This is a genomic window from Pararhizobium sp. IMCC3301 (genome assembly GCF_030758315.1).
GTDB lineage: Bacteria > Pseudomonadota > Alphaproteobacteria > Rhizobiales.
In genome coordinates this window covers 3,108,821-3,165,847 of record NZ_CP132336.1, presented here as the reverse complement: position 1 = coordinate 3,165,847, position 57,027 = coordinate 3,108,821, and the positions used below count along the sequence as shown (strand labels likewise).

The 57,027-nt window shown below is 56.7% G+C and carries 55 protein-coding genes, 1 tRNA gene and 2 pseudogenes (2 of these 58 only partly in view); 18 read left to right on the top strand and 40 right to left on the bottom strand.

The window, feature by feature from the left end; genetic code table 11:
• The 3 genes and pseudogenes from RAL88_RS15290 to RAL88_RS15280 form a co-directional block, all read left to right on the top strand.
• Positions 1-184, top strand: a pseudogene (locus RAL88_RS15290) (iron-containing alcohol dehydrogenase); its annotated part reaches 248 nt to the left of the window's first position; the annotation flags it as partial.
• A gap of 427 nt (positions 185-611) precedes the next feature.
• Positions 612-1,814, top strand: a complete 1,203-nt coding sequence (locus tag RAL88_RS15285; RefSeq protein WP_306264728.1) for an XRE family transcriptional regulator — start codon at positions 612-614, stop codon at positions 1,812-1,814.
• Positions 1,798-2,937: a hypothetical protein gene (locus RAL88_RS15280; protein WP_306264727.1), complete on the top strand. Its 1,140-nt coding sequence runs from the start codon at positions 1,798-1,800 to the stop codon at positions 2,935-2,937. The genes RAL88_RS15285 and RAL88_RS15280 overlap by 17 nt, the downstream gene beginning before the upstream one ends.
• A 75-nt stretch (positions 2,938-3,012) precedes the next feature.
• Here the strand turns inward: RAL88_RS15280 and RAL88_RS15275 are convergent, their stop codons facing one another.
• The 5 genes from RAL88_RS15275 to RAL88_RS15255 are packed head-to-tail and all read right to left on the bottom strand — an operon-like array spanning position 3,013 to position 8,890.
• The gene (locus tag RAL88_RS15275; protein ID WP_306264726.1) at positions 3,013-4,293 is read right to left on the bottom strand and encodes an amidohydrolase family protein; all 1,281 of its coding nucleotides are present in this window, start codon (positions 4,291-4,293) and stop codon (positions 3,013-3,015) included.
• Positions 4,290-5,237: an ABC transporter permease gene (locus tag RAL88_RS15270; protein ID WP_306264725.1), complete on the bottom strand. Its 948-nt coding sequence runs from the start codon at positions 5,235-5,237 to the stop codon at positions 4,290-4,292. Before RAL88_RS15270 ends, RAL88_RS15275 begins: the two co-directional genes overlap by 4 nt.
• 2 nt (positions 5,238-5,239) lie before the next feature.
• Positions 5,240-6,289 (bottom strand): ABC transporter permease, encoded by a 1,050-nt coding sequence (locus RAL88_RS15265; RefSeq protein ID WP_306264724.1) that lies wholly within the window; start codon positions 6,287-6,289, stop codon positions 5,240-5,242.
• Positions 6,279-7,847, bottom strand: a complete 1,569-nt coding sequence (locus RAL88_RS15260) for an ABC transporter ATP-binding protein (RefSeq protein WP_306264723.1) — start codon at positions 7,845-7,847, stop codon at positions 6,279-6,281. Before RAL88_RS15260 ends, RAL88_RS15265 begins: the two co-directional genes overlap by 11 nt.
• Positions 7,847-8,890, bottom strand: coding sequence for a BMP family protein (locus RAL88_RS15255; protein WP_306264722.1), 1,044 nt, complete (start codon positions 8,888-8,890; stop codon positions 7,847-7,849). Before RAL88_RS15255 ends, RAL88_RS15260 begins: the two co-directional genes overlap by 1 nt.
• Before the next feature lie 309 nt (positions 8,891-9,199).
• Here RAL88_RS15255 and RAL88_RS15250 point away from each other — a divergent pair, with 309 nt between their 5' ends.
• A complete protein-coding gene (locus RAL88_RS15250) occupies positions 9,200-10,126 on the top strand; it encodes an aldo/keto reductase family oxidoreductase (protein ID WP_306264721.1) in 927 nt (308 codons plus the stop codon).
• A gap of 4 nt (positions 10,127-10,130) precedes the next feature.
• Here the strand turns inward: RAL88_RS15250 and urtE are convergent, their stop codons facing one another.
• From urtE to RAL88_RS15185, 13 genes are all read right to left on the bottom strand, one after another.
• Positions 10,131-10,802, bottom strand: a complete 672-nt coding sequence (gene urtE, locus RAL88_RS15245) for an urea ABC transporter ATP-binding subunit UrtE (protein ID WP_306269714.1) — start codon at positions 10,800-10,802, stop codon at positions 10,131-10,133.
• Entirely contained in the window at positions 10,774-11,388 is a 615-nt protein-coding gene (ureG, locus tag RAL88_RS15240) for an urease accessory protein UreG (RefSeq protein WP_306264720.1), read from the bottom strand. Before ureG ends, urtE begins: the two co-directional genes overlap by 29 nt.
• 23 nt (positions 11,389-11,411) lie before the next feature.
• A complete protein-coding gene (locus RAL88_RS15235; protein WP_306264719.1) occupies positions 11,412-12,077 on the bottom strand; it encodes an urease accessory protein UreF in 666 nt (221 codons plus the stop codon).
• Entirely contained in the window at positions 12,070-12,522 is a 453-nt protein-coding gene (locus tag RAL88_RS15230; RefSeq protein WP_306264718.1) for an urease accessory protein UreE, read from the bottom strand. The genes RAL88_RS15235 and RAL88_RS15230 overlap by 8 nt, the downstream gene beginning before the upstream one ends.
• Complete coding sequence (locus RAL88_RS15225; protein ID WP_306264717.1) at positions 12,519-12,815, bottom strand: putative quinol monooxygenase; 297 nt, start codon at positions 12,813-12,815, stop codon at positions 12,519-12,521. The genes RAL88_RS15230 and RAL88_RS15225 overlap by 4 nt, the downstream gene beginning before the upstream one ends.
• Before the next feature lie 42 nt (positions 12,816-12,857).
• A complete protein-coding gene (locus RAL88_RS15220) occupies positions 12,858-13,151 on the bottom strand; it encodes a type II toxin-antitoxin system RelE/ParE family toxin (protein ID WP_306264716.1) in 294 nt (97 codons plus the stop codon).
• Positions 13,152-13,155: 4 nt separating this feature from the next.
• Complete coding sequence (locus RAL88_RS15215) at positions 13,156-13,410, bottom strand: type II toxin-antitoxin system ParD family antitoxin (protein WP_306264715.1); 255 nt, start codon at positions 13,408-13,410, stop codon at positions 13,156-13,158.
• 74 nt (positions 13,411-13,484) lie between these two features.
• Positions 13,485-15,197, bottom strand: coding sequence for an urease subunit alpha (gene ureC, locus RAL88_RS15210; protein ID WP_306264714.1), 1,713 nt, complete (start codon positions 15,195-15,197; stop codon positions 13,485-13,487).
• The gene (locus RAL88_RS15205) at positions 15,197-15,502 is read right to left on the bottom strand and encodes an urease subunit beta (RefSeq protein ID WP_306264713.1); all 306 of its coding nucleotides are present in this window, start codon (positions 15,500-15,502) and stop codon (positions 15,197-15,199) included. Before RAL88_RS15205 ends, ureC begins: the two co-directional genes overlap by 1 nt.
• 161 nt (positions 15,503-15,663) lie before the next feature.
• Positions 15,664-16,803, bottom strand: a complete 1,140-nt coding sequence (locus tag RAL88_RS15200) for an IS4 family transposase (RefSeq protein ID WP_306264318.1) — start codon at positions 16,801-16,803, stop codon at positions 15,664-15,666.
• A 134-nt stretch (positions 16,804-16,937) separates the two neighbouring features.
• Complete coding sequence (locus RAL88_RS15195) at positions 16,938-17,225, bottom strand: GIY-YIG nuclease family protein (RefSeq protein WP_306264712.1); 288 nt, start codon at positions 17,223-17,225, stop codon at positions 16,938-16,940.
• Between the two features lie 145 nt (positions 17,226-17,370).
• Entirely contained in the window at positions 17,371-17,673 is a 303-nt protein-coding gene (locus RAL88_RS15190; RefSeq protein ID WP_306264711.1) for an urease subunit gamma, read from the bottom strand.
• 31 nt (positions 17,674-17,704) lie between these two features.
• Positions 17,705-18,550, bottom strand: a complete 846-nt coding sequence (locus RAL88_RS15185; RefSeq protein ID WP_306264710.1) for an urease accessory protein UreD — start codon at positions 18,548-18,550, stop codon at positions 17,705-17,707.
• 318 nt (positions 18,551-18,868) lie between these two features.
• On the opposite strand from RAL88_RS15185, the gene RAL88_RS15180 reads away from it, so the two are divergent.
• Positions 18,869-19,786, top strand: coding sequence for an NAD(P)-dependent oxidoreductase (locus RAL88_RS15180; RefSeq protein ID WP_306264709.1), 918 nt, complete (start codon positions 18,869-18,871; stop codon positions 19,784-19,786).
• A gap of 83 nt (positions 19,787-19,869) precedes the next feature.
• On the opposite strand, the gene RAL88_RS15175 is transcribed toward RAL88_RS15180, so the two are convergent.
• The 3 genes from RAL88_RS15175 to RAL88_RS15165 form a co-directional block, all read right to left on the bottom strand.
• Positions 19,870-20,745: a DMT family transporter gene (locus tag RAL88_RS15175; protein ID WP_306264708.1), complete on the bottom strand. Its 876-nt coding sequence runs from the start codon at positions 20,743-20,745 to the stop codon at positions 19,870-19,872.
• A gap of 135 nt (positions 20,746-20,880) precedes the next feature.
• On the bottom strand, positions 20,881-21,309 hold the full coding sequence (locus RAL88_RS15170) for a type II toxin-antitoxin system VapC family toxin (RefSeq protein ID WP_306264707.1): 429 nt from the start codon (positions 21,307-21,309) through the stop codon (positions 20,881-20,883).
• A complete protein-coding gene (locus RAL88_RS15165) occupies positions 21,284-21,535 on the bottom strand; it encodes an AbrB/MazE/SpoVT family DNA-binding domain-containing protein (protein WP_306264706.1) in 252 nt (83 codons plus the stop codon). The genes RAL88_RS15170 and RAL88_RS15165 overlap by 26 nt, the downstream gene beginning before the upstream one ends.
• A 193-nt stretch (positions 21,536-21,728) precedes the next feature.
• Here RAL88_RS15165 and RAL88_RS15160 point away from each other — a divergent pair, with 193 nt between their 5' ends.
• From RAL88_RS15160 to RAL88_RS15150, 4 genes are all read left to right on the top strand, one after another.
• Entirely contained in the window at positions 21,729-22,694 is a 966-nt protein-coding gene (locus tag RAL88_RS15160) for a cation diffusion facilitator family transporter (protein WP_306264705.1), read from the top strand.
• A 310-nt stretch (positions 22,695-23,004) separates the two neighbouring features.
• Positions 23,005-23,820, top strand: a complete 816-nt coding sequence (locus RAL88_RS21730; RefSeq protein ID WP_371932104.1) for an ImuA family protein — start codon at positions 23,005-23,007, stop codon at positions 23,818-23,820.
• Entirely contained in the window at positions 23,729-25,345 is a 1,617-nt protein-coding gene (locus tag RAL88_RS15155) for a DNA polymerase Y family protein (protein ID WP_371932186.1), read from the top strand. The genes RAL88_RS21730 and RAL88_RS15155 overlap by 92 nt, the downstream gene beginning before the upstream one ends.
• A complete protein-coding gene (locus tag RAL88_RS15150) occupies positions 25,342-28,731 on the top strand; it encodes an error-prone DNA polymerase (RefSeq protein WP_306264703.1) in 3,390 nt (1,129 codons plus the stop codon). Before RAL88_RS15155 ends, RAL88_RS15150 begins: the two co-directional genes overlap by 4 nt.
• A 21-nt stretch (positions 28,732-28,752) precedes the next feature.
• Here RAL88_RS15150 and RAL88_RS15145 read toward each other — a convergent pair whose 3' ends face one another.
• The 13 genes from RAL88_RS15145 to rpmH form a co-directional block, all read right to left on the bottom strand.
• Positions 28,753-29,418 carry a nucleoside/nucleotide kinase family protein gene (locus RAL88_RS15145; protein WP_306264702.1) on the bottom strand — a complete coding sequence of 222 codons (666 nt, stop codon included), beginning with the start codon at positions 29,416-29,418 and terminating at the stop codon, positions 28,753-28,755.
• Between the two features lie 61 nt (positions 29,419-29,479).
• Positions 29,480-30,421, bottom strand: a complete 942-nt coding sequence (locus RAL88_RS15140) for a glyoxylate/hydroxypyruvate reductase A (RefSeq protein ID WP_306264701.1) — start codon at positions 30,419-30,421, stop codon at positions 29,480-29,482.
• 10 nt (positions 30,422-30,431) lie between these two features.
• The gene (locus tag RAL88_RS15135; RefSeq protein WP_306264700.1) at positions 30,432-32,075 is read right to left on the bottom strand and encodes an ABC transporter ATP-binding protein; all 1,644 of its coding nucleotides are present in this window, start codon (positions 32,073-32,075) and stop codon (positions 30,432-30,434) included.
• Between the two features lie 11 nt (positions 32,076-32,086).
• Complete coding sequence (locus tag RAL88_RS15130; RefSeq protein WP_306264699.1) at positions 32,087-33,241, bottom strand: ABC transporter permease; 1,155 nt, start codon at positions 33,239-33,241, stop codon at positions 32,087-32,089.
• A 4-nt stretch (positions 33,242-33,245) separates the two neighbouring features.
• Positions 33,246-34,364 carry a microcin C ABC transporter permease YejB gene (locus tag RAL88_RS15125; protein WP_306264697.1) on the bottom strand — a complete coding sequence of 373 codons (1,119 nt, stop codon included), beginning with the start codon at positions 34,362-34,364 and terminating at the stop codon, positions 33,246-33,248.
• 31 nt (positions 34,365-34,395) lie between these two features.
• Entirely contained in the window at positions 34,396-36,348 is a 1,953-nt protein-coding gene (locus tag RAL88_RS15120) for an extracellular solute-binding protein (protein WP_306264695.1), read from the bottom strand.
• The gene (locus RAL88_RS15115; RefSeq protein WP_306264694.1) at positions 36,345-38,252 is read right to left on the bottom strand and encodes an extracellular solute-binding protein; all 1,908 of its coding nucleotides are present in this window, start codon (positions 38,250-38,252) and stop codon (positions 36,345-36,347) included. The genes RAL88_RS15120 and RAL88_RS15115 overlap by 4 nt, the downstream gene beginning before the upstream one ends.
• Positions 38,253-38,534: 282 nt before the next feature.
• Complete coding sequence (gene yihA / locus RAL88_RS15110) at positions 38,535-39,227, bottom strand: ribosome biogenesis GTP-binding protein YihA/YsxC (RefSeq protein ID WP_306264693.1); 693 nt, start codon at positions 39,225-39,227, stop codon at positions 38,535-38,537.
• Entirely contained in the window at positions 39,224-39,910 is a 687-nt protein-coding gene (locus tag RAL88_RS15105; protein WP_306264691.1) for a CatB-related O-acetyltransferase, read from the bottom strand. The genes yihA and RAL88_RS15105 overlap by 4 nt, the downstream gene beginning before the upstream one ends.
• A gap of 79 nt (positions 39,911-39,989) precedes the next feature.
• On the bottom strand, positions 39,990-40,139 hold the full coding sequence (locus tag RAL88_RS15100; protein ID WP_306264689.1) for a hypothetical protein: 150 nt from the start codon (positions 40,137-40,139) through the stop codon (positions 39,990-39,992).
• Positions 40,140-41,984: a membrane protein insertase YidC gene (yidC, locus tag RAL88_RS15095; protein ID WP_306264687.1), complete on the bottom strand. Its 1,845-nt coding sequence runs from the start codon at positions 41,982-41,984 to the stop codon at positions 40,140-40,142. It abuts the gene before it with no gap.
• Between the two features lie 14 nt (positions 41,985-41,998).
• Complete coding sequence (gene rnpA / locus RAL88_RS15090) at positions 41,999-42,511, bottom strand: ribonuclease P protein component (protein ID WP_306264685.1); 513 nt, start codon at positions 42,509-42,511, stop codon at positions 41,999-42,001.
• A gap of 88 nt (positions 42,512-42,599) precedes the next feature.
• Positions 42,600-42,734, bottom strand: coding sequence for a 50S ribosomal protein L34 (gene rpmH / locus RAL88_RS15085; RefSeq protein WP_306264683.1), 135 nt, complete (start codon positions 42,732-42,734; stop codon positions 42,600-42,602).
• A gap of 405 nt (positions 42,735-43,139) precedes the next feature.
• Between rpmH and RAL88_RS15080 the strand changes: the two genes are divergently transcribed.
• The gene (locus tag RAL88_RS15080) at positions 43,140-43,949 is read left to right on the top strand and encodes a TVP38/TMEM64 family protein (RefSeq protein WP_306264681.1); all 810 of its coding nucleotides are present in this window, start codon (positions 43,140-43,142) and stop codon (positions 43,947-43,949) included.
• Positions 43,950-43,975: 26 nt separating this feature from the next.
• Positions 43,976-45,397, top strand: coding sequence for an NAD(P)/FAD-dependent oxidoreductase (locus RAL88_RS15075; RefSeq protein WP_306264680.1), 1,422 nt, complete (start codon positions 43,976-43,978; stop codon positions 45,395-45,397).
• Between the two features lie 44 nt (positions 45,398-45,441).
• On the opposite strand, the gene RAL88_RS15070 is transcribed toward RAL88_RS15075, so the two are convergent.
• Both RAL88_RS15070 and RAL88_RS15065 read right to left on the bottom strand, forming a co-directional pair.
• Entirely contained in the window at positions 45,442-45,825 is a 384-nt protein-coding gene (locus RAL88_RS15070; protein ID WP_306264679.1) for a rhodanese-like domain-containing protein, read from the bottom strand.
• 101 nt (positions 45,826-45,926) lie between these two features.
• A complete protein-coding gene (locus tag RAL88_RS15065; protein ID WP_306264677.1) occupies positions 45,927-46,838 on the bottom strand; it encodes an MBL fold metallo-hydrolase in 912 nt (303 codons plus the stop codon).
• Between the two features lie 189 nt (positions 46,839-47,027).
• On the opposite strand from RAL88_RS15065, the gene RAL88_RS15060 reads away from it, so the two are divergent.
• A complete protein-coding gene (locus RAL88_RS15060) occupies positions 47,028-48,374 on the top strand; it encodes an anaerobic sulfatase maturase (RefSeq protein WP_306264675.1) in 1,347 nt (448 codons plus the stop codon).
• An 83-nt stretch (positions 48,375-48,457) separates the two neighbouring features.
• Here the strand turns inward: RAL88_RS15060 and RAL88_RS15055 are convergent, their stop codons facing one another.
• Positions 48,458-48,595 carry a hypothetical protein gene (locus RAL88_RS15055; protein ID WP_306264673.1) on the bottom strand — a complete coding sequence of 46 codons (138 nt, stop codon included), beginning with the start codon at positions 48,593-48,595 and terminating at the stop codon, positions 48,458-48,460.
• Between the two features lie 116 nt (positions 48,596-48,711).
• Complete coding sequence (locus tag RAL88_RS15050) at positions 48,712-48,984, bottom strand: DUF1153 domain-containing protein (RefSeq protein ID WP_306264671.1); 273 nt, start codon at positions 48,982-48,984, stop codon at positions 48,712-48,714.
• 399 nt (positions 48,985-49,383) lie between these two features.
• Here RAL88_RS15050 and mnmA point away from each other — a divergent pair, with 399 nt between their 5' ends.
• From mnmA to RAL88_RS15035, 3 genes and pseudogenes are all read left to right on the top strand, one after another.
• Entirely contained in the window at positions 49,384-50,589 is a 1,206-nt protein-coding gene (mnmA, locus tag RAL88_RS15045) for a tRNA 2-thiouridine(34) synthase MnmA (protein WP_306264669.1), read from the top strand.
• Positions 50,590-50,739: 150 nt separating this feature from the next.
• A tRNA-Met gene (locus RAL88_RS15040) sits at positions 50,740-50,816 on the top strand.
• 237 nt (positions 50,817-51,053) lie between these two features.
• Positions 51,054-52,146: pseudogene (locus RAL88_RS15035) on the top strand (IS3 family transposase).
• 30 nt (positions 52,147-52,176) lie between these two features.
• Here the strand turns inward: RAL88_RS15035 and RAL88_RS15030 are convergent.
• On the bottom strand, positions 52,177-53,001 hold the full coding sequence (locus RAL88_RS15030) for an IS5 family transposase (protein ID WP_306264667.1): 825 nt from the start codon (positions 52,999-53,001) through the stop codon (positions 52,177-52,179).
• Between the two features lie 298 nt (positions 53,002-53,299).
• On the opposite strand from RAL88_RS15030, the gene RAL88_RS15025 reads away from it, so the two are divergent.
• From RAL88_RS15025 to RAL88_RS15015, 3 genes are all read left to right on the top strand, one after another.
• Entirely contained in the window at positions 53,300-54,931 is a 1,632-nt protein-coding gene (locus RAL88_RS15025) for a DUF262 domain-containing HNH endonuclease family protein (RefSeq protein ID WP_306264665.1), read from the top strand.
• Positions 54,928-55,206: a type I restriction-modification system subunit M N-terminal domain-containing protein gene (locus tag RAL88_RS21725; RefSeq protein ID WP_371932103.1), complete on the top strand. Its 279-nt coding sequence runs from the start codon at positions 54,928-54,930 to the stop codon at positions 55,204-55,206. The genes RAL88_RS15025 and RAL88_RS21725 overlap by 4 nt, the downstream gene beginning before the upstream one ends.
• Before the next feature lie 78 nt (positions 55,207-55,284).
• Complete coding sequence (locus RAL88_RS15015) at positions 55,285-56,046, top strand: hypothetical protein (RefSeq protein WP_306264663.1); 762 nt, start codon at positions 55,285-55,287, stop codon at positions 56,044-56,046.
• A gap of 480 nt (positions 56,047-56,526) precedes the next feature.
• Here the strand turns inward: RAL88_RS15015 and RAL88_RS15010 are convergent, their stop codons facing one another.
• On the bottom strand, positions 56,527-57,027 hold the 3' end of the coding sequence (locus tag RAL88_RS15010) for an efflux RND transporter permease subunit (RefSeq protein ID WP_306264661.1). 2,625 nt of this gene lie beyond the right edge of the window; only the last 501 of its 3,126 coding nucleotides appear in the window; the start codon falls outside the window, past its right edge; the stop codon is at positions 56,527-56,529.

Genomic DNA, 57,027 nt, shown 5'->3' with positions numbered 1-57,027 from the left:
CTACGAATTTGCCGGCGAGTTGAACGCGGCGCTTGGCATTCCGGCCAATCTGGCAGCGCTTGGGGTGAAAAATCCCGATCTGGAGCGGCTGACGGCGATGGCGCTGGAGGACCCGAGTGTGGGCGGCAACCCGATTGAGATGAATGTTGAGAATACGCGAGCGTTGTTTGAGGCGTGTCTTTAAGGCGCTGGACTGAGTGCCAAACTATAACTCTTGCCGCTGGCACGATGGCAGACAGGACTGGAACGGGACACCTGTCGCAGCGGGCCGCCGCCCTGCGCCAGCCATTCAACCAAAAAAAGGAGTCAGCTGCCGCATTGGAGTCCTTCAACAGCTTTCGCGTTAGCCTAAGCATCCGACAATGTGGGCGGGGAGCTGGCGTTCCATATCATTCCTTGGAGAAATTGTTGGCCCCGCTGTGGTGCTCACTTGCGAGTCCCCACAACAATGCGTGCCAGCCTTCTATGTACACAACATATTTGTTGTGTTATTTTGGGGAATGATTGAGTCGTCAGTAATTCTAAACGAGAAAGAAGCTCGCGCCGCTCGCGCGGCAGTCACACGTGCTGACGAAGTGCTTTCTTCCAATTCCGTCTTGAGTTCCACTACGGTGAAACTTTCCGCTAGCGTTGTTGATATGCACCGCCAAGCTATCAAAACGGCAAGAGGCCAGCTTGTGGAGTTGCTTCAGGCTTACGAGAGGCTCAGAAACGGTGGGGAGGCTTCCGCCCGCGCGCGATGGAAATCGGAACCGGGTATCGCGCTGATTATTGCACGAATTGCGAAAGGATGGTCCCAGGCCGATCTAGCTGAAAAACTGGGGATGCGGGAACAACAGGTTCAGAGATATGAGGCGGAGCGGTACCGATCAATTAATTTGCAAAGGTTTCGGGAAATTGCCTCGACGCTGCAAATGAAGCTGGAGGTTTTGCCAGATGGCCGAGCCCAGTTCCTTGGCCAAGCACACTCCCCCACTATGTCGAATGCTGAACTTGCGAAGATTACCAGCCATGGAAACCGCGCTGGTTGGTTTGACGTCGACGACCAGTCATCGAACCAAGCCGAAATTGTAGAAAATTTCATTCGCTCGAATGAAAAGTCGGACAGTAACTCAAGCCTTTTGCGAACGGGCCTTTCCACACTCGATCTATCATGCGACGCATATCTCGCGGTTTGGCGGGCTCGAATAGTGCAGGTTGCTAGTGGGTTCTTGAAGGCGAAAGCACCGAATTTCGAACAATCCGATCTTACGTGGCTGCCCGACTTAGTGAGACTAAGCCGCCGCAATGATGGTCCAGCGATGGCTTTACAGTTCTTGCGACAAAAGGGAATAATCGTAGTGGTCGAGCCGCAAATCCCGGGACTCAGTCTCGATGGAGCTGCATTTACGGTTCGCGGGCGACCGGTAATTGGGATAACCGTCCGCCATGACCGTATCGACAACTTCTGGTATACCCTGCTGCACGAGCTTGGTCATGTCTTCCTCCACTACCAGATAGGTCTAGCCGCTGGTTTTTTTGACGAGGAACTAGAAACCGAACAAGTTGACGAACTTGAAAGTCAAGCCAACGAATTCGCATCCGAACTACTGATACCAACACATCGATGGAAATTGTCCAACGCTAGGATTTCTAAATCGGCAGATGTGATCGAGAGTTTTGCGGAGAACATCGGGATACATTCAGCAATCGTGTTCGGACGGATTCGGAAAGAGCGCAATGACTATAAGTTATTCGCCAATCGCGTTGGGAGTGGGAGAGTACGAAATGAGCTGATGAAAGTGGAGAAATCGATTTATGATAGAGTTATCTGAGCAAACCTATGCCGCTGTGCTTCGACTGAAAAAGGGTGAAGGTGAAGCTGTTGGAGAGATAGCTACTGAAGTGGCTGATCACCTCCTTCCGATTTGGATTGTTCCGCCTCCAGACGACTTAGAGAAAGGTCTGTTAGTAGACGGCTCCGCGACAGATGCGGTGTACCCGCTAGGATGTTCAGTGGGGAAATACTGGCCCCAACGTTCATGCTTATTGGACCCCCGCTTTCTAGTTCGAAAGCTTGGAGCCACCGAAGCCACAAGTTGGCTTCCCGCATTGTTTAGGGCAGCCCTAAGCAAAGGTGCGAAGCCGGTACCAACTGCTGACCTGCGTACCTTGGAAGGTGATGCTTTAAAGGGTTTTGCTCAGGTTGCCGTGGATTATACCGGATCAATGGCAATTCGACTTAGAGCAGCTGACTTGGAACGATCTGATGTCACCAGCCGTATACACAGAGTGTTGCGCGAACTCGTTCTAAAGCCTTCAGATTGCTTTCTAATTATGGACTTTGAGAACCTCGTTGCGCTGCAGCCAGATGACATCGCTCTGATATTAGCAGCGAACTTTCAACGTGTTATGGAAATTGGATTGTGGGGGCAAGTGATCTGGGTCTCTACAACATATCCTGAGGCCAACCCAGCCCAACCCGGCAAAATGTTGAAACTTCCGAGGGTTGAATGGGATGCTTGGGTTGAAGCGGGCAACCAAGATCGTGATTTGAGACGAATGCTGATGTTCGGTGACTATGCTGCCGACAGCGCAAAATTCAGCTTTGGCGGCGGCGGTGTTCAGCCTCATCGGCAATACAGATATAGCACGTCAAGCAAGTGGTTGCTGGCTCGCGGCCCAGAAACTGGAACCGTGAAACAAGCTATGAAGAGCGTCGCAACAAGAATCGTCGACAGCGGAGGTTTCGCTGGTGAAACGTTCTCACGTGGTGATCGAGATATCTACAATCTTTCGAAGGGAATAGGTGGCCCAGGTAGGCCGTGCGATTGGCGAAAGACTAACACAGTGCATCATCTGACCCGAGTTACATCGGACCAAGCCTCCTTGTTCGGATTTGAGGTGTCACGACTCGTCCCACAGCCGGATCAAGTGCAAGTCGACTTGCCGCTATAATTAAATTTTGGCTTAACTCTCCACGAACGTCCACTAGGGGCGGCACCCGCACCCTCTGCACCCAAGGTCCTAAGCCTAAGGCGTTCTATGACGCCGGTTCACATGCGAAGGCCTGCCTGGCAGTGACAGCTCCGTATCCTGCCGGTCGCGCCTGGCAACGACCTTCCCCTTCGCCATCACCAACAACCGTTCCGGGCGCAGGCGGATGGCCTCTATGGGGTTGCCGGCATCCAGCACTACAAGGCTGGCTTTCTTGCCAACCTGCAGTCCGTAATCGTCCAGATTCATGATGGCGGCGTTCTGGTTGGTGACCATGTCGTAGCAATGCTGCATTTCTGCCGGGCTGGTCATCTGCGCCACATGCAGGCCCATAAAGGCGACATCCAGCATGTCGGCGGTGCCGAGCGGATACCAGGGGTCGAGCACGCAATCCTGGCCCCAGCCGACACGAATGCCATGGGCCAGCATTTCCGGTACGCGGGTCATGCCCCTTCTCTTGGGGTAGGTGTCGTGGCGGCCCTGAATGGTGATGTTGATGAGCGGGTTGGGAATGGCTGAAACGCCCGCCTCGGCAATCAGCGGCAGAAGTTTGGAAACATAGTAATTATCCATCGAGTGCATCGATGTCAGATGCGATCCGGCCACCCTGCCCTGCAGGCCGAGGCGCTGGGTTTCATAAGCCAGTTGCTCGATATGGCGCGATTGCGGATCGTCGGTTTCATCACAATGCATATCGACCTGCAGACCGCGCTGCTGCGCAATTTCGCATAGTTCCGTCACCGAACGGCGGCCATCTTCCATGGTGCGTTCAAAATGCGGAATGCCGCCGACCACATCAAGCCCGAGATCGAGCGCGCGCAGCGTGTTGTCCAAGGCATTCGGGCTGCGGTAAAGCCCGTCCTGGGGAAAGGCCACGAGTTGCAGATCGATATAGTCGGCGACTTCCTTGCGGACCTCGATCAGGGCTTCGGCGGCGAGCAACCGGTCGTCACAGACATCGACATGTGTGCGGATTGCCAGCAGGCCCATGGAAACGGCCCAGTCGCAATAATCCAGGGCGCGCTGTTTGACGGCTTGATGGGTGAGTTGCGGTTTCAATTCACCCCACAGCGCTATGCCTTCCAGAAGCGTGCCGGATTGGTTGATACGCGGAATGCCGTAGGACAGGGTCGCGTCCATATGAAAATGCGGATCGACAAAGGGCGCACTGACAAGATTGCCGGAAATGTCGATGATCTGGCCGGCCTCGGCCTCGATAGCTGGTTCGATGGCGGCGATTTTCGTGCCGCTGATGGCGATATCGGCGGTCGACCCATCGGCCAGACTGCCGCCCTTCAGGAGAACGTCAAAACTCATCTTTCACCTTTCTGGTACGGCACCATCAATGCTTTGGGATAGCTTGCCCGCCGCGCCACGATGATCAGCGCCAGAATCGACAGGATATACGGCATCATCAGGAATATCTGGTAGGGAATGACGCCGCCGGTGACCTGTTGCAGGCGCACCTGATAGGCGTCAAATGCGGCAAACAGAATGGCACCGATCAGCGCCTTTCCGGGACGCCAGGAGCCGAACACCACAAGGGCGATGCAGATCCAGCCACGGCCATTGATCATTTCAAAGAAAAACGAGTTGAAGGCCGACATGGTGAGAAACGCGCCGCCAACGGCCATGAAGGCGGAGCCGACCATGACAGCGCCGACACGAATGCCGGTAACGCTGATGCCCTGGGCTTCCACGGCAACCGGATTTTCGCCGGCAGCGCGGACCGCCAGTCCCAGCGGCGTGCGGTACAGAACCCAGGCCACCAGCGCAACGCTGATGAACGCCAGATAGGTCAGCGGCGTCTGCATGAACAGGATTTCACCGAAGAAGGGAATTTCCGACAGGCCCGGCACCGCATAGGGCTGAAACGGCTCGATCTTGGGCGGCGAGGTCGCCTCTGATAAAGCGACGCGGTAGGTGAAATAGGTCAGGCTGGTGGCCAGCAAGGTAATGCCGATGCCGGTGACATGCTGAGACAGGCCAAGCGGCACGGTGAGCACACCGTGCAGCAGCCCGAACATCGATCCGGCCAGCGCGGCAACGATAATCCCGGTCCACAGATCACCGCCAGCATAGACCGTGATCCAGCCACTGAAGGCACCAACGGTCATGATGCCCTCAATGCCGAGATTGAGCACCCCGGCGCGCTCGCAGATCAACTCGCCCATGGTGGCGAAGATCAGAGGTGAGGCAATGCGGATTGCGGCAACCCAGAAGCCGGTGGTGAGCAGAATGTCAAAGGCATCAAGCAGCATGACTATTTCCACCTGATGCGAAAGCGGGTCAGCATGATGGCCGTGACCATGCTCAACAGGGCGGTGGCGACCATCACGTCGGAAATATAGCTCGGCACACCGGCGCTGCGGCTCATGGCATCGGCACCGACGAAAATCCCGGCAACGAAGATCGCCGACACCACAACCCCGAGCGGGTTGAGCAGCGCCAGCATGGCGACCACAATGCCGGTGTAGCCGAAGCCTGGCGAGATATCGAGCGTCAGACTGCCTTTCAGACCGGCGACTTCCGAGACGCCGGCAAGGGCTGCCAGTCCGCCGGACAGAAGCGCCGTTTTGACAAGCACGCGATTGACCGGAATGCCGGCAAAGCGCGCGGCTTCAGGGTTGTGGCCGACCGCCCGCATTTCATAGCCGAGCACGGATTTTGCCATGATCAGCCAGACACTGATGGCGCTGATGATGGCAATGACAAAGCCCATATGAAGCCGCTTGCCCTGAATGATCCGCGGCAGCCGCGCTTCGGCCACGATGCGTTCTGATTGCGGCCAACCAAGGCCCATCGGATCTTTCAAAGGGCCTTCCAGCAGCAGCGAGACGAACAGCAGAAAGATGAAATTGAGCAGCAGCGTTGTCACCACTTCATCAACGCCAAAGCGGGTTTTCAGAACGGCCGGGCCAAGCAGCAGCAAAGCCCCGGCACCCATCGCGCCCAGAATAATGATCGGAATGAGAATGACCGAAGGCGCGGCAATCGCGCCGGTGCCCAGCAGCACAGTCATCACCGCGCCAGCATAAAGCTGTGCCTCGGCACCGATATTCCACAATTTGGCGCGGAACGCGACCGCGATGGCAAGCCCGGTGAAAATCAGCGGCGTTGCCCGTGTCAGGGTTTCCACCAGCGCAAATTGCGAGCCGACCGCGCCTTTCAGCACGAGCGCGAAGACCTGCAGCGGCTCCGCCCCGGCAATCATCACCAGCACTGCAGCAATGACGAAGGTGGCGACAATCGCCATGGCAGGATACAGCAAGGTGACGGCCAGCGAGGGTGCCGGTTTTGGTTCAAGCCGCATGGCCGGCCTCCCCGATCATGCCGTCTGCTGCGCTGTCAAAGCCGTGTCCCGCCATCAGCGTGCCAAGTTCGGCGATGGTCCGCTCACCGCGTTTTGAGGGGGACGACAAACGGCCCTTGGACATGACGATAAGCCGGTCCGACAGGGTCATCACTTCATCCAGATCCTCTGAAACCAGAAGAATAGCGGCACCGCGCGCTCTGGCAGCAAGCAATTGGCCGTGCACATAGGACACCGCGCCGACATCCAGTCCCCGTGTCGGTTGACTGGCGAGGATGATCTGCGGATCGCCATCAAGGGCACGGCCGAGAATGAGCTTTTGCATATTGCCGCCGGACAGCAGCCGCACCCGTGCTTCAGGCGACGGGCATTTCACGTCAAAATCGCTGATGATGCGTTCGGCAAAGCGCCGTGCGGCACTCCAGTTCAAGAAACCCAACTTGCTGAAACGGGCGCTGAGATAGCGCTCGGAGATGACATTTTCGGTGACGCTCATATCGCCGATCATGCCTACCGCATGGCGGTCTTCTGGAATGCGGCCGATCCTGTGGCCAAGGGCGGCGCGCGGTGACCAGTTCCGGATTGGCTCGCCATTGATGCGGATGCTGCCGGCATTGGGCGACAATGTGCCTGCTATCAGTGCGGCGAGCGCCGCCTGGCCATTGCCGGACACACCGGCAAGACCGGTGATTTCGCCGGCGCGCAATTGAAGTGAAATATCTTTCAAAGCCGCACCGGTGCCAACACCAGCAGTTGATACATCCGTCAGTTCGAAGTTCATCTGTCCGCTTTGCGGCTGGGAAATCTGCGGCGGCTGAATATCCTCACCAACCATCAGGCCGGCCAGCGCGTGGCGGTCGGTGTTGGCAGTCAGTTCCTCACCGACCAGCCGACCACCGCGCAACACCAGCACCCGGTCGCTGACGGCCATCACTTCCTGCAGCTTGTGGGAGATGAAAATGATCGACAGACCCTTCGCCACCAGCATTTTGAGCGTGCGGAACAGGGCTTCCGTCTCCAGCGGGGTGAGCACCGCTGTCGGTTCATCGAGAATCAGAATTTGCGCGTCGCGATACAGTGCTTTCAGGATTTCGACGCGCTGGCGTTCACCGACCGACAGATCGGCGATCAAGGCATCCGGGTCAACCGCCAGCCCGAAATCCCCGGCAAGACTGACAATTTTCTGCCGGGCTTTGGCGCGGTCGAAACGCGGCCGAAAAAGGCTCTGGGTGCCGAGCGCAATATTGTCGAGAACGGTCATGTTATCGGCCAGCGTGAAATGCTGATGCACCATGCCGATTTTTGCATTCAGCGCGGCTTGCGGATCGCCTTTCGGCAATTCCTTGCCGAATGCCGTCACGGTTCCTGCATCCGCCACATAATGGCCGAACAGAATATTCATCAAAGTGGTCTTGCCGGCCCCGTTCTCGCCAAGCAGCGCGATCACCTCGCCCTGTTTCAGAGAAAAGCTGATAGCATCATTGGCGACCAGCGGGCCGAATGTCTTGGTGATGCCGGAGAGGTTGAGAACAACCTCTCCGTCCGGTTCAACGCTCACTAGCTGGATTTCGGCTCGGCGTCATTGATGGCCACGGTAAAGCTGCCATCCTTGATGGCCGCTTCCTTCTCACCGACAAGTTTCAGCGCAGCTTCCGGGATTTTGCCTTCAAATGTGCCATAAGGCGCCAGCGAGCAGCCGCCCTCCTTCATGAAGGAATAGAGGCCGTAATCGGCGGCCTTGAACTCTCCGGCCTTGGCCTTCGCCACGGCTGCATCGAGGGTCGGTTCAAAATGCCAGATGGCGGATGCCACAACGGTGTCGGGGTAATCCGCCTGGGTGTCGATGACATTGCCGATGGCCAGAACATTTTTCTCCTTGGCGGCATCGGAAACGCCAAACCGCTCGGCATACATGATGTCAGCGCCGCCATCGATCTGGGCGAAGGCGGTTTCCTTGGCTTTGGCCGGATCAAACCACGAGCCGATAAAGGCGACCTGGAATTTGATGTCGGGCTGCATTTCGCTGGCACCGGCCATGAAGGCATGCATCAGACGGTTCACTTCGGGAATCGGGAAGCCTCCGACCATGCCGATATTCTTGGTTTTGGTCATGGCACCGGCAATAATGCCGGAAAGATAGGCCGCGTCCTGAATGTAATTGTCGAACACCGCGAAATTCGGTGCATCATCCATGGGTTTGAAACTGGAGCCCATCAGATAGGCCTTGTCGGGATAATCACGCGCCACATCGCGTGCCGCATCTTCCACAGCAAAGGTCTCGCCGATGATCAGATCGTGACCGGCTTCGGAATATTCGCGCATGACGCGTTCATAATCATTGTTGGATGTGCTTTCCGAATAGACATACTCGATATCGCCACGTTCGGCTGCGGCAAGGGCCGCCTTGTGAATCCGGCTGATCCACTGCTGCTCAACCGGCAGCGTATAGATCGCCGCGACTTTCAAAGGTCCGTGGCTTGCAGCACCTGCCGCGCCCAGAATACCGGGCATCGCCAGTGCGGACGCGCCTATCCCCGCAGTTTTCAACACTGCCCGGCGTGATACAGCCGCCTTTATCAGCGACTTGATTGGATCTGACATAGAAAGTCTCCTTGTTGAAAAACATTGCGGGAGGGATCGCCACAATCCTTCACGGTAATTCGATTCAGCAGGCCTGACAAGCATTGCCGCATTTGCATAGGCAATTGCGCCAAGCGACAGAAACCGTGCGGAATTCAATACTCGCGCAGGGTGCAGACAACGGCACGCCGCGTTGGTTCGCTGGCGGGTGATATGCCAGCAATTCCGGTCAAAACCGGCATAGTCAGGAATAGTATTGCAGAGCGGACAGTTTGTGACTTTGCAGCCTGCTGAGGTTCTGGTAGGCGACGCCAAAGGAGTTCCGCGATCATGTCACCACACCTGAACCTGCAACGCTCCGGCAAAATGGGCCGCTTTGAAATTGGCCGGCTGGCCTATGGATGTTGGCGGTTTTCCGGATCTTCGCTGACCGAGGCACGCAGCAAACTGGGCGCGGCGCTGGAAAGCGGGGCCAATCTGATCGACACCGCAGCGATTTACGGCCTTCGTACGGAAGGCTTCGGCGGCGCGGAAAGTGCTCTTGGCGATCTGCTGGACGCCGACAAGGGCCTGCGCGAGCAGATCGTGCTGGTGACCAAGGCGGGGATACATCCGCCGCTGCCTTATGATTCCACCCGGGACAATCTGATTAGCTCCTGCGAAGCCTCGCTGCAGCGCTTGAAGACCGACCGCATCGACGTGTTTCTGATTCACCGCCCGGACCTGCTGGCCTCTCATGAAGAGGTCGCTGGCGCGCTCAACACGCTGCGCCGCGAGGGTAAAATTCTGGAGGCCGGTGTGTCCAATTACAGTCTTGCCCAGACACGAGCGCTGCAGGCCTTTGTGGATTTTCCGTTTGTGGCGACACAGCCGGAGATTTCGGCGCTGGCCACGGATGCGCTGTTCGATGGCACTTTGGATATGTGTCAGGAATGGTCGATGACGGCGATGGCCTGGTCGCCACTTGCCGCGGGGGCTCTGGCCACCGGGGCTTTGGCAACAGGACGCGGCTCTTCCGATGAAGCGCAACTGGCACGGATTGTTGCTGAAATTGACCGGATTGCAGGTGCCAACGAAACCAGTCGCGAGGCGGTGGCGCTGGCATGGCTGCTGGCCCATCCGGCGGGCATTGTGCCGATCATCGGCTCGCAACAGCCGGATCGTATCAAGGCTGCAGCCCTTGCCTTCGACGTGCAGATGACCCGTCGCGACTGGTACGCCATTCTGGAAGCCAGCCTTGGCCGGAAAATGCCGTGAGACATCACACCATCAGATGCTGGCGCACATCGGCGCGGTCGAGACTGGCGGCATCGCCGGAATGCACCACTTCGCCGCGATCCATGATGTAAAGATCATCCGCCAGTTCGCGGCAGAAATCGAGATATTGTTCGACCAGCAGAATGGCCATGCCCTCCTCATCGCGCAGGAAGCGGATGGCGCGGCCGATATCCTTGATGATCGAGGGCTGAATGCCTTCAGTGGGCTCGTCCAGAACCAGAAGTTTTGGCCGCATCACCAAAGCCCGGCTGATCGCCAGCTGTTGTTGCTGGCCGCCGGACAGATCGCCGCAGCGGCGGTGCAGCATGTCCTTCAGAACTGGAAACAGCTCAAACACATAATCGGGAATGCTGCGCGAGGCGCGTTTGACAGCGATATAGCCGATTTGAAGATTTTCCTCGACACTGAGCAGCGGGAAAACCTCGCGGCCCTGCGGCACGAAGCCGATGCCCGACCGGGCACGGTCATAGGCGGCGCTGTTGCCGAGAATTTTTCCATTCATGCTGATCTGGCCGGCTGTCAGCGGGTGATGCCCGACCACAGCGCGCAACAGGCTGGTCTTGCCGACACCGTTGCGGCCCAGAACGCAGGTGATCCGCCCGGCGGCGGCCTTCAGCGAAACGCCTCTAAAGACCGCCTGCCTCCTGCAGGAAATTGATCACGGCATCCAGGCCCTTGCCGCTGCGCAGATCCGTCATTGCAATGGCCGCTCCGCTGCGTGATGTCCGGGCATCCGCCTCGATCTGTGCCAGATCGACACCGACATAGGGCGCCAGGTCGGTCTTGTTGATAATCAACAGATCGGAGCGGGTAATGGCAGGGCCGCCCTTGCGCGGAATATCGCCGCCCTGACACACGGAAATGACATAGAGCGTCAGATCCGCCAGTTCGGGCGAAAAAGTTGCCGCCAGATTGTCGCCGCCGGATTCAATGAAAATCACATCGAGGTCGGCGTGGCGCTGTGTCATTTCGCGAATGGCATGCAGATTGATCGACGCATCCTCGCGAATCGCGGTGTGCGGACAGCCGCCGGTTTCAACGCCGATGATCCGGTCGGCCGACAGGGCCTGCAGCCGGACCAGCGCTTCGGCGTCCTCGCTGGTATAGATATCATTGGTGATGACGCCGATTGACCACTGCTCGCGCATTGCCTTGCACAATTCTGCCGTCAAAGTGGTCTTGCCGGTGCCGACAGGCCCGCCAATGCCAACCCGCAAAGGACCGTTTTCCGAGTTGCTCATGGCCTTATTTCCTTCAGAATTCTTCATGACCGGAACAGTCTGACGGCCTGTATTTCATGGTTCATGGCGGCGATTTCAGCATTGATCGCAGCGCTGCCAAGATCATCCAGCGTGGTGCTGCCAGCCCAGTGCGACAGGGCGGCACACTGCTGCTCCAACTGCGCCAGAATGCGCGTCGCACCCGACTGGCCCAGTACGGAAAGGCGAATGGCGGCCTGCAACTGGTTGGAGAGGAACGCCTGCAGATAGCCCGTCAGCGCGGCATTGAGGCCGATACCACCCACACCGCAATAGCCACCGACAACCACCGGCAAAGGATGCAGACCGCCAAATTCCGGCGGTGCGGCAAAATCCCAATGACCTACCGCCAGGACAAAGGCCTCGCCCTGTGCTGTCAGTTCCAGATGGCGTTCGCGGCTGCCCGCCAGCGCGATGGCAAGTTCTGCAGCATGATGGCAGGACCGGCCGGCAGCGGCCTGCCGCCAGCCCTCGGCGAGGAACACCAGATCATTGCGCGCCGCGCCATGCACCATCAGGCTGCGCAGCCATTCCGCCAAATCCGCTTCATCGCCGATGAGTTCGTCATGCACCGCCCGCTCCAGCCCGCCGCTATAGGCAAAGCCTCCGGTTGGAAACACCGGCGACAGCCAGTTCAGCAGCCGGATCAGGCCGGTGCCATGATCAGTCATGGCTGTGATCTTGGGGATTTTCCGCATTCCCGTATGCGCCGCCTTCGGGATCAAACGGCGCGCTGATTTCGGTGACAGTGGCGCCAAGGCCAAGCAGCATGGCTTTGATGACGTGATCGGCGCGAATGCGGATGCTGGTGGCAGTGGTTTGTGCCGGCAAATGGCGGTTACCCAACTGCCAGGCCAGTTGTAGCAGGTGTTTTTGATCACGGCCCCGGACCTCATATAAAGATTCCGGCTCGGCCTGCACCACGATCACCCGCCCGTCTTCCAGCACCAGCCCCTGGCCATGACGCAGCAGACGCGCCTGCGGCAGATCGAGCAGAAATGCGATGCCATGATCAGACAGCATCTTCATCCGCCGCCGATGCCGCGCTGTTTCATCCAGCGTGATGGTATCGGCAGCGCCGTATATATAATCGACGCATTTTGTGGCGCGGATCATCGCACCTCCACATCAGCCGGCTCGATGATTTCAATCTTGCGGCTGACAAAAAACGGTGCGCCGGCATCGCGCCAGGCAATCAGATGCGGCTCCTGAAAATGCGCATCGAGCGCCGCCTTGTCAGTCCAGCGCTCGACAAACATCAATGTGTTTTCGTCGGTCAGGCTCTGCACGAGATCGTAAGAAATGCAGCCCGCTTCCTGCCGGGTTGCGTCGATGCAGGGCATAACGGCTTCCATGATTTTCGGCAGGGAGCCGGGTTTGATTTCCAGTGTGGCGATAAGATAGATCATATGTTTTCCAATGTTCTCGTATTGCCGCTGCTCAGCACAGCGTTATTGCAGGATCAGCGCCTCAATATCTCTGGCACCATGAAGAATTCTCAGAACCGCAATGCGGTCCTGCTTGATCTGATAAAGCACCAGATAGTTGCCGACAATCAGCTTGCGAATTTCGACATTATTGCGCGTCAACAGGACAGGAGCGCGGTAGGGATGATCCGCCAGTTGAAGACAGGCGTGCCGCAACTCCTTCATGAAACTGATGCCGCGTTGCCTGTCGTCAGTGGCGATGAAAAAACCGATCTGCGCAAGGTCATGCTCGGCTGGTTGTGAAATTTCCACATGCATTCGATTATTTGTCCGGCAGCGCTTCCAAGCGGGCCAGCATCTCATCGAATACAGCCGCGGCGGGCCTGACACGGCCTTCGTCTGCGGCTTTCATCCCGTCATCAAGCTTTGCGTAAAGATCGGCGAGCCTCGCCTCGCGCTCCTGAACGAGGCGCAGGCCTTCGCGCAGGACTTCGGAGCGCGAGCGGTAGCGGCCGGACTTCACAAGTCTGTCGAGAAACGCCTCAAGCGGTTTTCCAAGATCAGCACTGACAGCCATGGCATGGTCTCCAAAACTCCAATTCCATAACTATTATGGCTTATTCAAATTGCCGTGTCCATCATCCCCCTGGCTCAAAACAAAAAGTATCTTTGCGCCATCGGCAACACATCTGCCGGTTCGCAGGTCAGCAATTCGCCATTGGCGCGCACTTCATAGGTTTCCGGGTCGACCTCCACATCCGGGGTGGCCGCATTATGCACCATCGAGGCTTTTGAAATGCCGCTTCTTGTGTTGACCACCGGCAGCAATTGCTTGGCGATGCCGAGCCGGCCCGCCAGCCCGTCTTCAATCGCAGCCTGTGACACGAAGGTTGCGGATGAATTGGTCCGTGACTTGCCAAATGCGCCGAACATCGGGCGGAAATGCACCGGCTGCGGTGTCGGGATCGAGGCATTCGGATCTCCCATGATGGACGCAGCGATTGTGCCACCGATCAGGATCATCTCCGGTTTGACGCCAAAGAAGGCCGGGTGCCAGATCACCAGATCGGCGCGCTTGCCGACCTCCAGCGAGCCGATTTCGGATGACATGCCATGGGTAATCGCCGGGTTGATGGTGTATTTGGCAATATAGCGCCGCACCCGCATATTATCATTGTCGCCGGTCTCCTCCGGCAGGGCGCCGCGCTGGCGTTTCATCTTGTCGGCGGTCTGCCAGGTGCGGATGATCACCTCGCCGACACGGCCCATGGCCTGACTGTCCGAGGCGATGATGGAAAACGCGCCCATATCATGCAGAATATCTTCTGCGGCTATGGTTTCCTTGCGAATCCGGCTTTCGGCAAAGGCGACATCTTCCGGGATATTACTATCCAGATGGTGGCACACCATCAGCATGTCGAGATGCTCGGCGATGGTGTTGATTGTATAGGGCCGGGTCGGGTTGGTGGAGGACGGGATGACATTGGGCAGCCCGCAGATTTTGATGATATCCGGGGCATGGCCGCCGCCTGCGCCTTCGGTATGAAAGGCGTGAATGGTGCGGCCCTTGAAGGCATCGATGGTGTTTTCGACGAAGCCGGATTCATTGAGCGTATCGGTGTGGATCATCACCTGGATATCATACTGGTCGGCAACCGAAAGGCAGCAATCAATCGCCGCCGGGGTGGTGCCCCAGTCCTCATGCAGCTTCAATGCGGCGGCCCCGCCCAGCACCATTTCCTCCAGCGCGCCGGGGCGGGAGGCATTGCCCTTGCCGGCAAACGCCAGATTCATCGGAAACGCATCAGCCGCCTCGATCATCCGCGCCAGATGCCAGGGGCCAGGGGTACAGGTTGTCGCCAGCGTGCCGTGTGCCGGGCCGGTGCCGCCGCCCAGCATGGTGGTCATGCCCGACATCAGCGCTTCGTCAATCTGCTGCGGGCAGATGAAATGAATATGACTGTCAAAGCCACCAGCGGTGATGATCCTGCCTTCGCCGGCAATCGCCTCGGTACCCGGCCCGATGATGATATCCACACCGCCCTGCGTATCGGGGTTGCCGGCCTTGCCGATGCCGGCAATCCGGCCGTCCTTCAGGCCGATATCCGCCTTGTAGATGCCGCTGTGATCGACAATCAGGGCATTGGTAATAATTGTGTCGACAGCCCCTTCTGCGCGGCTTGCCTGAGATTGCCCCATGCCATCGCGGATGACTTTGCCGCCGCCGAATTTGACCTCCTCGCCATAGCTGGTCAGATCCCGCTCGACCTCGATGAAGAGTTCCGTATCGGCGAGGCGTATTTTATCACCGGTCGTGGGTCCGAACATGTCTGCATAGGCAGCGCGGGAAATTCTGGCGGGCATTACAGCGCTCCCATGATTTTCTGATTGAAGCCGTAGATTTTGCGGTTTCCGCTGAAGGGCACCAATGTCACTTCGCGGGTCTGACCCGGTTCAAACCGCACTGCCGATCCCGGCGCGATATCAAGCCGCATGCCGCGTGCCGCAGCGCGGTCAAATTCCAGCTTGGCGTTGCTTTCAAAGAAATGATAATGGCTGCCAACCTGCACCGGCCGGTCGCCGGTGTTGGAGACGGTGAGTATTGTCGCCGGCTGACCGGCGTTCAACTCAATCTCGCCGGCCTGTGTGATGATTTCTCCGGGAATCATGATTTTTCCTTTTTTGCACCGGCCATTGTTACGCTGGATCCCCGGAACAAGTCCGGGGATGACGGGTTAGAGGGAGTGCGCACCGCTATAGCGAATGAAATGCCACCCCCTGCCCGTCATCCTCGGGCTTGTCCCACTACTGTCCGGTTTAACTTTCAGCATCATAACAGCACCATCTGGTGGCTGTTTTTTATGGGTATTGGATCAGGCATCAGCAGGCGATCAATTTGTTTTCGGTGCATGAGATTTGCTCGAATGATGCGGGCGAAAGCCAAGGGCGTTTTGATGGTCGTCTGGGTTTTCTGTGCAAACCGCAACAGCAGGAAGGCAATGAGGGCCACGGCGATTTGAATGCGCAGTGCGTTTTCACTGCGCCCCACACAATGGCGGATTTTCAGAGTTTGCTTGACCCATTTGAAGAACAGTTCAATGGCCCATCGCTGCTTGTAGAGATCGGCGATTTCCTGCGCCGAGGCATCAAGGTCGTTGCTTAAAATGCGGAGAACCTTGCCGGTTGGGGTTTTGAGTTGTACCTCGCGTACCGGGTCGGTGAACCGGGTCTTGCCGTTTTTGGTTCTTTGCGGCAGAAGGCCGATACGGTCCAACAGGATGTCGCCGCCTTCGGGCACATCCAGAACCACCGTTTCCTTCAGCGTTGTATTCTTCTTGAGCCGGGTGACAATCCGGCACCCTGCCTGATCCAGCGTGGCCCACCAGTTAAAGTCATAATATCCCAAGTCAAAAACATAAGTGGCACCCGGTTCAACAGGCATGGCTTTGGCGGGTGTAATGTCATTGACATTGGCAGCGCTCACCTGAGCATAGACGGGATACTCGGCATTGGCATCATAGATGATATGTGCTTTGGCACCGCAAGCCTTGTGGGAAAAGTGGGCCCATTGCGAGCCCATGCCGGACAAGCTTATACCGGTTGCATCAATCAGATAGGTGGCATCTGCGATCTTGCGCCGCATCCCGCGGCCTGCTCGTGCTGCAAGAGTGGCAAACAGGTCAGTAAAAACCTCGCTTGGCCGGGTGGCATTGGCATCAGCCAATGTGGAGCGCTGAACTGGACGGCTTCCCAGATGATAAAGACGGTTTTGGTGGCTGGCCAGCCCGCCAACAAGCTCGCGCAGACTGACAGCGCCTGAAAACTGCGCGTAGAGCATGGCAATAAACTGATCTTTCGTACTCAACCGGCGAATACGATGATCGGATTGGTGCTTGTCCACAAGCCGATTAAACACGCCCCAGGGAACATGCTTCAATATCTCGTGAAATACGCTATTCTCATGCCGCATGGTGTTGACCTCTACTTCGTGTCCATAACGTTCGCTAAACCGTTGGAAACAAGTAGAATCAATACCATGCAACATGTCCACCGATTTTAAACCGGACACCAGTGGGCTTGTCCCGGGGATCCAGCTTCGTTCACCTAGCCATTCAATGTCTCGTATAAATCGTCCCAGTCCGGGTTCAGTCCTTCAATCAGATTCAGCTTCCATCTGCGCGGATAGCGCTTGATGGTTTTCTCGCACTGGATTGCCAGCTTCATGGTGTCGTGGGCTTCGTACCAGACCAGTGTTTTGCAGCCATATCTGCTGGTGAATCCCGGCGACAGGCCTTGGCGATGTTGGAAGGCACGCCCCGGCAGATCGGACGTCACACCGGTGTAGAGCGTGCCGTTGCGTTTTGAGGCCATCATGTAGACGCAGGGGTTCATGTGGTCCGTTGCAATTCCTTTGTTGCGCTGGATCCCCGGGACAAGCCCTGGGATGACGCTGAGAGGGAGTATTTCATTCGTCACAACAGGGCGCACTCCCTCCTTCCCGTCATCCCCGGACTTGTTCCGGGGATCCAGTCTTCAGCTAGCGTATCGGTTCATGCACCGTCACCAGTTTGGTGCCGTCGGGAAAGGTGGCTTCGACCTGGATGTCGTGGATCATCTCGGGGATGCCTTCCATCACCTGGGCACGGCTGAGGACGTGGGCGCCCTGCTCCATCAGATCGGCAACGCTCTTGCCATCGCGCGCGCCCTCGACAACGAAATCCGTGATCAGGGCGATTGCCTCGGGATGGTTCAGCACGACGCCGCGGGCGAGGCGCTTGCGGGCGACTTCGGCGGCCATGGAAATCAGCAGCTTGTCTTTTTCACGCGGGGTTAAATTCATTCCTGTTCCCTCGGTTTTCCGTGTCCGGCTGTTAGATTGACCAAACTTTAGGCAGCTCCGCCCCAAAATTCAGCAGTGACACCAGTGGCAAAAGGATTTTGCGCAGTTCAAAACTGTCTTCTGCTGTCACTCTAGCAAGAAGCTTGCCATTCCAGCAGGAAACGCCGCCACCGGGTCCGATCAGGCGGCGCGCCTCGGTGACAAAGCCCTCGGCACGGGGCGAGACAAACAGCAATGTGGCAAAGGCCGAGCGGCCTGAGGTGACAGCGCTTTGCGGCAACACCGGCCTGACCGGCCCGCTGAGGTGGAAATCTTCCGCATGGAGCAACCTGCCGTCTCTGGAAATGCGCCATCTGTCGTGCAAATCCGCGTGCTCGAGGTGCTCGCCCATGGAGCGGCGGCCAAGCACGACCGGTTCCAGGAACAGGGCTTCGGCATCTACAGCCAGATCGGCGGTGATGCTGCGGGACAGACCGGCGCGGTCAAACATTATGGTTTCCTGCGGCAGCCAGGCCAGCCGCGCGCCTGCCTCGACTGACAGCGAGATTGTATTTTCAGCGACGCCGCCGGACGATTTATAGACTTTCTCGCAGGCCTGGGTGGTCAGCATCAGATGCGTGCCGGGGCCGGCTTCAAAACGCCAGTTCATGCGGTCCCCACCAGTGACGCCGCCCGAGGTGTTGATGACAACGGCTTCAAGTGCGGAGCCGTGATAGGTTTTCGGGATGCGGATTTTGGCGCAGCCTTCCTGATAGAGGCGATTGAGCCTTGTCCTGCCGTCCAGTTGCCGCACGGACAGGCGTCCGACGCCGACCGCGCGTTGCAGACCCAGACCGGGTACGGGTTCGCAGGCAAGGCTCACGAGCCGCTTTGCCAAGACCGCATGCGGCAGCAGCCTTGCCGCCCCGCCGAAAATATCGCATGGGATTGGATGATGTTCACGAGGCGTGCGTCTCCTGCTGGTTCAGGCCAGCATAAACAGACAGGTTTTTCGCGCCAAGTCAAAGCCCTGATTGTCCTGGCCCATCCGAGCCGGCATTCGTTCATTGGTCAGTGAGCTGCGGACACAGCAGCCGGTTGAAACCGGATGCACGGCCTGGTCGTATTTTATTCGCCATGGTGAGTGGTAGGCACACGGCATCAGCAGCGCTATACACGCAGACAAAGCGCGTAACACAGGACAGGGAATCAGTTTATGAGCACGTCACAGGAAAGTATCGGATTTGTCGGCGTCGGCCTGATGGGCCATGGCATGGCGAAGAATATCGTTGAAAACGGATACGCGCTGAGCGTCATCGGGCATCGCAACCGCGAACCGGTTGAGGACCTTGTCAAACGTGGCGCGACAGAGGCCGCTTCGCTGAAGGATCTGGGGGCCAAATCGTCGATTGTCTTCATCTGTGCGCCCGGCTCGCCGCAGGTGGAAGCGATTGTGCGGGAATTGAAAACAGGTCTCAAACCCGGCTCGATCATCGTTGACTGCTCCACGTCCGATCCCACCTCAACCGCCAAATTGTCCGAGCAACTGGCAGAAGCCGACATTGCCATGGCGGATGCGCCGCTTGGCGGCACCCCGGTGCAGGCCGAAGAGGGCAAATTGAGCGCAATGATCGGTGCCGATGATGCGGTTTTTGAACGCATCCGGCCGGTGGTCGAAGCCTGGGCAGCGAATATTGTGCATATCGGCGGCGTCGGTGACGGGCACCGCATGAAACTGCTGAACAATTTCCTCTCGCTCGGCTATGGCGCGATCTATTCCGAAGCGCTGGCACTGGCCAGCAAGGTCGGTCTGTCGCCAACCAAGTTTGACAGTGTCATTCGCGGCAGCCGCATGGATTGCGGTTTCTATCAGACCTTCATGGGCTACATTATCGATGGCAATCGCGAGGCCCATAAATTCACCCTGTCAAACGCGTTCAAGGATCTGCGCTATCTGGAATCAATGGCTGATGCCGCCGGCATGGTGAACCCGGTCGGCAATGCGGTGAAAAACCTGTTTGCCGCTGCCCATGCCGCAGGCGGTGACGGCCCGGAAGATTATGTGCCGATGCTACCGGAATATGTCGGCCGGCTGAGCGGCACGGAGGTCAAACCGGTAAAGCCCGTCAAATAGGGCTTTCAGCTTTCGGTCTGCTTCGCTTCCGCCTCGATATCCGCTTGCGAGGTAGCACCCAGCCGCGATCAATGCGGCCGGGTTCACAAAGGTTTGCGGAACAGGAGATCCTTGCCCGCCAGCACAGCGCCTGCGGTGATGAGCAGACAGGCAGCGGCAATGATCCAGGTCGCTTCCTGAAAGCCTGCCACCACCAGAACCAGTGTCGACAGCAGCGGCGCGGCATAGCTGGAGGCCCCCAGCACCTGAATATCGCCACGCTTGACGCCATAATCCCAGGCGAAAAATGCCAGACCAACCGGACCCAGACCCAGACCCAGCACCGCAAGCCACTGTAACGCCCCGACCGGCCAGACGGTCTGCTCCAGAGCCAGATGAAACAGTGCGGACAGCACTGCGGTGGCCAGACAGAACCCGGTGACGACATCTGTTGGAACATGACCGAGACGGCGCGAGACCACCGAATAGCCCGACCATATCAGCGCCGCCATGATGGCTGCCAAATATCCGGGCAGATATTCAGCTCTGACGGCAAAGGAGCCGCCATCGGTGATGATGATGGCAGCGCCGAAAAATCCCAGAACAGCCCCGAAGACGTGATGGGAGCGCAGTTTTTCCCCCGGCAACAGGCCGGAAAACACCACAATCAGCAGCGGCCACAGATAAGCGATCAGACTGGCCTCTGCCGCAGGAGCGGAGCGCAATGCGGTAAAGTAGAGAAAGTGATAGCCGAACAGCGAGCCGGTGCCGAACAGCCAAATGAAGGGTGACTGGCGAAACACGGCAAGCCTGCCGCCGCGCAGCCGCCAACTGATCGCCCCGATGGTGCCGCCGATGGCAAATGCCATGGCGGTCAGCTGCAGCGGCGGCACTGCTCCGCTGGCCGCAGTGAACAGCGCCAGCAGCGCCCACATCAGCACCGCGGTGAAGCCGATGCTGGTGGCTGTCCGTCTGGTCATCTATATGTGCTCCGGTCGTGGAGAACGGGATTGCGTTTCTCTATGGCTGTTGAAGGCACCGATGTCGACCGGTTTTCAAAGATTTGACCGGTCAGATATGCTGAACCTGGCCATGGCGAACAGCGGATGCAGACCTTATCGGATCATCACGATTTTCAGTCTGCTGTGGGCGAGACCCTGCCATGCCCGGTCTGCCGTCAGAACGGGCGTTTCGGCGAGGATTGCCGAGGCAATACAGATGCGGTCCCCAAGGCTCAGGCCCAGGTGCTTTGTGACCTTGAAAAGGCTTCCGGCCGTGAATGCAATCGTCTCATCAACCTGAATAATGTCCAGATCAAAGCTCTGCAGCAAGGCCTTCATCTCATCGTCAGGAACACCGTGCTGAACCAGTTTGGCAGCAACCTCACTGAGATTTACCGCAGTCATGGAGCCCTCCGCCAGCGCAGCGGCAACATGATCTGCGCCCGGTTCGTCATGCAGAAGCGCCAGCAGCGCGGAGGCGTCGATGATCACCGGATCAGCCCGGATGCGCGCGGCATCAACCTTCCCGCTCCGCCTCGGCACGGCGATCGGCGATCAGTTCTTCAGACAGGGATGCATGATCCTTGACGTATTTTTTTACTGTTCTTTGGGCCTGATCGACCACATCCTCCAGCCGCCGCACACGCAATTCACCCTTGCCTGCTTCCAGCAGAACGGTTTGGCCTTCTTCAAGACCAACTTTGCGCCTGATAGCAGCCGGTATGACCAGACGGCCATTGGTCCCTATTTTTACTCTGACTGCGGGCACGGACAATCTCCTTTTGGCATTATAGGTGAATATGGCAAATTTTAAAAAAATGGCAAATTTTATTTTTATGGGTATTTATCGATATGGCCGGCAGCTGATTGGTGTGGTTCATATCTCCATTCCATTGCCGTGACATAATTGAGAGACTATATCTCACCTGCTATATCCGGGAAAAATTTTGCGAGGCTGATACGTGGCAGGACATCATCATCATGTGGACCCGGATGCGGGGGATGCCCGTGTGTTCTGGGCGGTGGTGGTCAATCTGGGGCTGACTGTTGCGCAGATCATCGGCGGGATTCTGTCCGGCAGTCTGGCCTTGCTGGCTGATGCGCTGCATAATTTTTCCGATGCCATTTCGTTGATCATCGCATTTGTCGCACGCAAGATTGCGCGCCGGCCGGCCGATGAAAACATGACCTTCGGCTATGGCCGGGCCGAAATTGTTGCGGCGCTGGTGAATTACACCACCCTGATCGTCATCGGGCTGTATCTGACCTACGAGGCCGTGCTGCGGTTTTTTAATCCGCAGGGTGTCGATGGCTGGATTGTGATCATCATTGCAGGCATTGCCCTGGTGGTTGATATTGCCACCGCGTTGCTGACCTATTCGCTGTCCAAGCAGAGCATGAATATCCGCGCGGCCTTTCTGCACAATGTGGCCGATGCGCTGGGGTCGGTTGCCGTGATCTTTGCCGGGACATTGATCCTTTTATATGACTGGCGGCTGGTGGACCCGATCGTCACCCTGCTGATTGCCGGTTATATTCTCTGGCAGTCCTTTGTTGAAATCGGACCTGTTATCCGCATCCTGATGCTTGGCAGCCCGCCCGATACGAATATCAGCGCTATTCTGGCAAAAATGCGGGCCACGAACGGGGTTGACGGTGTGCATCATCTGCATGTCTGGCAGATGCAGGAGCATGAACCCGCCATCAATGCGCATCTGATTATTACCGAAGGCCAGTGGGGACGCGCCGATGCCATCAAGACAGCGGTCAAGCAGACACTTGTGACCGAGTTCGGAATTTCCCATACGATCCTTGAAACCGAATGCTGCCGGCATGCCTGCACCCAGCCCAGTGTGGTGGGCCATGAACAGTTCGAGAACCATCGGGATGGGGATATGGCCGCTGAAGGAGCGATCCACCAGCATTGAACAAACCTGTCGAGCCGGTGCATGTTTGCGCCTTGCCGCCTGCGGTGGAACCGACACCGGAGACAGATCCCTGTAAAAACTGCTGTGAAATCTTCTGTGGGAATCTTCTGTGGAAATCTTCCGCTTGACTCTCTCGTGAGATGTCCTGTTAAATAGAACAAAACAGGAACATTTAACGGAGAAAGATGTGCGGCACGGCTCTGCGACAGCGCTGGTAGATCATTTGCATGCGCGCGATCAAATCGGGTCCCGGAGCCCGAGCCAGGCTGCGTTGCCTGCTGGGTTGCCTGCTGGGCCGAACGCGCAATTAATGCCTGCCAGCCGGTTACTGCCGGACAGTCCGGCGGCGGCAGAGGATGAATTGGCCGCCTTCTTTGAAACCGGTCTGCCGCCCGGCAGCCTGCATGAAGTGCGCTGTGCGCAAAGCCGTGATGCGGGAGCTTTGACAGGGTTTGTATTTGCCCTGCTCGGCCGCATGAACACACGCGCCTCAAAGCCGGTTCTGTGGATATCCGCCCCCTTTGCCGATACCGCCAATATGACGCTTTTTCCGCAAGGGTTGACTGAACTGGGATTTAATCCGCAGCGGCTTGTGATGGTCACACCGCTGTCTGTCAAACACGCCTTGTGGGCGGCTGATGAAGCTGCCAGATGCACCGATCTGGCAGCCGTCATCCTGCATGTTCAGGGCCATCCCAAAGCTTTGGACATGACAGCGACGCGGCGCCTCAATCTGCGTGCCGGAGACAGCGGCACACCGGTTGTTGTGCTGCGCCAGAGCAGCGAAGAGGAAGCTGGCGCCGCCGCCACACGATGGTGTGTCAGTCCGCGCCGGTCCGGTCGGGCGCAACCGCATCTGCAGGCCCTGTCTGGCGACCCCATTGGCCATACAGCGCTTGTTGTTCATCTGGAGCGCAACCGGCAGGGCGCAACCGGCAGCGCCTCCATTACCTGGAACCACCAAATCAGAAAATTCAACCATGTCCGAATTCAAACCACAGACCACGCCGGACCGCCCGCAGCGCTTCCTCAGCATCGCTCTTCCGGACCTTGCGACCGACCGGATCAGCCGCCAGCTCTGGGGCAGGTCGTGGCGCTTCAAACAGCATTGGAACGGCCAGGCTGAGTGTCCGCCGCTTGGCGTTATCGCTTCTGTCAAAAACGCCTTGCGCCTGAGCGCCCTCAACCTGGCAGCCAGAAAAGCCGGGCTGTACAAACACCAGACCCTGGCAGATGCCCGTGCCATTTTGCCGGCTCTGGAGTGTCATCAGGCCGATGCCGCCGCCGATGCTGCGCTGCTGGACGCCCTGGCAGACTGGTGCGAGCGCTATACGCCTTTGCTGGCGGTGGACACGATCCATGGCCTGTCCGGTCTGATGCTGGACATTACCGGCTGCGCACATCTGTTCAATGGTGAGGAGGCTTTGCGTCTGGATATGATTTCCAGACTGACGGCACAGGGGTTTGCCGCCAATATCGCCATCGCCTCTACGCCGGGAGCCGCCTGGGGCATGGCCCGCTATGGCGATCCGGCAACATGCAGACTTATTGCTCCTGGTGCAGAAAGAGAAAGGCTCGCCCCCTTGCCCCTGGAGGCGTTGCGTACAGAGCCGAGCACGGTTGAAGAGCTGAAACGTGTCGGCCTGAAAACCATCGGCTGCATCATGGATTTGCCGCGCGGGCCGCTGTCCCTGCGGTTTGGCCGGACATTGCTGCGCCGGCTTGATCAGGCGCTGGCCCGGGAAGAAGAAACTATTTCGCCGCGCATCGCTGTGGCGGAGCTGGCGGCCGAACGGCAATTCGTCGAGCCGGTTTCCTTGCAGGATGATATCAGCCGTACCATTCTGTCCCTTGCCGGCAATCTGAAACCTGCTCTGGAAAAGCGCGCCATCGGGGCGCGGGTTCTGGTTCTGAAACTGTTCCGGGTCGATGGGGAGCGGCGCATGCTCAGCGTTGTCACAGCCAATCCCGAGCGCGAGCCGGCCCATATCGGGCAATTGTTTCAGGACCGATTGGCCAGTCTGCACAGTCCTCTGGACGCCGGTTTCGGCTATGATCTGATCCGCCTGGAAGTTGCTGCAGCGGAACCCATGGTGCAGCAGCAGGCCGATTTTGTTGCCAGAGTGCCGGTGGAGGATGGTTACAATGCCCTGATCAACCGGCTCGGCGCGCGGCTTGGCACAGACCGCGTTCAACATTTTGCCGTGAATGACAGCCATATTCCGGAGCGCAGTTTCGGGACAGTGTCCTCCATTCATAAGCCCATTATCCGGCCCAACTCAAAGACCGGGCGGATGCCGCCACAGGATGCCCTGTCGTTTGCAGAGCCTTCGCAGATGCAGGCCCTCGACATGCAGCTCACCCGGCCGGTTCTGCTGCTGAACCGGCCCGAGCCCGTAGAGGTGATGGCGGAAATACCGGAAGGGCTGCCGCAGCGTTTCCGCTGGCGCAGGGTGCTTTACGAAGTTGCCGCCAGTGAAGGACCGGAACGGATTGCCTGCGAATGGTGGCGCGACGGCCGCCAGGCGCTGACCCGGGATTATTTCAAAACCGAGGATCGTGACGGCCGCCGCTTCTGGCTGTTTCGTCAGGGGCTGTATCAACGCGAAAGCGGCCGCCCGCACTGGTATATGCACGGGCTTTTTCCATGAGTGAGCAATCCTCCGGCCTGCCCTATGTCGAACTTGCCGCTGCCACGAATTTTTCCTTTCTGCGCGGTGCCTCTCATGGTGAGGAAATGGTTTTTGAGGCCGCCAGGCTGGGCCTTTGCGGGCTGGCCATCACCGACCGCAATTCCCTCGCCGGTGTGGTACGCGCCCATATGGCGGCGAAACAGGCAGAATTGCCTTTTGCGCCCGGTTGCCGGCTGGTGTTTACCGATGCAACACCGGACACGCTGGTCTGGCCGGTCAACCGCCAGGGCTGGGGCAATTTATGCGAATTGCTGACACGCGGCAAACGACGCGCGCCCAAAGGGTCTTGCTATCTGCAACTCAATGATCTTCTGGAGTTAGGTGACCAACTTATCATGGCTCCTGTTCTACCTGCGCAGTTCACGGAACAGGCAGGGGCTTTTCTGCCGCAACTGGCCAGCCGGTTCGGCGGCAATGTCTATCTGGCCCTGACCCGCACTTACGGCGTTCATGATGGTCCGCGCCTGAAACGCCTGTCGCGCATGGCCGACACATACAAAGTGCCGCTTCTGGCGGTGGGGGATGTGTTGTATCACAGCCCCGCACGACGGCCCCTGCAGGATGTTCTGAGCTGCATACGCGAAGGCCGGACACTGGCCACTATCGGCACCATGTTGGAACCCAATGCCGAGCGGCATCTAAAAGCCGGCGCGGAGGTGGCACGGCTTTTCAAAGGCTATGAAGCTGCGGTCGCCGCTTCTGTCGCAGTGTTCAACCGGTTGCAGTTTTCGCTTGATGAACTGCGCTACCAATATCCCGATGACCCGGTGTTTGATGAGCTTGGCGGACAACCCGTTCCCTCTCAGATCGCGTTGGAACAATTGACCGCACGCGGTGCCAAAGCGCGCTTTCCGGACGGCGTTCCGGCCAAGGTGCAGGCGAGCCTGCGTCATGAAATGCGCCTGATCAGGAAGCTCGATTATGCCTCCTATTTTCTGACTGTTTATGACATTGTGCGCTTTGCCCGAAGCCAGGGTATCCTGTGTCAGGGGCGCGGCTCTGCTGCCAATTCCAGCATCTGCTACTGTCTGGGTATTACCGAGGTTGACCCTGTCAAAGTCGACCTTCTGTTTGAACGCTTCATCTCCGAAGAGCGCAACGAACCGCCGGATATCGATGTGGATTTCGAGCATGAGCGGCGCGAAGAGGTGATCCAGTATATCTACCATAAATACGGGCGGGAAAAGGCCGGCCTCGCCGCCACCGTGATCACTTACCGCTCGCGTTCGGCAATCCGGGATGTCGGCAAGGTCTTCGGCCTGTCCGATGATGCAATCAGCGCGATTTCGGGCACCCGATGGGGCAGCGGATCGGCTGCCATCAGTGATGAGGAAGCCCGCCGCGGCGGGCTTGATCCGCAGGACAAGCATTTGAAACAATTACTCGATCTGGCCAATCAGATCATCGGGTTTCCGCGCCATCTGTCCCAGCATGTCGGCGGCTTTGTCATCACCCGTGACCGGCTGTCGTCACTCATCCCGATTGAAAATGCTGCCATGGATAACCGCACCATTGTCGAGTGGGACAAGGATGATCTGGAAAGTCTCGGCATGCTGAAAATCGATGTGCTGGCGCTGGGCATGCTGACCTGTATCCGCAAGGCCTTCGATCTTCTCAAATGTCATTACGGCCGTCACGAAACCCTGGCTTCCCTGCCCCAGGAAGACAAGGCCACTTACGACATGATCTGCCGGGCCGATACGCTGGGCGTGTTTCAGATTGAAAGCCGGGCGCAGATGTCGATGCTGCCGCGGCTGCGACCGAGAACCTATTATGATCTTGTCATCGAGGTCGCCATTGTCCGGCCCGGCCCGATTCAGGGAGATATGGTGCATCCCTATCTGCGCCGCCGCCAGGGCAAGGAAAAGGTCAGCTTTCCCAAGGACGAGCTGCGGCAGGTGCTGGAGAAAACGCTGGGCGTTCCGCTGTTTCAGGAACAGGCCATGAATATCGCCATTGTTGCGGCCAATTTCACTCCGTCAGAGGCCGACAAGCTGCGCCGTGCCATGGCGACGTTTCGCCGCGTCGGCACCATTGGCAGTTTCCAGCGAAAAATGGTGGAAGGCATGGTCGCCAATGGCTATGAGCGGGAGTTTGCCGAACATTGTTTCAAGCAGATTGAAGGCTTTGGCGATTATGGTTTTCCGGAAAGCCATGCGGCCAGTTTCGCGCTGCTGGTCTATGTGTCCTGCTGGCTGAAATGCTATTATCCCGACGTGTTCTGCGCCGCTATTCTGAACTCGCAGCCGATGGGTTTCTATGCTCCGGCCCAGCTTGTGCGCGATGCCAGGGAACATGGGGTGGAATTGCGCGCCCCGGACATCAATCATTCTCAATGGGAGACAAGTCTGGAGGCCGGTGCCGCAGCGCAGACAATCGCGCCGCAGCATCGCGACATGACCGGCCTGGCACAAAACCGCTTTGCCGTGCGCCTTGGCCTGAACCGGGTCAAGGGCCTGAACAAGGACCATGCCGGGCAACTGCTTGCCCATCGCGGCCAGGGATATGACAGTATGCGTGACATATGGCTGCGGTCCGGCCTGCCAAAATCAACACTGGAACGACTTGCGGAAGCGGATTGCCTGCGCTCTCTTGGCATGGATCGCCGCACTGCGCTGTGGGCGGCCAAGGCTCTCGACCCTCTCACCAGCGAAGAGCGCCTGCCGCTGTTTGCAACAGACGCTGATACGGTTCGCCGCAACGAGCCGGATGTGCAGCTTCCGGCGATGCCATTGGGCGAGCATGTGATCCATGATTACCGCTCTCTCTGCCTGTCGCTGAAGGCCCATCCGGTTTCATTCGTCAGACAGCGGCTTGAGGACATGCGTTACCGCCAGAGCGTGGCACTGAATACAGCGCGGTCAAATTCCTTCATTCGGGTCGCCGGGCTGGTGCTTGTGCGGCAGCGTCCGGGCACGGCAAAGGGGGTGATTTTTGAAACCATCGAAGATGAAACAGGCGTGGCCAATATTATTGTCTGGCCAAAAACGTTTGAAAAATACCGCGCTATCGTTCTGGGAGCCCGCTTTGTCGGCATTCATGGCAAGGTGCAGGCTGCTGAAGGCGTGATCCATGTGATTGCCCATCATCTTGAAGATCTGACCGCACTTCTGTCCGAGATTTCCGAGGTCGCCGATCATCTGGAGCCTCAGGCCAATGCCGATGAAGTGCGGCGGCCGCAACAGGATGCGCGCGACAAACGCGCCCGACCGGAGCGCATCGAACAGTTTCAAAAAGACGTCAGGACGCTGCGCCGCACCAACCCCGCTACTGGCCCCGCTACTGGCCCCGCTACTGGCCGCGCCACTGCGGCCAATTTACCGAAAGGGCGTAATTTTCATTAAAACACATGCAGGGACAACATTCTAGACAAACCGCACCGAAATATCCGGCACCCGGCTTTGTTCATAGACCAGCCTGCCATTGGGCAGATCATTGTCGAAGACCTTGCGGTTGATGTCAGCCTCTGACAGCTGGTGCGACAGCCATCTCTGGCGCAGGCGATGCTCCAGCTCAGCTTCATCCACCTCAACCAGAACGGTCAGATCAAACAGATCCGCCAGTTGCCGCCACGGCGCTTCATCGAGCAGCAGATAATTGCCCTCAACGACCACCAGCCGGGCGGTATTTTCAATCAAAGCCGCACCGGCACGGGCGATTTCCAGATCCCTGTCAAATTGCGGCACCGCAATCACCGGCTCCCGGTTGGCCCGGAGCCGTTGCAAGATGGCGACAAGACCGCCGACATCAAACGTATGCGGCGCACCCTTTTGCGCCTGCCAGCCTTTTGGCGTCAGAACCCGGTCATCATAGTGATAGCCATCCATCGGCAGCAAGGCGGCGACGCCTGTGTCAGCGCTGTTCAGCTCTTTCACCAGCCATTCGGCAAGTGTTGATTTGCCCGAGGCGGGCGCACCGGCAATCGCCACAATATGCCGGCCATCGCCAGAGCCGCCAGAGCCCGAGGAGCCGGATTTGCAAAGCTTGGTCAGTCGCGTCAGCAACTCACGCCGGTTCAGGGCATCAGGCATACAAACTCCGATCAGTGTCCGTTGAGATTATCCCAGGGAAATTCAAATCGCCAGCATGGCCTCAATATCCGCGCGCCCTGTCAACCAGATGGGCCAGGGTTTGTCCGGCCCGGTGCGCCTGTACCTGACGCGCAATCAGATGCGACAGAGCCCTGGGGCTGCTGACCGCTGCCGCATGGGGTGTGATGATGACATTATCGAGGCTCCAGAGCGCACTGTCCTGCGGCAGCGGCTCCCCTTCAAATACATCAAGGCTGGCGCCTTTCAGCACTTTGCTGCGCAAGGCGGCAACAAGATCAGCTTCCACCTGAATGCGCCCGCGCCCGGCATTGATGAAAACCGGCCCGCCGAGCGGCCCGTCTGAACACAGTCTGTCAAACACGGACTTGCCGATCAGAGCTTCGGTGTCCGGGGTCAGCGGCAGAAGACACAGCAGGATATCCGTCCCGCAGAGAAACTCATCCAGCCCGTCTGCACCGTGGAAACAACTGACATGCGGCACGGTCCGGGCGGTCCGGCTCCAGCCGCGCAGAGCGAATCCAAGCCGGTGCAGAATGTCAGCTGCATCGCGTCCCAACTCGCCAAGCCCCATCACACCGACACACACGTCAGCAGCGGCCGGCTGCGCCAGTTCCTGCCAGACGGCTTCACGCTGAAGTTCCAGATAGCGCAATTGCTGGCGATGATGCAGCAGCACCTGTGCCACCACCCATTCGCTCATGCGTCCGGTCAGATCAGGATCGACAATGCGGGCAATGGGAACGTCCGGCAGGCTGGCATCGCGCAGCAGATGATCCACCCCCGCGCCGAGCGAGAACAACGCCTTCAAATTCGGAAACTGGTTCAGCACACCGCTTGCGGGCGCCCAGACCAGGGCATATTCCACCGCATCGCGATCCGCCACGTCGGGATAGATGACGATCTGCTCGTCCGGCAGAACCGATTGCAAGGCGGTTGCCCAGGGTGCCGGGCTCCAGCCATCCATCAGAACCAGAATGCTCACACTTATTCCCTCAGACTGCCAGTTCAGCCGCGCCGACTGCCCTGATGTCAAAGGCAGCAGCCATCAAAGCTTTTGTATAATCGTGCTGCGGCGCATCGAATATCTGTGCCGAAGGCCCGCGCTCAACAACCCTGCCGAGGCGCATGACGATGACTTCATTGGCCAGCGCCCTGACCACCTTCAGATCGTGACTGATGAAGAGATAGGCCAGATTGCGCCGCTTCTGCACCGCCCGCAGCAAATCCACGACCTGCGCCTGAACACTCATATCAAGCGCGGAGGTTGGCTCATCCAGCATGAGAAATTTCGGTTCCAGAACCAGCGCCCGGGCAATGGCGAAGCGCTGGCGCTGGCCGCCGGAAAATTCGTGCGGATAGCGATGCCGCATCGCCGGGTCAAGCCCGACTTCCTTGAGAACGTCAGACACGCGCTGCTCTCGCTGATCGCGGGACAGATCGGGGAAATGGATCACTAGACCTTCCTCGATAATGGCGCTGATCGACATGCGCGGACTGAGGGACCCGAACGGGTCCTGAAAGACAATCTGCATATCCTTGCGCAACGGGCGCATTTCCCGGGAGGATTTCCCCTGGATCGAATTGCCCAGCAGATTGATGCTGCCCTTTGATGAAAGCAACCGCATCAGGGCGAGGCCAAGGGTGGTCTTGCCAGAGCCGCTTTCGCCAACAATGCCCAGGGTCTGGCCTTCACGAACTGTCAGATCAATGCCATCGACAGCCTTGATGTTGTCGACCGTCTTGCGCAGAAATCCGCGTTTGATCGGAAACCAGACCTTGATGTCCTTCCCGGTCATTACCGCAGGGGCACTGGAATCGAGTTCCGGCGGATCGCCTTTCGGTTCGGCAGACAGCAAATGCTGTGTGTAGCTGTGCTGCGGGTTCTGAAAAATTTCCTCGGTCGGTCCCTGCTCAACGATCTCGCCATCAGTCATGACGCAAACCCGGTCAGCGATTTTGCGGACAATTCCCAGATCGTGGGTGATGAACAGCATCCCCATTCCCATACGGGTTTTCAGATCCGCCAGCAATTCCAGTATCTGCGCCTGAACGGTGACATCAAGCGCCGTGGTCGGTTCATCAGCAATCAGCAGCTTCGGCTTGTTGGCAAGCGCCATGGCGATCATGACGCGCTGGCGTTGGCCGCCGGATAATTGGTGGGGATAGGCCTGCAGGCGCTTTTCCGGATCACGGATGCCGACCTGATTGAGCAATTCGATAACCCGCGCGCGCGCCTTTGCATCCGATGCGCCCTGGTGCAGTTTCAGGGTTTCGCCAATCTGGCGCTCCACGGAATGCAGCGGATTGAGCGATGTCATCGGCTCCTGAAAAATCATCGAAATATTGTTGCCGCGAACGTGCTGCAGATCCTTCGACTTGGTCTGCATCAAATCCTCGCCGTCAAACAGGATCGAGCCGCGGGGATGGGAGGCCGGCGGATAGTGCAACAGTTTCAGCACCGACAGGGCGGTGACCGATTTGCCGGAACCAGATTCGCCTACCAGAGCAACCGTCTCGCCCTGATCGATATGAAACGAGACGCCGCGTACAGCATGGATGATCTTGCCGTCAACGGTGAAATCGACATGCAGATCGTCCACTTTCAACAAAGGCCCAATCACCTTATCTTGCGCCATGTCCGCAGCCATCAGGAAAATGTCTTTCTGGGATCAAATGCATCCCGAACTGCTTCACCGACAAAAATCAGCAGGCTGAGCATCAGTGAAATCACGAAAAATCCGGTCAGCGCCAGCCACGGCGCCTGCAGGTTGTTCTTGCCCTGCGCCAGCAATTCGCCAAGCGATGGCGAGCCCGGCGGCAGGCCGAAGCCGAGAAAATCCAGCGAGGTCAGGGTTGTGATCGACCCGTTGAGAATGAAGGGCATGAAAGTCAGGGTCGCGACCATCGCGTTGGGCAGCAAATGGCGCCACATGATGGTCAGATTGCCCACCCCAAGAGCGCGCGCCGCATTGACATATTCAAAATTGCGGGCGCGCAGAAACTCGGCCCGTACCACAGCCACAAGACTGACCCAGGAAAACAGCAATAGAATGCCGAGCAGAATCCAAAAACTGGGGGTGATGATTGCAGCCAGAATCAGCAACAGATAGAGCGTGGGTACCGACGTCCAAATTTCAATAAAGCGCTGAAACAGCAAATCCGTCCAGCCCCCGAAATACCCCTGAACAGCCCCGGCGGCGACGCCGATGATCGAGGAAAAAATCGTCAGGATCAGCCCGAACAGAACCGAAATGCGAAACCCGTAGATCAGCCGGGCCATGACGTCGCGGGCCTGATCATCGGTCCCGAACCAGTTCCAGTTGCCGATGGAGCAACTGGGATTTTCAACACCGCCGGGATAGCGCTGGCAACGCTTTTCCTTGTCCAGCATCCAGGAAGGCGGCGATGGCGCCGGTGTCGGAATTTCATTGTTGACGGTGCGGTAGGAATAGCGGATTGGCGGCCAGAGAATCCAGCCATTGGCTTCAATTTCCTCCAGTACAAACGGATCGCGATAATCCGTTACCGGCAGAAATCCGCCAAATTTTTCCTCCGGATAATCGACAAATACCGGGGTCAGAAATTCGCCCTGATAGGACACAAGAAGCGGTTTGTCATTGGCAATGAATTCTGCAAACAGGGTGACGAAAAACAACACCAGGAAAATCTGAAGGCTCCAATAGCCGCGGCCATTGCCCTTGAAATTCTGCCATCGTCTCTGATTAATCGGTGAGAACCGGCTTGGCTTTGCTGGCGTGACGGGAACTGTTTCCCTCGCGGATGTGCTGACTTTCGCATCCATGACGCTACACCTCCCGCGATTCAAAATCGATCCGCGGGTCAATCCAAGTATAGGTCAGATCCGAGATTAGACCGACCACCAGACCGATGATCGAAAAGATGTAGAGATTTGCAAAGACCACCGCATAGTCCCGGTTGAGGACGGATTCAAAACTCAGCAGCCCCAGACCATCAAGTGAAAAGATTGTCTCAATCAGCAGGGAGCCGGAAAAGAATGCGCCAATGAATGCGCCGGGAAAGCCGGCGATTACAATCAGCATGGCATTGCGGAACACATGCCCGTAAAGAACCTGATGGTTGGACACGCCCTTGGCCCGCGCCGTCATGACATATTGTTTGCGGATTTCATCGAGAAACGAGTTTTTCGTCAACAGGCTGGAGGTGGCAAAGGCCGCCAGCGCCATAGCGGTCAGCGGCAGCACCAGATGCCAGAAATAATCGAGTATTTTTTCAAACAGGCCGAGTTCGGCGAAATTCTCCGAGGTCAGCCCGCGAAGCGGGAAAATATCCCAGAAACTGCCGCCGGCAAACAGCACAATCAGCAGAATCGCCACCAGAAATCCGGGGACCGCATAGCCGACGATAATGAGCGAAGAGGTCCACACATCAAAGCGGCTGCCATCACGCACGGCCTTGGCAATGCCCAGTGGAATGGAAATGCCATAAGAAATCAGCGTCATCCACAGCCCGAGGGAAATGGACACCGGCATTTTCTCCTTGATCAGGTCGATGACACTGACATCGCGGAAATAGGAATTGCCAAAGTCAAACCGGACGTAATTCCACAACATCGAAATAAACCGCTGCAAGGGTGGCTTGTCAAAGCCAAAATCCTTTTCCAGCTGGCGGATGAATTCCGGGTCGAGCCCCTGGGCACCGCGATAGCGTGACGTAATCGGATCGCTTTGCCCGGACTTCTCCAGATTTGCGTCTCCCACCGAACCGAAATCGCCGCCCGATCCGCTGATCCGCTCAGTCGCGGAAATGGAATTACCGGACAGTTTCGCAATCACCTGCTCCACAGGACCGCCGGGCGCGAACTGAATGATGGCAAAGGTGATTGCCATGATGCCGAGCAGGGTCGGGATCATGAGCAGAATGCGTTTGATAATATATGCGGCCATAGATTTATCGACTCAAGCTTCTGTTGATGCGTCAGTTCGCCTTCGACCACCAGGTGGTTTCAACAGGAAAAGAATAATCAGGTTTATCGTCCGGCCAATCATATTTATCCCACACCGCAACACGGTGATGTTCGGAGTACCATCCAGGAAGCCAGTAATGGCCAGCGCGGACAACCCGGTCAAGGGCGCGCCATGCCGTTTGATGCGTTTGTCGGTCTGTCGCCGCCTCAACTTCGGCAATCAGGGCATCGACCACCGGATCTTTGACACCGGCCCAGTTATTGGCACCTTCCGTGTCAGCCGACCGGGACGAGAATAATTGCTCGGCGGAGGAAAATGGCGTTGCGCCCAGCGACATTGCCGTTCCGACCATATCATAGTCGAACGCCGCCGACCGCGCCTGGAACTGGGCCGGGTCAACGACACGAATCGTCGCCTCAACCCCGACGGCGCGCAGGGATTCAACATATTTGCCGTAAACCCGCTCGAAAACCGGCGAGCGCACCATGATTTCCAGCGTCAGCTGCTGCCCCTGATCGTTGACCAGAGCACCGTCGCGACGCTGCCAGCCGGCCTCTGCCAGAAGCTCAGAGGCGCGCCGCAGCAATGTGCGGTCACGGCCGCTGCCATCGGAAACCGGAGGAACATAGGCTTCGCCAAACACCGCATCCGGCAGTTGGCTGCGATACGGTTCCAGCAAAGCTAATTCAGCACCTGTCGGCACGCCCTCGGCCTTGTAGACAGACCTTTCAACAAAGGACGACACTCGCGAATAGGCGCTGAAAAACAGGTTCTCATTGACCCATTCATAATCAAAGCACAGCACCAGGGCTTCGCGGGTTCGGGAATCGGAAAACTTCGAGCGGCGCGTATTGAGGAAACTGCCCTGAAAGCTGGGGCGCCGTTCCGCCGGAAACAGAACTTTTTTCACTCTTCCATCAAGCACCGCCGGAAAATCATATTCCGTCTCCCAGGTCTTGGAAGTGAATTCCTCGCGAAAGGTCATACTGCCCTTCTTGAAGGCTTCAAAGGCGGTCTGGCGTTCGCGATAGAACTCAACGCGGATGGTGTCAAAATTTGCCTGACCGCGCATCAATGGAAGGTCTTTGGCCCAATAATCCTCAACCCGTTCATAGTCCAGAAACGAGCCTGCATCGAAACCGCCGATCCGGTAGGGTCCCGAGCCAAGCGGCGGGTCCATGGTTGATGCGGAAAACTCCCGATCAGCATAATAGACTTTCGAGAAGATCGGTGCACCGGCCACTTCAAAGATCAGACCGCGCGACTGGGTGCCGTCCAGTGTAACCAGCAGATGTCCATCGTCCAGCGCCTCAATGGCCGCAACTTTGCGGAAACTCTGGGTGAAATCCGGATGCCCGTCCTGTTTCAAGGTGGTCAGCGAATAGGCCACATCATGCGCGGTCAGGGATGAACCATCGTGAAATTTCGCCTCAGGGCGGAGGCTGAACAGAAAACTGTTGCCATCGTCCGAGACCGTCACACTGTCGGCAACAAGCCCATAGGCTGCATCCGCCTCATCCCCGGCACCGGCCATCAGACTGTCGAAAATCAGCTCAAGCCGGGGCGGCGCATCGCCCCTGGTGACATAGCCGTTCAAAGTATTGAAGGTTTGCGGATTCTGGTTGTGGGACCAGCTTCCGGGCGAGAGGACAAAGCGCCCGCCCTTGGGTGCTTGCGGATTGACATAGTCAAAGTACGGAAAATCGGCGGCATATTTCAGGTCGCCGAAAATCGAGAGACCGTGGCGCGCGGCCTGTCCCGCAAAGCCCTCAATGCCTTTGACCGGAGTTTTGGTAAAACCCGGACCAGCGGCCAGAGAGAAGGCCGCCCCGGCGCCCAGAGCGAGCCCTTCGCGCCTTGTTATTGCGCCATCCATTTTGCCAATGCCCGTCCCTGCATTATGCCTTCCGGCCTTGTCAATTCCGACTTTGTCAATTCCGGTTGGGCGAATGCGGCGCTTCATTTCCGTGCCTCAACCTTTGCTGCCTTTTCCTCGTCATACCACCAGATACCGGGAAAGGCCGGTTCGTTGTAATAGGGCAACGTTTCTGGATGTGAGAAGCGGTCCCACCGCGCCGTGCGCGTTTTCAGCAGCGTCCAACCGGGAATAATATAATGATTTGCCAGCAAAACCCGGTCCATGGCTTTTGTTGCGGCAATCAGTTCTTCCCGGTTCTCAGCAAAAATAATGCGCTGGATCAGCTTGTCGACAGCCGGGTCCTTGATGCCGGCCCAGTTGCGCGCACTTTCCTGATCGGCGGCTTCAGAACCGAAATATTCCAATTGCTCATTTCCAGGCGACAGGGATTGTGCCCAGCCGGTATAGATGAAATCAAAATCCCGGCTGCGAACCCGGTTTACCCATTGCGAACTGTCGACGATGCGAACGGCAAGCTCGACGCCGATGCGGGCAAAATTGGCTTTCAGACGCAGCGCCACCTTTTCAAACCGGTTGCTGTTCAGCAGATATTCAATGGCAAACGGTTCATCTGTGGTGCTGTTCACCATTTTGCCGTCTTTGAGCACGTAACCAGCCTCACGAAACAGCCGGACCGCTTCGCGCAGATTGTCGCGATAGGCACCACTGTCCCCGGCAACCGGATTTGTAAACGCGGTCGTGAACACCTCCTTGGGCACCTGATCACGTACAGTTTCGAGGATTTCCAGCTCAAGTCCGGTTGGCACACCGGAGGAGGCAAGTTCGTCGCCGTAGAAATAGGAATCGATGCGTTCATATTCGTCGAAGAAAATGGTCTGGTTCATCTCCTGGAAATTAAAGGCATAATTCAGAGCCTGTCGGACCCGGGCATCCTGAAATTTCTCGCGGCGCAGATTGGGAATAAACCCGATCATCAGACCGCGCCCCCGATCATCGAATGCCTGCTTGATCACCCGGCCATCCTCGACGGCAGGGAAGTCATATCCAGTTGCCCAGACCCGGGCGGTGCTTTCCACGCGGTAATCAAAATCGTCGGATTTGAAAGCTTCCATTTCAACCACGGAATCGCGGAAATATTCGTAGCGGATGCGGTCGAAATTGTTTTGCCCGACATTTACCGGCAGATCTTCGGCCCAATAATCCTCGACGCGGGCATATTCGATGGTGCGCCCGGGCACCACTCGTGAAATCTTGTAGGCACTACTGCCGAGCGGAATTTCCAGGGTTCCCTTGGTGATGTCGCGCTTCTCACCTTTTTCATCCGTTCCCTCCCACCAGTGTTTCGGCATCACCATCAACTGACCGACAATGTGTGGCAGTTCCCGGTTACCGGTTTGATCAAAGCTGAAGGTAACCTCATGCTCGCCGTTGATTTCGACACCGGTCACATTCTTGTAGTAATTCTGATAGATCCGGTTGTTTTTGATCAACGTGTCAAATGACCATGCGACATCGTCGGCTGTCAGAGGCTCACCATCATGCCAGCGCGCCGCTGTATTGAGCTGAAAAGTGACGCTTGAATAATCATCCGGATAGCGCATCTGTGTGGCGATCAACGGATACATGGCAGAAATTTCATCCTGGGATGACGTCATCAATGTATCGTAGATCAGGCCGACGCCGATGCCGAGATTTCCACGTTGCGGCACGGAATTCAGCGTGTCGAATGTGCCGTCAGTCGACAACCGCACAATGCCGCCCTTCGGCGCCTGCGGATTGACATATTTGAACTGGGTGAAATCATCAGGATATTGCGGCGAACCAACCAGCGCTGTGGATTTTTTCCACTCGCTCATGGTCTGGGCACCTGCTGGGGCGATCAGCAGCAATGCCATCAGGAGTGTGGTCAAGGCAGCTACAAAGCCAGCGAGGTTCTGCCGCTGCAGACGCTCGGAATTCCACCTCAATCGCTCAATCAATTTCGTCAAGATCAACCTCCTCATAATTCTCGTTTGCTCGTCCGCAATGCCGGAACATCGCACTCCCCTGCTTTATTTCTATAGACCTCAAGCCGGATTCGACTAGGGCAAAGGTGGCTTTATGACGAAAATTTAAGCGTTCAGATGGCTTTACGGCTGCATTGAGGCGTTTGACCAGGATTGCCTGCCTGCCCGTGAGACACCTTCCGCGCCATGGTCCTGCCGACTGGAACAGGCATCTCAAGACGTCTGGCGGGGGTCAAGACGTCAGGCGGGGGTTAAACTGCGCTATCAAAGATGCAGAATTTCAGCGCGAAATTCGGCCAGGCCAGTGCCTTTTTCGGATGAGGTGAGCAGAATCTCCGGATGTGCCGCCGGCCGTCTGGCAATCGCCGCACGGGTCCGTGTCAAACTGTCTTCAAGGTCAGCGCCGCGCGGCTTGTCCGCCTTTGTCATCACGATCTGATACGATACGGCGCTCTGATCCATCAGATCCAGCGCTTTCAGATCGGTATCCTTGATACCATGGCGGCTGTCGATCAGCACATAGGCCCGGCGCAGATTTGGCCGTCCGCGCAGATAGGAATAGACCAGCCGCGTCCAGGCCTCGACCTGCCCTTTCGGTGCTTTGGCATAGCCATAGCCCGGCATATCGACGATGGTGATATCGTCATTTGTGAAGAAATTCAGTTCCTGGGTGCGCCCCGGTGTGTTGGAGGTCCGGGCAAGACCGTTCTGCCCTGTCAAAGCATTGATCAGGCTCGACTTTCCGACATTGGATCGGCCGGCAAAGGCGATTTCAATGCCGTCATTCTGGGGCAGTTGAACCAATTTGGCGACACCAAGGACAAACCGCCAGGGTCTGGCAAAAGCAAGGCGGCCAACTTCCACCTGCTCCGGCGTAAGGCCAGGTTCAGGCGAGGATGCCGGTTCAGCCGGGGATGCCGATTCAGCCGGGGATGATTGTGTTGTTTCGCTGCTCATAATTCCGCCGCCTGTTGCAATGCGTCCAGATCTGTGCCGCGGATCGCGGCGAGATTGCGGGTGATTGTCGCCGCATCCCAGTTCCACCAGGCAATCCGGCAGAGCCGGTCGATCACTTGTTGATCAAAGCGAAGGCGCACGATACGGGCCGGATTTCCCGCTACGATGGCATAGGGCGGCACAGACCGTGTTACGACTGACTGCGTGCCGATAATCGCGCCGTCGCCGATATGAATGCCCGGCAGGATCGTTGCCTCGCGGCCAATCCACACATCATTGCCCACGATGGTATTACCACGTCCGGTTTCCGGCCACCCGGAGCCAAGATCCCAGCCCCGGCCCATGGCAGCAAAAGGATAGGTGGAAAAGCCGTCCATCGGATGGTTGGCACCGTTCATGATGAATTGCACAGCTGTGGCGATGGCGCAGAAACGCCCGATAATCAACTGGTCACCGATGAAATCGAAATGATATCTGACACATTTCTGCACGAAATTCTCAGGACCATCAGGATCATCGTAATAAGTGTAATCACCGATTTGGATGCGCGGATGATCGACCAGCTGACTGAGAAAGCCCAGTTGCGGGAATTCCGACAGCGGACATGCCAGCTCCGGGTCCGGCCCCAACCCGGCATCGTGATCGGCCGGGCTGGCGCTTTGATCAGAAATGTCTGCAGGCATTGCGATCTCGAATCAGATGGGTTGCAGTAACTTCCGACAGTAAATCAGGTCTGGAAAGAGCGAGCAAACAGCGCACTCTTCAGAGGCAACCCGGTTTGCCCGGTTTGCCCGGTTTGCCCGGTTTGCCCGGTTTGCCCGGTTTGCCCGGTTTGCCCGGTTTGCCCGGTTTGAATGACATCACCGGCCTGTCAGAACTGGCGGATGCGGCAGAAGGAAGGTCCACGGGCACTCAAGCCTTTTCCTTCTGCTCCTTGCTGCCCAGTCCGAGCGCCTCTTTGGTGTTCTTCCAGATCTCCACAGGCACACCCTGGCGGCGCATGATAAGGGACTGCTGAAAGATCGACAGAGTGTTGTTCCAGGCCCAGTAGATCACCAGACCGGCGGGGAAAGAGGCCAGCATAAAGGTGAAAATCACCGGCATCCAGGTGAAAATCATCGCCTGGGTCTTGTCGGGCGGCATCGGATTCAAGCGCATCTGCACGAACATTGTGACGCCCATGATTAGCGGCCAGATGCCGAGCATCAGGATTTGCGGCGGATCCCAGGGAATGAGACCGAACAGATTGAAAATGGAGGTGGGGTCCGGCGCTGCCAGATCCTGAATCCAGCCGAAAAATGGCGCATGTCGCATTTCAATGGTGACGAACAGCACCTTGTAGAGCGCAAAGAAAACCGGAATCTGCAGGACCACCGGCAAACACCCGGCCAGAGGATTGATTTTTTCCTTCTTGTACAATTCCATCATCGCCTGCTGCTGGCGGGCGCGGTCATCCTTGTAGCGTTCACGCAATTCGGTCAATTGCGGCTGGACCTTCTTCATATTCGCCATCGAGGCGTAGGATTTGTTGGCCAGCGGGAAGAAGAAGATTTTTAGCACTACAGTCACCGCCAGAATGGCGAGACCAAAATTGCCAATCAGTTTGTAGAGCCAGTCGAGCGCCACAAACATCGGTTTTGTAATGAAGTAGAACCAGCCCCAGTCGATCATCAGATCGAACCGTTCAATACCGGGATTGTCGCGGTAGCTGTTGATGACATTGACTTCCTTGGCACCGGCGAAGAGACGTGAGACATGGTCCCTGCTGCTGCCGGGGGCAATCTCAACCAACTCTCCGAGAAAGTCTGCCTGAAAGGAATCGCGATTATTGGCATTGTGATAGAAGAAGCGCGGTGTGTATTTCTCGCCCGGCGTCGGCACAATGGCAGCCGCCCAGTATTTGTCAGTCATGCCGAGCCAGCCATTGGTCTCGGGAGCGTATTTCAGTTCGCCCTCATCCATCAGATCGTCATAATCGACTTCCTGCAGACCCTGCTCGCCGATATAGCCAATGAGGCCTTCATGAAGGATGAAAAAATTCTGCGTGTCAGGAATACCCTGGCGCGTGACAAGAGCATAGGGAAACAGGGAGACAGACTGTGAACCGCTGTTTTCAACCGTGTCGGCAATCGTTATGAGATATTCCTCGTCGATCGAATAGACCCGCCTGAACATCAGGCCCTCGCCATTGTCCCATTCCACAGATACCGGCGTGGTTGAGGTCAGACGGTCACCATCAACCAGCGTCCATTCGGTCTGGCCTCCAGGCACAGAAGCGGTGACGCCCTCGCCCCGCACCCAACCGAATTCAGCATAATAGGGTTTGGCAGTTCCCGATGGCGAAAACAGTTGAATGATCGGACTGTCAGGTTCGATCTCCTCGCGGTAATTCTTCAGCGAGAGATCATCAACCCGGCCACCGGCGAGATTGATCGATCCCACCAGATCCGGTGTATCAATGGCAACGCGCTGGCTGGTCTGCAACACCGTCTGGCGTGCGGCGCCTGTCGGCGCGGTCGCCGTTCCGGGGGCGGTGCCTGCCGATCCGGGCGATCCCGGCGTCGGCACAACGCCGCCACCAGCCGTAGGTGCCGGTGTTGTTGGCGTGACTGCGTCGGTTTCAACAGTTTGTGCCTGGCGCTGTTCTGCAAGACGACGGGCATCTTCCTGTTGCGGACCCCAGAGGAAATACTGTGCCGCTATCAGAACGACAGCGGAAAGCGCGACTGCGAGTATTAGGTTTTTATTGTCCTGCATGAAGGATCCAGCTGTTAGGCAACATCATTGGGCTTGATGCCCTGCTCTTTAAGGGGAATTTGATCGATTGGCGAGTGGTCTTCATCAGGTTTCTCGGCTTTTTTGCCAAGTTTGCTCTGGCGGATGCGAATTTGAGAGGAAATTTTGTCGAGTGCACGCGCCAGATCATGCTGGATTTCAGCAAACGGCATTGTGAGAGCTGCCAGACGGCCGACCAGCACATAATCCGTATCAGGCCGAAACTGCGAGTCCTGCCCCGCTGCGGCGCTGGATTTTTCGAGCAGGCGGACAGCTTCCCTGAGCCGCCGCCGGACGCGGTTGCGCACAACCGCGTTTCCAACTTTTCTGGTAACTGTAAATCCAAGGCGGGTGATGCCACTGACTGGACCATTTTCGGGTTCGTCATTTTTGGGTTCGCCCGGGCCTTCTGGCTGATGGTGCCATGCCTGAAGCACAAGGGCGCGGCGCACTTGTTTGTGCCCCCGCGCCACACGCAGAAAATCAGACCGTTTTCTAAGCCGTTCCATTCACCCGTTGCCGACCACTGCTGGTTGCTCCTGGCTGGATTCGACCGCAAATCCGTGTTCAGGCAATCCGTGTTCAGGCAAGCCGTGTTCAGGCCGAGAGGCGCTTGCGGCCTTTGGCCCGGCGGGCAGCAATAACGCGGCGGCCACCACTGGTTGCCATGCGTGCGCGAAAACCGTGACGGCGTTTACGAACCAGTCGGCTCGGTTGGTAGGTACGTTTCATCGATCCATTGCCGCAATGAGAGCGGCCCTCTTAAAAGTCAATCACTACGTCGCGAGACGGGAAATCCTGTAAGCAAAGTTGTTTCAGCATTCAACAGAGCTGATATTTGCCCAAGTCAGCGGGCTTATAGGCAAGATTGATGGTAAAAGTCAATTGATGTGGCGGCAGAATTCCGCAAATCGACAGGGGCGGCCCGATCACTTTGCCGCGCCTGTCATTCACAGCGGCGTGAGACCCGCCGCCACCTGAACTCACTTATGGGTGAGACTCGCGAATTCCGCTTTCGTTTTAACGGCAGAGGGTTATTTAAAGGGCAGTTCCTGCTCCTGACATTGGATGGAACGTGGCACACCGGACACTCACGTCACACCACGCAACACTTGATGATCCTGGAAAGAGGCACCTATGATGCTGTCTGAACAGCCTGATGAGCAATTGCCCATGAATGATGCCCCCAAACAAAACAGGACAGCAGGCATTTTAAAACGCTGGCTGCCGCTGTTCGCAATTGCGGGGTTCATGATTTTTGCGTTTTCCATGGGATGGCATAAGGCGCTCTCCATCAGTGCACTGATCGAAAACCGGGAAAGACTGGCTGCATTTGTCACAGAGAACTTCGCCCTGACCCTGCTGGGTTATACAGCGCTCTATGTGGTGATTGTCGTGCTGTCGCTGCCGGGCGCAGGTATTTTGAGCATATCCGGCGGCTTTCTGTTTGGCTGGCTGGTCAGCGGCTCGGTCACCATATTTGCAGCGACTGCAGGCGCAACACTTCTGTTTATGGCGGTGACGACATCGTTCGGAGCGGCGCTGCGCGAGAAAGCCGGCCCCTGGATTGTCAGACTGAAAGCCGGTTTTGAACAGGACGCCTTCAACTATCTGTTGTTTCTGCGCCTGGTTCCCGCGTTTCCGTTCTGGCTGGTCAATCTGGCACCGGCAATGCTTGGCATTAAACTCTCGACCTATGTGTCGGCGACACTGATTGGAATTATACCCGGTTCATTTGCCTTTGCCTTTATCGGTGCCGGACTGGACAGTGTCATCGAGGCGCAACAGGCCGCCAATGCCGATTGTATTGACAACAGCGCATGTGCCATCGAGATCAGCACCAAGGATCTGGTCACGCCGGAAATTCTCGCTGCGCTGGCGGCACTCAGCGTGCTGGCGCTGATCCCAGTTGTACTGAAGCGGTTGCGCAGTCGCAGGACTGCTTAATCTGAAACCATGGAAAGACGTGAATTATGGGCGAAATCCTCACTCCTGACATCTGCATCATCGGCGCGGGTTCCGGCGGCCTGTCTGTGGCGGCGATCGCAGCAGCCTTTGGTGTTTCCGTTGTCCTGATTGAAAAAGGCAAAATGGGAGGCGACTGCCTGAATTACGGCTGCGTGCCGTCGAAAGCCCTGATCGCTTCAGCGAAAAGCGCTGATGTTATCCGCCATTCGGGCCGCTACGGGATTCATGCGCCTGAGCCGGTTGTCGATTTTCAGAAGGTACATGATTACGTGCACTCGGTGATCGGCGCGATTGCGCCCAATGACAGTGTTGAACGCTTTACCTCAATGGGGGTTCACGTCATTGAAGGGGCTGCGAAATTTGTCAATTCGCGGGTCGTCGAGGTCAATGGCACGCGCATTCGCGCCCGGCGCTTTGTAGTGGCCACCGGTTCAAGTGCGGCAGTGCCGCCGATCAAGGGGTTGCAGGATGTGCCGTTCCTCACCAATGAAAACATTTTCGAGCGCACCGAGGCTCCAGATCATCTGATTATCATTGGCGGCGGACCTATCGGTATGGAAATGGCCCAGGCGCATCGCCGACTTGGCGCGCAAGTGACAGTGGTCGAAGCCTTCACGGCGCTGGCACATGATGATCCGGAACTGACGGAAATCGTCATTGACAAGCTCAGGCAGGACGGCATCGTCATTCGCGAAAAGGTCAAGATTGCCCGCGTCGAGAAAGCCGGAAGCGGAATTGCCGTGGTGCTGGAGGCTGGCGATGACGAAGAAGTCATCACCGGAAGCCATCTTCTGGTCGCTGCCGGGCGCAAACCGAATGTGGAAGGCCTGGGGCTGAAGGACGCCCGCATTCGCTATGACCGTGCTATCAAGGTGTCCAAAAGCCTGCGGACGTCCAACCGGCGCGTTTATGCGATTGGCGATGTTGCCGGCAGCCTGCAATTCACCCACATGGCGAATTATCACGCCGGTCTGGTGATCCGCGCCATTTTGTTCCGGCTGCCGATCAAGGAAAACCGTCATATCATTCCCTGGGCCACCTATACCGATCCGGAACTGGCCCATGTCGGGCTGGCAGAGGAGCAGGCCCGTAAAAAGCATCGCGGAATCAAGGTGTTGCGCTGGCCCTATGCGGAAAATGACCGCGCCCAGACGGAAGGCAAAACCAGTGGTCTGATCAAGGTCGTAGTGAGCAAAAGGGGCAAAATACTTGGTGCATCCATCGTTGGCTATCAGGCCGGTGAAATGATCAATATGTGGTCGCTGGCGATTTCCCAGAAGATGAAAATCGGTGCGATCTCAGGCTACATTGCGCCTTATCCGACTGTCAGCGAAATCAGTAAACGGGCAGCGATCACACATCTGTCCGGTGCCGCCCGCAACAAATGGGTGCAAAGGATCATCCACTTTCTGCGGCGTTTCAACTGAACCGCAGGGCAACCGCACATCGGGTAGAGCGGGGCGGAACGTACTTAAGAAGTCGACCGCATCTGCTTTGGCGCTCCGGTGGCCATGTCAGTGCCGGTATAGGCAAATCCTGCCTTTTTCCACGCACCGAAACCGCCCGCCATATGCGCGATATGGTCAAATCCGGCCGTCAGATAGGCTTCTGCGGCCTTCCTGGATCTGACGCCGGAGCCGCAATGGAATACGATTGGTTTGCCCTGCTGATCCGGCATGTGTTCCGGCTTGAAGGCCTGCATCGGCGCGAGCAATGCGCCATCAATCCGTTCCAGCGCAAATTCCTGCGGCGTGCGCACATCAATCAGAATTATCGCATTTTCGGAAAACGCCTTCTGAACCTCTTCAGGGCTCCAGTTTTCCAGAACGCCGTTTTGTATGGTTTCTGATTTCATAGCTTATCTCTTCCCGGATCGTGTGTTGTTGATATTGAAATTTCCACACCGGTTCCGGCGTTCAGGCTTACCAGACAGCACTGTGTCGTCGGCCGACCCGTTCAGAACCGGTTGAATGGTATTTTGAGATAGGCATGTCCGTCGCTTTCGGGGCTGGGACTTTGCCCGGCGCGCAAATTCATCTGCAGCACATGCAACATGCGATCCGGCAGGGACAGTGTTGCATCGCGCTTTTGGCGCTGAGCAACAAAGGATTGTTTCGAGACACCTTTGCCAATGTGTCTGTTGCTGGCGCGCTGCACTGCCACCGTCGCTTCCCATTCCGGGTCAGCCCTGTCATCTGTTCCATAATCATGGCCGACGAACAGCCTGGTCTCATCAGGCAAGCTCAAAATATCCTGCAAACTGTCATACAGAACCTCTGCCGAGCCACCGGGGAAATCCGCCCGTGAGGTCCCCACATCGGGCTGCATGAAAGTGTCATGGACAAAAGCGGCGTCGGTACCGACCAGATAACTGATCGAGCCGAGCGTGTGGCCGGGCGACAACATCACCCGCACCGGCAGCGAGCCGATCTTAAAGCTGTCGCCATCGGCAAACAGACGGTCGAAATCCCGCGCAGGGTCGAATGCATCAGGAATGTGATAGAGGCCGCGCCACAGATCAGCGATTTCCAGGACTTTTTCGCCAATCGCATTGGGCTTTCCCAAGCGATGCTTGAGAAATGACGACGCCATCAAATGGTCGGCATGCGGATGGGTATCGAGTATCCACTCCACGTCCAGCCCCTCGCGTTCGACATGGCGCAGAATCGCTTCGGCGCTGTCGGTAGTGACAGATGCGCTGGCCGGATTGAAGGTCAGCACAATGTCGATCAGAGCGGCCTTCCTGGTGTCCGGATCAGCGGCAAGATATTGGATGCTGCCGCTATCTTCGTCGTAAAAGCCTGTGATCTGTGCCGATCCCGGTCCGCGGGAGGAACTGGTTCTGGTAATGCTGCTATTGTTGTTCATGCGGTGATAACACCGGTATGCAGAAAAGGTTCCTGGCGGCTCCAGGCCGGATCGTTACGGCTGTCTTCGGCAATAATCCTGCGTGTCCTGCTTGCGCCCTATGTCCATTGGCGGCAAAACGGTTTAAACAGAGATTCCCTAGCCATGAGCTACCGAGACATTGAAAACATAACTCGCTAGAAGGGCAACATGACTCCTGATCTGAACCAGCAGCGATCCCAAGGCACTGCAGCGCAAACCACGGTACCTTTTTCGATCATGGCCAAGCCCGCAGGGGCTCTGTGCAATCTCGATTGCCACTATTGCTTTTATCTGGAAAAGGAAGCGCTGTATCCCGCCGCCCGGGCAATGTCGGATGATCTGCTTGAGCATTATGTGCGCAGCTATATTGCTGCGCAGCCGTGCGAGCATGTCATTTTCGCCTGGCAGGGCGGGGAACCAACCTTGCTCGGTGTCGACTTTTTCCGCCGCGCTGTCGCCTTGCAGCAAATTCATGCCGGCGGCAAAACCGTCGAGAATGCATTTCAAACGAATGGCGTCCTGCTCAATGATGAATGGTGCAGGTTCTTCAAGGACAATGATTTTCTTGTCGGCATTTCGATTGATGGCCCGCGCGCACTGCATGACCGCTACCGTGTCAACAAGGGCGGAAAGGGCACATACGCGCAGGTGCGGCGCGGAATTGACCTGCTGCAAAAACACGGTGTGGAGTTCAATACTCTGACGGTACTGCACAGGCACAATGTCGATGATCCGGCACGGCTCTATCGGTTCCTCAAGAGCATCGGCAGCCGCTATCATCAGTATATTCCGATTTTCGAACGCCTCGGCACTGAACAGACTGAAGCAGGCCTCTCGCTGGTCTCGCCTGCGTTCGCGGGCGCGACCGAGGTCACTGACTGGTCGCTGACGCCCGAGCAATACGGGCGGTTCCTGGTTGAAACATTCGACGAATGGGTGTGCGAGGATGTCGGCCAGATATCGGTGCAGATGTTCGATTCAACATTGTCCTCATGGGTCGGCCGTGGCGCCAGCCTGTGCATTTTTGCAGAGACCTGCGGCAACGGACTGGCGATGGAGCACAATGGCGATGTCTATGCCTGTGACCATTACGTCTATCCGGATTACCGGCTGGGCAACATCATGGAAGAGGATTTGAGCGCGCTTGTTGACGGCGATCAGCAGAGAGCGTTCGGGCAGGCCAAGGCGGCCACACTGCCACGGCAATGCCGGGAGTGTGACTTCCGTTTCGCCTGCAATGGCGGCTGCCCCAAACACCGCGTCGCGATCACGGCCGATGGTGAGGCCGGGCTCAACTATTTCTGTGCCGCCTACAGACAATTCTTCCGCCACGTTGCGCCCCAAATGCGGTACTTGGCTCACCGGCTCAACCAGGGCGGCCAGGCGAGCGATGTCATGTCCTGGACACGGGCCCGGAACCAGGGTTTTCCGGGCCTCAGTATCGGGCGCAATGATCCTTGCCCGTGTGGAAGTGGGCAGAAATTCAAGAAATGCTGCGGGCAGTTACGCAGTTGATCCCTTGCGATTGCAGGGCGAAGACGTTTCCGATCAAATGTTTCAAAATAATCATGAACTGCTCTCGATCGATCCGACTGTCTTCAGCTTGCACAGCGAATGGATGTCAGCCGCACAGGCACTGCGTCGGCTTCCGCAACACCTTCCAGAATAGAAGGCAGGCCGCGGATCGAGATGCCTTCAGCCAGCCGCATCTGCAGCAACTGCCGCAGGCCGCTCACGCTGACCGGCAAGGGAATTATGTCGTCAGCCGGCTATTTGCCGGGCACATGGAACCGCTGGGCGCGAAGACATAAAAAAACCGGCGTCGCCGCCGGTTTTTTCAGTTTGTTACGGTTCAGCGATATTGCTGAATGCGCGTCGTTCGTAACCCTGCCAGACCGTGGCTGTCTATTGACAATTGCCAGGACAGAAATTCCTCCACCGTCAAAGTATAACGGTTACAGGCTTCCTCCAGGCTCAATAGTCCACCACGAACAGCAGCCACTACTTCAGCTTTGCGGCGAATGACCCAACGACGAGTTGAGGCCGGAGGCAAGTCAGCAATAGTAAGTGGCGACCCATCGGGGCCGATCACGTATTTGATACGCGGTTTTATGCGATCGGTCATCAGTACTCTCACACTCAAATCTGATGTGACCAGACCATGCGACTTTAGCGCTCACGCCTTAAATTTTGCCTAAGGTGACTGTAAGGATTTGCTAAGAATTTGAACTGTCTGAAAACCGGTCGGCCGCACTGGCCGCTGCAGACTGAAAACCAGCTGCAGTGCAAATGCGACTGGCCGTGTGACCGGCTCGCACCGGGACTGAAGCGCCCGCGTCATGCGGCAATTGCGGCCACATCGCCCGCCAGATCACGGCGTCTGATCAGCGGGGCCGGTCTTGCGCGGGCGCACAGATCAGCCTAAAAAGCCGCAAAATGACCGGAACCGCTTGGGTTTTGTCATTGTCAGACTATATGCAGGCCATGCATATTGCTTTGCATATGAACCATCTGGACCTTTGTCATGCTGAACAGTCTTGATTTGCCGGGAAAGCCGGAAGACACGCGCATTGTTGTTGCCATGTCCGGTGGCGTCGATTCCTCGGTGACCGCCGCCATCCTGAAGCGTCAGGGCTATCAGGTGGTCGGCATGACGCTGCAGCTCTATGATCATGGTGAGGCCACCCACAAAAAGGGCGCCTGTTGCGCCGGCCAGGATATTCACGATGCGCGCCGTGTTGCCGATATGCTGGATATGCCGCATTACGTGCTGGATTATGAGCAGAAATTCCGTGAACAGGTCATCAATCCCTTCATGGAAAGCTATGTGGCGGGCGAAACCCCGATTCCCTGCGTCGCCTGCAACCAGACCGTCAAATTTTCAGATCTGCTGGAAACCGCCAGAAGTCTGGGCGCTGCGGCGCTGGCGACCGGGCACTATATCGGCAGCCAGCTGCGCGCTGACGGGCACCGCGAATTATTCCGTCCGCTCGACCATGACCGTGACCAGAGCTATTTCCTGTTTGCCACCACTCAGGAGCAGCTCGATTTCATCCGCTTTCCGCTGGGTGGCCTGAGCAAGGCTGAAACCCGCCGGATTGCCGAAGAGCTGAACCTTCATGTGGCACAAAAGCCGGACAGTCAGGACATCTGCTTTGTGCCGTCCGGCAGCTATGCCGATGTGATTTCCCGGCTGAAACCGGATGCGGCGGAAAGCGGCGACATCGTGCATATCGACGGCACTGTGCTCGGCACCCATAAGGGCATCATCCATTATACGGTCGGGCAGCGCCGCGGCCTTGGCGTATCGGCCGCCGATCCATTATATGTGGTGGCGCTCGACGCGGCTACGCGCCAGGTTGTGGTTGGCCCGCGTGCGGCCCTGGCCACATCGCTGGTGCATTTGCGCGATGTCAACTGGCTCGGCAGCCAGGCGCTGTCAGACCTGCCGGAAGATGGCCTGCCGATCCTCGCAAGGCTGCGCAGCACGCGCCCGCCAATGCCGGCAATTCTTTACGCGTCTGCCAGCGGTATCCGTTGCGCGCTGAGCGAACCGCAGGATGGCATTTCGCCCGGACAGGCCTGCGTGTTTTATGAAGATGACAGTGCCGGCAGCCGGGTTCTTGGCGGCGGATGGATCCGCTCGACCGAGCGACCTGCACTGGCTGCGACAGCCGGCGAGCTGCAGGATGGTGTGCGCAAAACCGCAGCTGACTTCCTGATTGCCTGACCCGGCCCGGGCCGTGGCGCCAGCCGGGACGGCGAGATATCAAATCGCCGCGCCGAGAGCGCTTGACACCAATGCGGACGGCCCTTTATATGCGCCTCATTCGTTGCACAGACAATGATTTCCAGGCGTCCCGCCTGTGGCCCTGATCGGGGCGGAGTAGCTCAGCTGGTTAGAGCAGCGGAATCATAATCCGCGTGTCGGGGGTTCGAGTCCCTCCTCCGCTACCAAATCTTACCAACAATATCAATAATCTGAATGATTTGTCAGTACACTCTTGCGGATTCACTTGTTCGGCTGGGTAGCAAATAGGTAGCAGCTAATTAATTTTTTGACTTTGGCGATCAATCAATGGCCGATCTGCTTGCGACTAAGGTGCCCAAGACAATTCTACATCGTATGTGACGTGCTCCCCTGAAACCTCCCTGATTTGAAGTTAGTCTGTTTCCCAATTGAGGAGATAGACGATGAAGAGATCCAGATTTAGCGATGACCAGATCATTGGCATAATGAAGGAGCATCAAGCCGGTATGACGGCCGCTGAGTTGTTCAGGAAGCATGGCATTAGTGATGCTACCTTTTACAAATGGCGTTCCAAATTTGGCGGCATGGAAGTGTCGGAAGCCAAAAGGTTGAAGGCGCTTGAGGAAGAAAACCGGAAACTGAAGAAGCTCCTGGCAGAGCAGATGTTGGATGTTGCGACATTGAAGGAAATGCTGGGAAAAAACTTCTGAAGCCCAGTTCGAAGAGACGAGTTGTGAGCTGGGCTATGAACATCAAAAACTACTCCCAACGCAAAGCGTGTGAACTGGTGGGCATTGCTCCTCGGGTCTATCGCTATCAATCGACACGTCGTGACGATACTGAAGTGCGCAGGCGGCTTGTGGAGCTGTCTGCGGAGCGGCGACGATTTGGCTATCGGCGGCTACACATTCTACTGAAACGGGAAGGCTGGGAACTGAATTGGAAGAAGCTGTACCGGCTTTACAAGGAAGAACGGCTCACTGTGCGCAAACGTGGTGGCCGAAAGTGCGCCTTGGGCACCAGGGCACCCATGGCAATCAACGTTGGAGCTTGGACTTTGTGTCTGACACATTGGTAGATGGACGCAGGTTCCACATCCTGTGTGTGATAGACGACTTCAGTCGGGAATGTTTGGCAACCGTTGTCGACAACTCGCTGTCAGGAACGCGTGTTGTGCGTGAACTGGACCTCATCGCTGAACGCCGGGGCTATCTCTGCATGATCGTCTCTGACAATGGAACGGAACTCATATCCAATGCTATTCTGAAATGGCAACAAGAACGCCAGGTTGAGTGGCATTACATTGCGCCTGGAAAACCGATGCAAAACGGCTTTGTCGAAAGCTTCAATGGGCGCTTGAGGGATGAATGTTTGAACGAGCACTTGTTCTCAAACTTGCCAACTGCACGCAACATGATCGAAGAATGGAAAATTGACTACAACACAGAAAGGCCACATACGAGCCTGAACGGGCTCACACCCCACGAATTTGTAACCCGGTCACAAGACCAAAACTGGAATAGGGCTAACTCTTAGAGCCCGACTCAAAATTAATACGCATTGATTTCAAGTCCTTGCGATAAGGCGGGTGGTGCGCCGGATGGATGCGATGAGCAGCCACGCTTCGGAAGATGCTACGGTTGCCTCCCAGTCTTTTGCCAAGCGACGACATCTTCCAAGCCAGGCAAATGTGCGCTCGACAACCCAGCGCCTTGCAATAACAACAAATCCTTTTGCACCATCGGGGCGTTTGACGATCTCGATGGTCGGCCCATCCATGTTTTGAAGAACAGTTTTCAGCTTTTGCCCAGCATAACCGCCATCTGCAAACAGATGGGCAAGGCTGGGGAAGCTCTCTTTCGTGTATGCGATGGCGTCCGGTGCGCCATCCCTGTCCTGTATATCGGCGGTGTGCGTGATCGCGCCCAGCATATTGCCTTGTGTATCAGTGAGGATGTGACGCTTGCGGCCTGTGATCTTCTTGCCCGCATCAAAGCCGCGCGGGCCGCCGCTTTCCGTGGTTTTCACGCTTTGGCTGTCGATCACACCCGCTGTCGGCTCTGCCGCGCGGCCGGCCAAAAGGCGCGCGGACATGACCAGCGTTTCGTTGATGATGTCGAGCAGGCCGCTGTCGCGTAATCGGTAGAAATAGTGCTGGACCGTTGTGAAGGGCGGGAAGTCTTTTGGCAGCATCGCCCACTGGCAGCCCGACGCCGCTATATACTGGATCGCGTTCCATATCTCGCGCATCGGCCATTTGCGCGGTCGACCGACCTTGCTCGGCGCAGGCATGAACGGCACGATCAACGCCCATTCCTCGTCCGTACAATCGCTTGCATAGCGCAAGTATCTGCGGTCATATTGCTTCCGAGTGATTTCAGTCCAAGCCATCCGATCCTCCATTGTCTTTGCAAACAACAGAGAATCACAACTTGCTGAAATCACTCAACATAATTTTCGGTTGGCCTCTTAAACGGGTACAATCAGGAGAGCACGTCACTAGCAGGGGCTGGATCCCTTTTAACTGGAATCGCACACGCAGCGCCTTTAACTGGCTCAATCCCCAGAGATTTGCCTTGTGCAGCAATCTGCCAATCACTTACATTAGCCGAAACACGGCTGCGACACGTTGGCTCGGTTAATATGCCATATTTCATTAATAAAATTAACTTGAGGGGAAAACCAGCAGATGGAAGCCGCAGAAAGAACAATTGGCCAAATACTGACTGATGAAATTCGATATGAAATTCCGCCTTATCAACGCCCCTATTCTTGGGAAAAGGGTAATGTCGAACAACTCCTCGACGACGCATGGGAAGCCTTCAAAGCAAATGACGAGGAATACTTCATCGGGTCACTCATCACGATCGAGCGAAGCAAAGACGAGTTGTACGAGGTCGTTGACGGGCAGCAACGGCTGACTACGCTGAACCTCATTTTCGCTCGATTGAGAGACGCGGTGAGCGAACCGGCAAAAACTGCGCTTGGAAAGCGTGTACTTCCTCGGAATGAACTGACCGGCGAAGAAGAAACGCCGCGCCTCACACTGCGCCAAAAAGACCAAAGCTTTTTCCGCCGACATGTTTTGGCGAGTCAGGAAATCACCGAATCTATTTTTCGAGAGATTGAGAATAACCAAGATGCGCCAAAAATTAGAATTGCGGAAAACCTTGCTGCAATAAACCAGTTTCTCTCCGAAAAGGACGAGAAAACGCTCAAGCTGTTTGCAAATTATCTTCTCACGAAGGTATACGTAGTCTTCGTTACGACAGCATCTTTGCAGTCAGCATATCGCCTGTTCAATGTGTTAAACGCACGCGGCATGCCGCTCTCAAATGCCGACTTAATCAAGAACATGTTGTTCGCACGACTGGGTGGCGAGACGACCAAGAGCGAAGACCTTGAGCAACAATGGCTGCAACTCGAAGATACAATTGGTATCGAGCGGCTGGATCAGTTCCTGGCGCACCATCGGTCTTCAGTCACTGCGACCAAGGCTCGAAAGACGCTGCACGAGGAATACAAACCGCTCATCGAGATTAGCGAAGACCCGTTTACTTTCCTCGACGGGATAACGACATCTGCACGGAATTATCTTCGCATTCAGCAGAATGGCTTCGAAAATGTTGCGGCGCGCCGTTCTTTGCGTTCGCTCCATCGTGTCGCGTTCGAAGAGTGGGTGCCACCACTCCTCGCCTATCTCAACAATCCGGTCGATGGGATCTCAGAGTTTGAGTTCATCGATTTCCTCGAAAAAATCACTTATCAGAACTGGATAAGGCGGCTTGGGTTCACCGCCCGCCTAACTGTTTATTTCCGATTGATCACTGCAATACGTTCGGGCAAATCGGCCGACGACATTAGATCGATTTTTCGCCATAATACTCAGAATGAGGAGTTTCGAGCCCTGCTCGACGGCGAGGTCTATGGCAAACCCTTTGCGCAAGCTGTTCTGCTGAGACTTGAAGAGGCTGATCAGGATGAATCTGTGACAAAAAACTATGGTGGGAGGATCACAATCGAGCATGTGCTCCCACAGGCATTAAAAGAAGAATACTGGCGCGAGCGTTTCACCGAAGAGACACATCGTAAATGGCTGCACCGCCTTGGAAACCTTGCCCTGCTTGCAGGCAGCAAAAATTATAGAGCGCAGTATTTCGGGTTCGACCGGAAGAAGAAGATTTATTCCGAACGGAACAATAAGGTGTCTTTCGATACGACGAAAAAGATTCTGGATCAGGATGACTGGCGTGCTGAGCAGATCGAATCTCGGCAAAATGGAATGGTTGAAGCTGCCGCAGAAATTTGGGCAATTGCATGAATGTATCGGTGGATAAATCTGAAAGAAATAGGCAGTCTTTCAGAGCAGCTGAATTGAAGTCGGCTCTATGGGACGCCGCTAACACGCTCCGAGGATCTGCAGTCGATCGCACAGATTGGAAGGGCTACATTCTCCCACTACTGTTCTTCAAACGCATCTCCGATGCACAGGACGTCTACTTCGGACGCGGCCAGACAATCTTGCTCAAACGCGAAAGGATCAAACGAAACACGTTCAAACAACGGCGTTTGCTATACCGCAATCAAACCGCTTAAGATCAACATACAGATGAGCCAATCTCTCCGCAAAATCACGCGGCAACTGTTCCAAAAATCCGGACGACGGACACCTCTATGACTGAGATCGATAACGCTAACCGGTTTGACCCCGACATTGCTGCCATGGACCTTGGCTATCACGAGAAGGCTGGCCTTCAGGTTTATCGAAACTACACCCAGTCGTTCGATAAACGGGCTATTGAGTTATTTGTAGCAACTCTTAATGGACTCCCATTCGACACAGCTGATCTCGAATGCTTCACGTCACTCTTGGTGACTGAAGAAGCGCGCTTCCTTCCAATCATCACTTGCGCCTTTGCTGATGACCTGTTGTTGTCCGCATTCAAGCACGCCCTCCCCGATTATGTTCCCGGAGGAAAGAAGAATATGTTCGGCGGCTACGGCCCGCTCTCTAGCTTCTCCCAGCGCATCAAGCTGGCGGTGGCTTTTAACGTGGTGTCGTCGGATTTGGCGCTGGATCTGGATAAGATACGTATTGTTCGCAATAAGCTCTCGCATTCTTGGGACACCTCCGACTTCAATGTGCTTTTGAAGGACACCAAACTTGCGACCATTGAGCCTATTGAAAGCTACCTGGCCGAACTGGAGCAGTTCGACGATCTGATTGCACAACTCGACGAAGTAAAAAAGCTGCGCTTGCGGCTAGTCTGGATAGTGAGCCGTCTGGCTTATGAAGCCCACGCCTATCACCGTTGCAAAGAAGCCAACCTAAACCCGTCGAAAGCTCTGTACGGCGACCCTGCGCCCGATTGGCTGCGTTCGGTGGCGAAAATTTCTCTCGATGCAAGCAAACGAATTATGGACGCGAGCGCATAGGAGGATGTGGCCCGCGGAGCCATCGGCGCGAACGTCAACTATCCTTACGCGGGGAGCAAAAGCCGACCGTCCGCTCCCCGCCCAATATCGACCTTGGAATGCGTCTACCCCAGGCAACAAGCCTCTATCCTCAAACTTGTCGAAGTCGTCACTGCGATTTCCTGCCAGTATTCACTTTCTTACGATATTCCTAAACGTGTCACGGGTCTGCTCGCTGTATGCTTGCAATCCGCGCCCCTTAAACAAAATCCGCGTGTCGGGGGTTCGAGTCCCTCCTGCGCTACCAATCTTAGAATGTCCGACCCGGAGACATAGGTAACAGCTTTGGACTGCACCCCTGAACTGAGTCAGTGGAACAGGTTACAGTTCTCTGTAAGGAGAATTGATGTTTCCGATAGAAAAGCCCGGTAGTTTCAGCCGGGATTTCAAGCTGAAAATCGTCGAGCGTATGGAGGCCGGCGTGCCGAGAAAGTGCCTCCCTTAGTGCCCTTCAGTTTCACTTGCTGTGTCAATCCTGCGCTCACGAGCCAGCGTGCTCAATCCCATGTCATCAAGAATAGCGTAGATTGCCGGAAGCACGAATAGAACGATGAGAGCGGCTGCAAGCAGACCGAACACAAGGCTTGCCACCAGCGGAATCAGGATTTGTGCCTGAAGACTGGTTTCAACAAGGATAGGCAGCAACCCGGCGACAGTGGTAAGCGACGTTAAAAAAATGGCGCGGAACCGGGCACGTGCGGCGCGTGATGCCGCCTCGGCAACTGTTCGCGATGTACCGTGTTCGCGTTTGACGAAATCCACCAACAGGATTGAGTTATTCACCACCACCCCGGACAAAGCGACGTAACCAAGCATACTGGGCATAGAAAAATCCAGGCCCATCGCCATGTGGCCGAAAACAGAGCCGGTCAGGGACAAGGGGATAATGAGCATCACCACAATTGGCTCAATGTAAGAGCGGAACAGAAAGCTGAGCAGCAA

What these genes read in the sequence shown, in the direction of transcription:
- RAL88_RS15280 (WP_306264727.1), top strand. Translation starts at nt 1,798, where the DNA reads ATGATAGAGTTATCTGAGCAAACCTATGCCGCTGTGCTTCGACTGAAA.
- RAL88_RS15275 (WP_306264726.1), bottom strand. Translation starts at nt 4,293, where the DNA reads ATGAGTTTTGACGTTCTCCTGAAGGGCGGCAGTCTGGCCGATGGGTCG.
- RAL88_RS15270 (WP_306264725.1), bottom strand. Translation starts at nt 5,237, where the DNA reads ATGCTGCTTGATGCCTTTGACATTCTGCTCACCACCGGCTTCTGGGTT.
- RAL88_RS15265 (WP_306264724.1), bottom strand. Translation starts at nt 6,289, where the DNA reads ATGCGGCTTGAACCAAAACCGGCACCCTCGCTGGCCGTCACCTTGCTG.
- RAL88_RS15255 (WP_306264722.1), bottom strand. Translation starts at nt 8,890, where the DNA reads ATGTCAGATCCAATCAAGTCGCTGATAAAGGCGGCTGTATCACGCCGG.
- RAL88_RS15250 (WP_306264721.1), top strand. Translation starts at nt 9,200, where the DNA reads ATGTCACCACACCTGAACCTGCAACGCTCCGGCAAAATGGGCCGCTTT.
- ureG (WP_306264720.1), bottom strand. Translation starts at nt 11,388, where the DNA reads ATGAGCAACTCGGAAAACGGTCCTTTGCGGGTTGGCATTGGCGGGCCT.
- RAL88_RS15235 (WP_306264719.1), bottom strand. Translation starts at nt 12,077, where the DNA reads ATGACTGATCATGGCACCGGCCTGATCCGGCTGCTGAACTGGCTGTCG.
- RAL88_RS15230 (WP_306264718.1), bottom strand. Translation starts at nt 12,522, where the DNA reads ATGATCCGCGCCACAAAATGCGTCGATTATATATACGGCGCTGCCGAT.
- RAL88_RS15225 (WP_306264717.1), bottom strand. Translation starts at nt 12,815, where the DNA reads ATGATCTATCTTATCGCCACACTGGAAATCAAACCCGGCTCCCTGCCG.
- RAL88_RS15220 (WP_306264716.1), bottom strand. Translation starts at nt 13,151, where the DNA reads ATGCATGTGGAAATTTCACAACCAGCCGAGCATGACCTTGCGCAGATC.
- RAL88_RS15215 (WP_306264715.1), bottom strand. Translation starts at nt 13,410, where the DNA reads ATGGCTGTCAGTGCTGATCTTGGAAAACCGCTTGAGGCGTTTCTCGAC.
- ureC (WP_306264714.1), bottom strand. Translation starts at nt 15,197, where the DNA reads ATGCCCGCCAGAATTTCCCGCGCTGCCTATGCAGACATGTTCGGACCC.
- RAL88_RS15205 (WP_306264713.1), bottom strand. Translation starts at nt 15,502, where the DNA reads ATGATTCCCGGAGAAATCATCACACAGGCCGGCGAGATTGAGTTGAAC.
- RAL88_RS15200 (WP_306264318.1), bottom strand. Translation starts at nt 16,803, where the DNA reads ATGCGGCATGAGAATAGCGTATTTCACGAGATATTGAAGCATGTTCCC.
- RAL88_RS15195 (WP_306264712.1), bottom strand. Translation starts at nt 17,225, where the DNA reads ATGAACCCCTGCGTCTACATGATGGCCTCAAAACGCAACGGCACGCTC.
- RAL88_RS15190 (WP_306264711.1), bottom strand. Translation starts at nt 17,673, where the DNA reads ATGAATTTAACCCCGCGTGAAAAAGACAAGCTGCTGATTTCCATGGCC.
- RAL88_RS15180 (WP_306264709.1), top strand. Translation starts at nt 18,869, where the DNA reads ATGAGCACGTCACAGGAAAGTATCGGATTTGTCGGCGTCGGCCTGATG.
- RAL88_RS15175 (WP_306264708.1), bottom strand. Translation starts at nt 20,745, where the DNA reads ATGACCAGACGGACAGCCACCAGCATCGGCTTCACCGCGGTGCTGATG.
- RAL88_RS21730 (WP_371932104.1), top strand. Translation starts at nt 23,005, where the DNA reads ATGCCTGCCAGCCGGTTACTGCCGGACAGTCCGGCGGCGGCAGAGGAT.
- RAL88_RS15150 (WP_306264703.1), top strand. Translation starts at nt 25,342, where the DNA reads ATGAGTGAGCAATCCTCCGGCCTGCCCTATGTCGAACTTGCCGCTGCC.
- RAL88_RS15145 (WP_306264702.1), bottom strand. Translation starts at nt 29,418, where the DNA reads ATGCCTGATGCCCTGAACCGGCGTGAGTTGCTGACGCGACTGACCAAG.
- RAL88_RS15135 (WP_306264700.1), bottom strand. Translation starts at nt 32,075, where the DNA reads ATGGCGCAAGATAAGGTGATTGGGCCTTTGTTGAAAGTGGACGATCTG.
- RAL88_RS15130 (WP_306264699.1), bottom strand. Translation starts at nt 33,241, where the DNA reads ATGGATGCGAAAGTCAGCACATCCGCGAGGGAAACAGTTCCCGTCACG.
- RAL88_RS15125 (WP_306264697.1), bottom strand. Translation starts at nt 34,364, where the DNA reads ATGGCCGCATATATTATCAAACGCATTCTGCTCATGATCCCGACCCTG.
- RAL88_RS15120 (WP_306264695.1), bottom strand. Translation starts at nt 36,348, where the DNA reads ATGAAGCGCCGCATTCGCCCAACCGGAATTGACAAAGTCGGAATTGAC.
- yihA (WP_306264693.1), bottom strand. Translation starts at nt 39,227, where the DNA reads ATGAGCAGCGAAACAACACAATCATCCCCGGCTGAATCGGCATCCCCG.
- RAL88_RS15105 (WP_306264691.1), bottom strand. Translation starts at nt 39,910, where the DNA reads ATGCCTGCAGACATTTCTGATCAAAGCGCCAGCCCGGCCGATCACGAT.
- yidC (WP_306264687.1), bottom strand. Translation starts at nt 41,984, where the DNA reads ATGCAGGACAATAAAAACCTAATACTCGCAGTCGCGCTTTCCGCTGTC.
- rnpA (WP_306264685.1), bottom strand. Translation starts at nt 42,511, where the DNA reads ATGGAACGGCTTAGAAAACGGTCTGATTTTCTGCGTGTGGCGCGGGGG.
- rpmH (WP_306264683.1), bottom strand. Translation starts at nt 42,734, where the DNA reads ATGAAACGTACCTACCAACCGAGCCGACTGGTTCGTAAACGCCGTCAC.
- RAL88_RS15080 (WP_306264681.1), top strand. Translation starts at nt 43,140, where the DNA reads ATGATGCTGTCTGAACAGCCTGATGAGCAATTGCCCATGAATGATGCC.
- RAL88_RS15075 (WP_306264680.1), top strand. Translation starts at nt 43,976, where the DNA reads ATGGGCGAAATCCTCACTCCTGACATCTGCATCATCGGCGCGGGTTCC.
- RAL88_RS15070 (WP_306264679.1), bottom strand. Translation starts at nt 45,825, where the DNA reads ATGAAATCAGAAACCATACAAAACGGCGTTCTGGAAAACTGGAGCCCT.
- RAL88_RS15065 (WP_306264677.1), bottom strand. Translation starts at nt 46,838, where the DNA reads ATGAACAACAATAGCAGCATTACCAGAACCAGTTCCTCCCGCGGACCG.
- RAL88_RS15060 (WP_306264675.1), top strand. Translation starts at nt 47,028, where the DNA reads ATGACTCCTGATCTGAACCAGCAGCGATCCCAAGGCACTGCAGCGCAA.
- RAL88_RS15050 (WP_306264671.1), bottom strand. Translation starts at nt 48,984, where the DNA reads ATGACCGATCGCATAAAACCGCGTATCAAATACGTGATCGGCCCCGAT.
- mnmA (WP_306264669.1), top strand. Translation starts at nt 49,384, where the DNA reads ATGCTGAACAGTCTTGATTTGCCGGGAAAGCCGGAAGACACGCGCATT.
- RAL88_RS15030 (WP_306264667.1), bottom strand. Translation starts at nt 53,001, where the DNA reads ATGGCTTGGACTGAAATCACTCGGAAGCAATATGACCGCAGATACTTG.
- RAL88_RS15025 (WP_306264665.1), top strand. Translation starts at nt 53,300, where the DNA reads ATGGAAGCCGCAGAAAGAACAATTGGCCAAATACTGACTGATGAAATT.
- RAL88_RS21725 (WP_371932103.1), top strand. Translation starts at nt 54,928, where the DNA reads ATGAATGTATCGGTGGATAAATCTGAAAGAAATAGGCAGTCTTTCAGA.
- RAL88_RS15015 (WP_306264663.1), top strand. Translation starts at nt 55,285, where the DNA reads ATGACTGAGATCGATAACGCTAACCGGTTTGACCCCGACATTGCTGCC.